The organism is Furfurilactobacillus milii (assembly GCF_009863985.1).
GTDB classification, from domain to species: domain Bacteria; phylum Bacillota; class Bacilli; order Lactobacillales; family Lactobacillaceae; genus Furfurilactobacillus; species Furfurilactobacillus milii_A.
Genome location: NZ_WEZT01000021.1, coordinates 92,640 through 137,953 on the forward strand (window position 1 = coordinate 92,640; position 45,314 = coordinate 137,953).

Genomic DNA, 45,314 nt, shown 5'->3' on the forward strand with positions numbered 1-45,314 from the left:
GTTCAAGTGACGGAAACGTTGCCGTCCAATCAGTCGTACGCACACTGGATGACCAATGAATTGAACCAAGTCAAAACTGCGTTAGAGGAGGACAATCAGCATGGCAAGTAATGAGACGCATCAAAAGATTGATCCCAATGATCAACCTGACAGCCAACTAACCGAAGATACCATTATGACCGTGGATAAACTGGGGATGAAGTTTGGTCAAAAAACGGTGTTTCAAGGACTCACGTTCACGTTAAAGCGTGGCGAATTCCTTAGCGTACTTGGCGAAAATGGGATTGGTAAAACAACCCTTATACGAATTTTACTCCAACAACTGCGGCCCACGGCTGGCGAAGTTTCGTTTTTGCCGAGTCGCTCCCAGGTAACGATCGGTTACGTTCCGCAATTTAGAAACGTTGATACCGAGTATCCGTTAACCGTGAAAGATTTTGTGGGTTTGGCACTACATGATCACTTAACGCCATGGTGGTCTAAACACGAAAAGCAACGCTTGAATCAAGTGTTGCACGAAACAGATTTGACGCGAATCGCGCACACACCGCTTGGCCGTGTTTCTGGTGGTGAGTTACAGAAAGCTTATTTGGCTCAAGCTTTGATTCGACTGCCACAGTTGTTGATTTTGGATGAATCGACTGCCAGTTTGGATAACAACATGAAGTTTGAATTGCTGGACTTGCTTAAACAATATCAGCAGCAAACACAGGCAGCAGTCATCTTCGTAACGCACGATTTGCCATTAACAAAGAAGTATTCTACCAACTTTTTGTTAATGCAGCCGGGCCCGTATCAACTGGGCACGATTGACGAATTGAACGAAACGGTACTGGAGGCGGCTCATGCTTAATTATCCATTTATGCAAAATGCCTTTGCGGCGGGCACATTAATCGCAATTGTCAGCGGTATCGTTGGGGTCTTTGTGGTCGCTCGAAACATGTCTTTTTTAACACATACATTATCTGAAATTGGTTTCGCTGGGGCAGCTTTCGGATTGTTTGTGGGCTGGACACCATTGGCGGGGATGCTATTATTTACCAGCGTCAGTTCTGTCGCCGTTGGTCAATTAAGTAGTAAGGCATCCCGTCGTGAGGCGGCGATTACCTCGATTTCAGCGTTGGCGATTGGGCTGGGAATTTTGTTCTTGTCGCTATCAAACCAAAATGCCAGTTCAGCTACAAATATTTTGTTTGGCTCGGTCATTGGGATCAGCCGGACATCTGTACTGCAAGTTGCTATTTTAGCCTTGGCAGTGATTGTGGTAATTATGGCGGTGTACCGAAGTTTGAAGTTTGATTCGTTTGACGCTGTCGGAGCGCGGGTTGCCGGTATTCATGGCACCACACTGGCCATCATCTTTCTGGTTGCATTAGCATTTTCAGTCAGTGTGGCCGCTCAAATCGTGGGCTCCCTGTTAATCTTTATCTTGCTTACATTACCTGCTTCTGCGGCAAAATATTTTGCACACGGTGTTGGCAGCATGATTGGCCTAGCCATTCTATTTGCTTTGATTGGTGTGTGGCTCGGTTTGGCGCTGAGCTACTGGACAAACTGGCCGGTCTCTTTCTTCATTGCCGTCATTGAAGTTCTGTTTTACTTTATTGGTCTGATTTTTAATCGCTTCACAGCACGAAATTAAAGTGGTATGAGAACGGCGTCGGAAACGACGCTTTTTTTGTGAGAAGCGCCCAGTAATTACGAACGTTGTGCTATTATTAACCAAGGAAAGAACGCTTTTTGTCGTTCATTGTGAAATTAAAAATGAGTTGAGGTAGCTAAACGTGAAAGTTAGACGATCAGATCGATTGATTGACATGACGCGCTTCTTATTGGAACGACCACGGACACTGGTTTCGTTGTCCTTTTTTGCTGAGCGTTACGAGTCAGCCAAGTCATCGATTAGTGAAGATTTAACCATTTTAAAACGAACCTTTCAGGAACGTGGAACCGGTTTGTTAGAAACTCTGCCCGGTGCTGCGGGTGGTGCTCGGTTCATTCCGTATATCCTGAAGGAAGATGCTTCTGAATACATCGATTATTTATGTAAAGAAGTTTCGGACTCCCATCGGGTAATGCCTGGTGGCTATGTTTACTTATCTGATTTATTAGGCAAACCAGAAGTCCTTCGCCAGATCGGTCGTTTGATTGCGACTCAATATATGAACCAAACCATCGATATGGTATTGACGGTTTCTGTGAAGGGGATTCCGATAGCTCAGGCCGTCGCAGAACAATTGAACGTGCCGTTTGTCATTGCTCGTCAAGATGGGGCCATCACGGATGGCGCCACGGTCAGTGTGAACTATGTGTCTGGCTCATCAACGGCCATCGAAAAAATGCAGATTTCCAAACGTGCTCTGCCAGCTGGTTCACGAGTATTGATTGTGGATGACTTTGTTAAAGGCGGCGGTACCATTTCTGGTCTTGCTAGCTTAGTTCGTGAACTGGATTGTGAGGTTGCTGGGATCACCGTGTTTGGTGAAGGCCGCTTTAATGGCGAACGTCAATCTGAAAACTTTACATCATTACTGCATGTTGAAACATTACAAAGTGAATCGGAACCAATTCGGGCCACACCGGGGAACTATATGCACCGTGTGTTTGGCAATGAAAGGTAGGTAAGTTTTTCAATGAGTTCGAGAAATACCATTATTCTTGCGGCTGGTAAAGGAACCCGCATGAAATCGAAGCTATACAAGGTTTTACACCGGGTTTGTGGTAAAACAATGGTCGATCACGTGTTGACTCAGGTTGAATCGACTAACATGGATCGGATCGTGACGATTGTTGGCTATGGAGCAGATGACGTTCGCAAACAATTGGGTGACCGCACGCAATACGCAATGCAAAAAGAACAATTGGGTACAGGTCATGCCGTATTACAAACGGCACCATTACTAGGCGACGTTGATGGTGTCACACTGATTGTCAGTGGTGATACACCGTTGTTTCGGGCTGAAACACTTCAAAAACTGTTTGATTACCACGAAGCAAAGGGCGATGTCGGCACAATTCTGACATCGATTGCGCCCAACCCGACCGGTTACGGCCGGATTATCCGAAATGATATTGGGCTCGTAGAAAAGATTGTGGAACAAAAGGACGCTACATCAGAAGAACAGGCTGTTAAGGAAATTAATACTGGTGTGTATGTTTTTGACAACAAGGCCTTATTTAATGCACTTCACCAAGTTAAAAACGACAATGCACAAGGTGAGTATTACCTAACTGATGTCATCGAGATTTTAAAGGCAGCTGGTCAACGGGTCGGCGCTTACCGCATGAGTGATTTCAGTGAATCAATGGGTGTTAATGACCGCAAAGCTTTGGCAACCGCGACAAAAGTTATGCAACGCCGCATCAATGACGAACATATGGCAAATGGTGTGACCTTTATCGATCCAGATCACACGTATGTCGATGTGGACGTTAAGATTGGTGCTGACACTATTATTGAACCGAATGTTCAGTTAAAGGGGCACACGGTCATTGGCGAGGATTGTATGATTGGCGCCAATTCCGAAATTCGTAATAGTGTGATTCACGATGGTGTCACGGTTACCTCCTCATTCATTGAAGATAGTGACATGGCTGATGGCTCTGATATTGGCCCAATGAGTCACTTGCGTCCAGATGCTCATATTGGTGAAAACGTTCACCTGGGCAACTTTGTTGAGATTAAGAAAGCGACTATTGGTGCACGGACTAAAGTGGGTCACTTGACCTATGTCGGGAATGCTCAATTAGGAACGGATATTAATGTCGGCTGTGGCGTTGTGTTTGTTAACTACGATGGTGTTGGCAAACATGAATCTATTGTGGGTGACCACAGCTTCATTGGCAGTAATTCCAATTTGGTTGCACCGTTAAACGTCGCAGATCATTCATTCATTGCCGCTGGTTCAACGATTACAAAGGATGTTGCCCGGCATGACATGGCAATCGCCCGTGAACGTCAAACTAACAAGCCGGGTTACTGGTCAAAATTACCGCATAAACCGGAAGACAAATAGTGCGGATAGTTGCGTCAAAGTCAGTTAATGAGTACCATTAAGCTATAACAAATGAGTATGAAAAAATTTAATTATCCTTTGTGGAGGGAACATGTCAACTCAATATTTTGACCCCAAACTGAAGATTTTTGCCCTGAATTCAAACCGACCATTGGCAGAAAAAATTGCTAATGAAGTTGGTGTTGAATTAGGTAAAACTTCTGTGGATCGTTTCAGTGATGGTGAAATTCGCATTAATATCGAAGAAAGTGTGCGTGGGGACAACGTTTATTTGATTCAGTCCACATCAGCGCCCGTTAACGATAATTTGATGGAATTGTTGATTATGATTGATGCGCTACGTCGTGCCAGTGCTAATACAATCAATTTGGTTGTTCCTTACTATGGTTACGCTCGTCAGGATCGCAAGGCCCGTTCACGTGAACCTATCACCGCTAAGTTGGTCGCAGATATGCTTGAAAAAGCTGGTGCGACTCGGTTACTGGCATTGGATCTGCACGCTGCTCAAATTCAGGGATTCTTTGATATTCCAGTTGACCACATGATGGCAGCACCATTGTTAGCTGACTATTTCATTACGAATCACATTGCTGAACATGCAGTGGTGGTTTCGCCAGATCATGGTGGGGTGACGCGTGCGCGTGCCTTGGCAGAGTTCCTTAAAGCACCGATTGCAATCATTGACAAACGTCGCCCTCGTGCCAACGTGGCTGAAATCATGAACATTATCGGTGATGTTAAGGGTAAAAAATGTATCATGATTGATGACATGATTGATACGGCCGGCACGATTACTTTGGGCGCCAAGGCATTGATGGATGCGGGTGCAGAAGAAGTTTACGCTTGTTGTTCACACGCTGTGTTGTCTGGCCCAGCGGTTGACCGTTTGAAAGCATCACCATTCAAACAAGTGGTTGTGACCGACTCAATTAACTTGCCAGAAGAGAAACATTTCGACAAGTTAGTGCAAGTGTCCATTGCACCACTGGTTGGGGATGCAATTCGCCGGATTAATGAAAACAAGGCTGTTAGCCCGTTGTTCCGGACTCGTTTTCACCGGGATGGGCGTAACAACTGATTTTCGATTAGACAAATTAATTTAGTTAGCTTCGAATAAATGAGAGCAAGATGTAACAGAACTGGCTTGCTCAGCTAAAAAACGACGTTCATGGTCTTTTTCCATGAACGTCGTTTTGTGTCGGACGGGTGAAAGACTGCGTTCTGGATCGCAGTTGCGGCACTTTTACTAAACGTTAAATTGGCTTTTTATGTTCCAATCCCATCATTTCACCGTCTATATCATAAAATGTTGAAGTTATTAAGCTTTTCTTTCGATATGTAACAATAATGACATAATCACGTAATTTTTGTTACAAGTGATATAATTTAAGTATCAAAAGGCACAGGAGATTTGAAACGTGTCAGAGCGGGGGTACATAAAATGAGCATTCAAACATTTAAGAAAATGATGACAGGTAGTGTAATTTTGGTCAGTACGGTTCTGTTGACTGCTTGTGCAAGTACTTCTGCGACGACAGTCAGCGAGGGGCATCATTCAGATAGTGTTCGTAGCAGTCGTAAGAGCGACGTAAAGGTTCCTACACGGACGTCGAATGTTACAACGGTCGCACCTGCTACAACCAGTTTTTCTAGTGATCAGTCTTCATTAGCCGTAACGGGGACAAGTTCATCCGCTTCCGAGACTAGTGCTGTTTCTGATTCGGACACGACATCATCTAATGTAAGCACCGCATCGACGAGTTCGGCGCAGACTAGTAGCGTTCAAAGTAGTGTAGTACCAAGTAGTTCTGTTCAAGAAAATTCAATTCAGGGTAGCTCAGTTCAAAGCGGTTCCGTTCAGAGCAGCTCTGTTAAGGGTAACGCAACTCAAACCAGTTTGAGCAAAGTTGCTTCAGGCACTGTTGCTACGAGCGGTCAACAAGACAGCAGTCGTGTAGCTAATAGCCAACAAGTTAGTCAAGTTACCGGCAATGCAAACGGGCAGAGTAGCGTTTCTCCGGTATCGAAGACAAGCGGTGAAACAACGCAACAGCCCGTATCGAACAGTAACAGTACGACGAAGGGTAGCGTCACAACTGCGACCTCCGCGAATGGGGTTCTGTCGAACTTTAGAAGCCAGATGGGTTACAACGAGACAAATGGCAGTCGTCAATACACCGTTATTAACAACGGGAATGGCACTTACCAAATCGACGTTCGGACCCAAGCTCCTGATGCAAACATCAGCAATCTGGCCGGTGTTTACACTTACACACCAGCAAACAAAGAAGTAACAACCGTCTTTTCTGGGGCTGATGCTGGCAATGGTGGGGCTAACACGGTTAACACACCAACAACTGACAACAGTACTTCAACGACGCAGTCAAACCATTAGTGATTGGCTAAAATATAATTTGGACTTTAATACCGCAGATATTTGCGGTATTTTTAGTTACAACGGAATTTATCACAAAGATTAGTTTGGAGAAAAAAGGATGCGACAAAAACAACGACCTGCCGCCTGGTCAGCGATTGGCTTAATCGTCTGTGTCATTATTGGTGGTATTGCATGGACCAATGGCGTTTCATTAGTTAAACTGTCTGATATATTTTTTATGATTGGGTTGGCGCTGATTGTTATTGGTGTGGTGATGCAATTGAGCCATGCGCATCTGTTTGCTGGATTTCGCAGACGCCGTAAGCAAACATATAAGGAAAAGGCAGATAAGAAACCTGAGCCTAAGATGAACACGCGTGATATTGCCGTTAAAAAGAACGAACCACTGCGTTTTTCAGATTGGAATCGGTGGCTCTGGATCGACGGTGCCATTCTCATTATCATCGCCGTTGTAGTCACGCTCTGAGCGCTCCACTGTAGCAATCTTTTCCAGTTGTCAACAGTGACACGCTCACCGTGGGACCGGTTCAAGCCCCCAAAGTTCGGAGTCTTTCACCTCGCCGCAAAGCCTCGTGAGGAGCCGAGTCTTTACGGACCGTCCGTAACCTAAATTCGAGAAGGCCACTCGAATTAACGTTACCTTCACGGCTCGGTATCACTGTTGACGCCTTCCAGATGATATTGTGGCAACTTTTTTTGACAGGACAGTGGCTTGACTGCGAGCCAAAGACTAATTGAGATAAGAACTAATTGTGAGAAGAGTGGAGCGGATCAGAAACAGAGTTTCGTGTCGGCAACATTTAGCGGCAGGAATTTGGCCGCTTAGTGTTGCGGGATGACTTATGAGACTTGTTTTTCGGCTCATAATCAAGGTTAAAGACTCTGGGTTTAGGATGCTGAGACTGATCCCACGGAACGGCGTTTCTGGTCCGCGTAACGGTACAAACATAACAAAACGCACTGCAATTTCTTAAAACAGGAATGCAGTGCGTTTTAGATTAAATTGGTCTGATTAATTTAGTGCGTATTTGTTGATCGCGGCGGCGACACCGTCTTCTTTGTTGGTCAGTGTGACAGCCTGGGCAGCTTCCTTAACTTCGTCGATGGCATTGCCCATTGCAACACCCCAACCAGCGGCCTTGATCATGGAAAGGTCGTTGCCTTGGTCGCCCAAAGCCATAACTTCATCCATTGAAAAACCCAAATCACTTGCTAATCCAGTGATGGCATTGCCTTTAGAAGCTGCTTTGTTCATGGCTTCAAGAAAGTAGGGTTCACTACGGACAAAGTAAAAGTCTTGTTTGACATAGTCAGGCAGTTTTTCGACCGCGCTGCTGATAATCTTTGGGTCGTCGATGAACATTGCCTTAGATAATGTGATGTCAGTTGGCATTTCTTCAACGGCACGGTAGCGGATCGGCATTTTTACTAAGAAGGCTTCGCCGATAGTGTAAGGACTGATGTTTTTGTTAGCCGTATAAATGTGTGATTCGGTTTCTACGTGAAAGTGTGTTTCAAGCGTTTCACTTAGAGTTTGTAACTGACGGTACTGGTCGTAATTCAATGTGTGGCGAACGAGAATTTTGCCACTGATTGTTTGTGCTAATGCACCGTTAAAAGTAATGACGTACTGGTCATCACCACTGAGCCCAAGTTGGTCCAAGTAATCTTGAACACCCGTCAGTGGGCGACCAGTACATAGGACAACTTTGATACCGGCATCACGAGCTGCCTGAACGGCTGTAATTGTAGCTGGGTTCAGTGAACTCTTTTCATTTAGTAGCGTGCCATCAATGTCGATGGCAATCATTTTAATTGTCATGGGATTCTCCTTGAGGGTGAATAAGTTGATCATTATGAATGTAATTTTGAAATTCAATATAAATTGGGCTAAATAAATCATTTTCTGCGTCTTTGGTCAACATTTCCCGAGGGAAGAAGAAACGCTGATCACCCAATTCACGACCAGTAATGGCGGCAACTAACGGGCTCAGTGATGATAACTCAATGGTGGAGCCGTCACTTTTCATCAATTGAATTTCGGCAGCAGGTTTGCGAGTCTGGCGACTGTTTGCATTGTATGGCAGATCGTAACTGTCGTTTGTGGCAGTGTAATACTTGACGTTATAGCCGGCCGTTTCAATTTTGGCGCGTAGAATCGTCAGCAAATCTTCCGTTTCACTCGTATATTCCACAGATTTAAAGGGCCGGCGATTTAGGAAACGATTGGCTAAGTCCGACAACACGGCGTCGTCACTGTCAGCCCAGTGTAGGAAGTAAGTGTTAAGTACGCCATCATCTAATTTTAAGTAGTCAGCCAGCGTCCAATCGTGGTTAAAGAATGGTTCGAGCAGTAAGGGACGAAATCCGTCTTCACGAACGGGTTGGTTGTCATAACGGTCCTTAGCACGCAACAACAGGTGATCCAAAATGACTTCCATGGCACGGGAGACAGGGTGAAAGTATACTTGTTGATACATTTGAAAACGGCTGAGAATGTAATCTTCGACAGCGTGCATTCCGTCAATATCAAACGCAATCCCGTCTTTGTAGGGCCGCATCACGCGTAGTACACGAGTGAGGTCGAAACGACCGTAGTCAGCACCGGTATAGTAGGCGTCGCGTAACAGATAATCCATTCGATCTGCGTCCAATTGACTGGAAATGATTTGAACAACTTGCGGGTTAGGATACGTATGTTGAATGACGCTGGCAACTTGTTGTGGAAATTCTGGCGACACCCGTTTGAGCACTGCGTTGACCTCGGTAGTGGGGGAAGTTAGAATTTGTGCAGTAATTGCTTCGTGGTCCGTGTGAAAAATGTGTTCAAACGTATGTGAGTAAGCCCCGTGTCCAATATCGTGCAAGAGTGCCGCACATAGCGTAACGAGTCGCTCGTGGTCGTCCCACAGACCGTCTCCAGGTGTTTGCGACGGATAGTCGTGTTCAAAGTTATCACAGATTCGTCGCGCAATTTCGTATACGCCTAAGGAATGTCCAAAGCGACTGTGTTCTGCCCCGTGAAAAACCTCTTCGGTCACACCCAGTTGTTTGACACGTCGCAAACGCTGAAATTCTTTAGTGTCAATCAAATCCAAAATGACTTGGTAAGAAACGGCGATATAATTGTGAACGGGATCGCGGAATACTTTTTCACGTGGTAATAACTGATGACGATAATCCATTAAATCCTCCTTGAAATATGTGACGGATACGACTCACTTTTCCTATGACCGTGGTAGCAACCTTAAAAGCTAGGTTGATGCTGACTCAACCGTTTGGCTTCAAAATCTAGGTGAGCACCAAATTCTGGTTCTTGCATAAGCGTGGTCAAGTGCTGTTTAGCAAGATGTGTGCCACTTTGCTGTGCCGCGTCAATAAAGCGTTGACGGGCTGCTTCAATAGTTAACGATTGTGGCAACAAGTCGCCAACGTTCATCATGGTGCCAGGATCGACATCAGGGAAATCCCATTTATTTTCTTCGTGGCCCAACCCCACGGTGTAGAAATCGTGAATTAATTGAGCACGGGCATTTTGGTTACCATTCACGCTCAGATATAACATAATGACGGTGCCACCATTTCGGCGTCGTTGAGACATGCCGGCAATCTTATGCCCATTTACACTCAGGTCGTAGGTGCCTGGACAGTAGGAACGAGCGACTTCGCCAGCATCAATGGGGAGTTCAGGAAATGCCCGATCAACAAGTAACTTCATTTGTTCATACGCATCATCGACGCCTAGTTTGACCAAACTGGGTGGGAAAAAAAGGCTGATGTTGAGAACACCGGCGTCAGCTACCACAGCTAACCCACCGGAATTACGGATGAATCCGCTGTAACCATGATCTGTGAGCACTTTGTGAGCAGCAGACAAATGCGGCACATCAGCGTCGCGAAGCCCCATGATCACCGTGTTGTCGAGTAACCAGAAGTGGAGTAAGGGCTGATTTTCATGTTCAATAAGACTAAGTAGCACATTCATGTTTGAAAATGTCGCTAAGCCGTCAGCTTGTTTGAAATGCTGCGACAGTAACATTGTTGTCGGCGCAAGAGCAAGTGCGTCAATCATGTAATCACCTGATTTCTTAACGTTTTGTGGATTGCAAACGAAATGAATGGGCTCATATTAGTGAGTCCGTTTGCTAATTTATTATCTATATCGATCTCATTTATAAGAATAGCTAAACGCAACTGCTTTCATTATACCGAATCGCGCTGGGGTCTGCATTATTGAAAGCCATTGAGCCCAATTTTCAAAATGAAAAGGACCAAGGTTTCATTAATGGTAATTTATCTAAAAAGCGTTATAATTTCTTACTGACATTCAATGCGTTTTATGGAAAATTTCAAATAACACTGGGAGGTAGATTTGTGGCACAACAATTTGAACAGGCTGTCACCGTTCATTTATTGACCAACATTACACAAGATGATGACACCGAGCAATTTGACTTTGATTTGCCAGGCCGCTTGGTGATTGTGAATGACAACATTTATTTACGTTATGTTGAAGATGACAATGGTCAGTCGACGCCAGTGACGTTTAAGCTGAATGGTGAAAACGATGTAGTCTTGACGCGTTCTGGTGAAAATGGTCTAAAATTTCATTTCCTAACCGGAAAGGCAGTCACGACTCAATATCGGACGCCTTATGGGGTTATGGCCGTCGAAGTTGCAACAACTGATCTTAGTGTCAGGTTGAGTGATGATTTATCGGCAGGCCGAATTGCCATCGATTACCAGTTGTTGGCCGGCGAACAATTAATCGGTGATTATCAAATTAGATTGCATTTTACAGCTTAAGACCTTATGATAAGATGTACACTCTCGAAAGGACGGGCCTGATTTTGGAACTTAAAATTTTCGAAGGTCAAAATAAGAAAGAATTGTCGATGATTGAGGTTGCGCACGCAATTCTCTCACAACACGGAGAAGCCATGGGCTTTGCCGACTTAACTAACCAGGTACAACAGTACTTGGGCAAAAGTGACGAAGAAATTCGTGATCGTTTTGCACAATTCTATACGGACCTAAATGTCGACGGTAGTTTCATTTCACTTGGTGACAACACATGGGGACTCCGTACTTGGTACGCGTTTGACTCCATCGATGAAGCCACTATTAATGGTGAAGAAGACGAGGATCAGCCAAAGCGTAAGAAACGCCGTAAGGTTAATGCCTTTCTGGCTGACGCTGCCGACGACGATGATGTTATCGACTACGATGATGATGATCCTGAAGACGATGACTTTGGTCAAGATTCTGATGACGATGTTGATGGTGCTGACACTCAAGATAACGATGAGGACAGCGATGATGACGATGCTGAAAATCAGGCTACCGAAGAAGACTTGCCAGATGGTATCGAAGGTCAATTAGCAGAGTTAAGTGATGAAGATGATGACGACGATGAGGATGAAGAAAACGATGATGACGACGAATAACTAACGCGTCGTTTGTTCGTTCGAGCCAGTAATAAAATTACCGGATAAAATCCTTGACGTTATGACTTGAAGTCGGTATTATATTTTTTGGGCACCGTTCAGAAGAACGGGCACGTTAATGAAGACTTTAGTTGCTCCCAATTCAGATGAATTGGGGGCTTTTTCTTTGTTTAAGGCTTCCCCGAAAAAACAAAAGGAGCGTTTATTTAGATGACCAAATACATTTTTGTCACCGGTGGTGTGGTTTCGTCAATTGGGAAAGGGATCGTTGCTGCGTCCTTAGGCCGTTTGTTAAAGAACCGTGGGCTCAAGGTTACGATTCAAAAGTTTGATCCTTACATCAATGTTGACCCAGGAACGATGAGCCCATACCAACACGGTGAAGTGTTTGTGACAAATGATGGGACCGAAACGGACCTTGATTTAGGCCACTACGAACGATTTATCGACATTAACCTGAATAAATACTCAAACGTCACGACGGGGAAAATTTATCAAGAAGTTCTACAAAAAGAACGTCATGGAGACTACCTTGGCGCGACGGTTCAAGTTATTCCGCATATCACTAACGCAATTAAGGAAAAGATCATGCGTGCTGGTCAAACGACTGACGCGGACGTAGTGATCACAGAAATTGGTGGTACGGTGGGTGACATTGAATCCTTACCATTTATTGAGGCCCTACGTCAGATGAAGACTGATGTTGGTAGTGACAATGTTTTCTACATTCACACAACTTTGATTCCTTATCTGCGGGCTGCTGGTGAAATGAAGACCAAGCCAACACAACACAGTGTTAAGGAACTGCGTGGTTTAGGCATTCAGCCAAACATGTTGGTTGTCCGGACGGAAAAGCACATCACCCAAACGATGCGGAATAAGATTGCGTCATTCTGTGATGTTGATCCTGAAGCTGTTGTTGAATCGATGGATGTGCCGACAGTTTACACGGTGCCATTGGCTTTACAAGACCAACATATGGACGACATTGTCTTAAACCACTTTAAGTTGTCCGCTCCGGAAGCAGACATGAGTGAATGGCGTAAGCTTGAACAACATGTTCAAAACTTGCACAAGACGATCACCATTGATTTGGTTGGGAAATACACTGACCTACAAGATGCTTATATCTCTGTCAACGAAGCCCTAAAGTCAGCCGGCTATGTTGTTGATGCTGATGTTAAAATTAATCATTTTAACTCAGAAGAAATTAACGCAGATAACGTCGATTCCGTTTTGGCTGAAGCAGATGGCATTCTAGTTCCTGGCGGTTTCGGTAATCGTGGTATTGAAGGTAAGATTTTGGCCATCAAGTATGCACGTGAACATGACATTCCGTACTTGGGCATTTGTCTGGGGATGCAGATGGCTTGTGTTGAGTTTGCCCGTGACGTGGTTGGCCTGAAAGATGCTAACTCAACGGAAATTAATGCAGACACACCATACCCAGTTATTGATTTAATGCCTGATCAAGAAAACATCGATGATCTTGGTGGTACACAACGGTTAGGCGCTTACCCGTGCAAGTTGAAGCCAGGTACTTTGGCTGCCTCAGCTTATAACAACGAAGAAGTGATTTCCGAACGTCATCGTCACCGTTATGAGTTCAATAACAAGTTCCGCGACCAGTTAGCCGCCAAGGGTCTGGTATTCTCTGGGACGTCACCTGATAATCGTTTGGTAGAAGTGGTTGAATTACCAAGCAACAAGTTCTTTGTTGCCGCACAATACCACCCAGAATTCTTGTCACGGCCAAACCGTCCTGAAGGATTGTTCAAGGCGTTTGTGAAGGCTGCTGATGATGAACACATTGCCCGTCAGTAAGTAGTAGGCAACTAAAAGTGCAGGCAATCTGACAATGTAGATTACGAAAAACCGATAGTGCCAGATAGGCACAGCACTTCGAGAAAGTTTGTTGAGGGACAGATACGTCCTTAACAAACTTTTTATTTTGCACAATTTTTCTAGATGTTTCCATTTAAGTCAACAGTGGAACCAGAATGCCGTTAAACAGGCAATTATTAAACGATTTGACTGGTAAATGATTAAGCAGTAATGAAAAAGTTTCTAAAAATATACTGAGAAGCCAGAAACAGTGTTGTCTTTTTGCCATTCGTTCATTAGTATGGAAGATAATTGTGCTCCCTTTATGGTTGAGCCATGGTAAATCTCAATACGAATTAGTTGCATGAATGAAAGAGGAATAACGCATGAAATCGATGATCATCCAAGGAGGCAACCCACTGTCAGGCGAAATTACTATTGGCGGCGCCAAAAACAGTACGGTTGCACTAATTCCCGCTGCTATCCTGGCTGATACCCCGGTTCAATTTGATTCTGTTCCGGACATTTTGGATGTACATAACTTGATGGCCATCCTCGAATCAATGAACGTTTCATCACACTTTGAAAATGGTGTGCTGGATATTGATCCAACGCATATCGAAGAAAATGTTTTACCAGGTAAGGCAATTAAGAGTTTGCGTGCGTCTTATTACTTTATGGGAGCCTTACTGGGTCGTTTTAGACGGGCCACTGTATCGTTTCCCGGTGGTGACAATATCGGCCCTCGACCAATCGATCAACACATCAAGGGCTTTAAGGCCTTAGGTGCAGAAGTTACCGAGATTGACGATTCTGTTCATATTGATGCCAGCAAGGGTCTTCACGGCGCACGTGTATTCTTAGACATCGTGTCTGTCGGCGCTACGATGAACATCATTTTGGCTGCCGTAAAAGCTGATGGTTTAACGGTGATCGAAAATGCCGCTAAGGAACCAGAAATCATCGATTTGGCAACGTTCTTAAACAACATGGGCGCTAAGGTGCGCGGTGCCGGGACAGATGTTATTCGAATCGAGGGTGTGTCACAATTAAAGGCGACTAACACCCATACGATTATTCCTGACCGTATCGAAGCAGGTACGTACTTATCGATGGCGGCTGCAGTTGGCGCAGGTGTTAACATTCAAAACGTCATTCCTGAACACTTGGAGGCTTTCACCGCTAAGTTAATCGAAATGGGCGTCAAGATGGACATCAGTGAAGACAGTATTTATGTGCATAAATCCGAAAAGCTTAAGCCAATTCAGGTTAAAACCATGCCTTATCCTGGTTTTGCAACTGATTTGCAGCAACCGATCACACCGCTGATGGGTCGGGCAGATGGTGCCAGCATCATTATCGACACTATCTATCCTGAGCGAACAAAGCACATTCCTGAACTTAACCGAATGGGCGAAAACATTCGGTTGGAAAACAACATGATTGTTGTCAACCACTGTGATGATTTAACTGGGACCATTGTCGCTGCCGGCGAAATTCGCGCAGGGGCTTCATTGGTAATCGCTGCCTTAATGGCTGAAGGACGTACAACCATTACTAATGCAGAAAATATTTTGCGTGGTTATGATCGCATTTCCGATAAGCTTAAGGCACTTGGCGGTCATATACAGATCATTGAAGATACAGATGCAGGTGTTTTCGAATACTAGGCCGATATTGGCTTCGTTAAAGACGTCCGGTCGTTGTTTTTACAAGTTTGTTAATGACAATCTTGAACAACGATTGCATCGTTCAAACGCGGATTTGTTTGCTACAATTATAAATTATTGAGTCAAACCAACTCACAATTATTATTGTCGTCGACTTGCGCATACGCTTAATCCATGCTATATTACTAAAGTTGATTATATGTAACTATGACTCAGCAAATGACTCATGGCAAAGGAGATATTACAATGAAACAAGGCATTCATCCAGATTACCACCAGGTTGTGTTCATGGACTCAACCACTGGCTACAAATTTATTTCTGGTTCCACTGCTACTTCTCAAGAAACAACTGATTGGGAAGACGGCAACACTTACCCATTGATCCGTGTTGAAATCACTTCTGATTCACACCCATTCTACACTGGTAAGCAGAAGTTCACTCAAGCCGATGGTGCTGTTGACAAGTTCAACAAGAAGTATGGTTTGAAGTAAGCAAAATTGAATCAATCTTAAGCTCTTGTCTGCGACTTTACGCTGATAAGGGCTTTTTTTATTTTTCCATGTGCAAATTAAAAATTGTAGGGATAAGATAAAAAGGCACTAATATTTAACTCAGAAAGAGGTATTTATGGATTCAACGACAACTAAAGTACCACGCTTCGTGTTGTTCTCAATTGTAGGAACAGCGTTACTTTCATTTTGTGGGATTTTAACAGAAACCTCGATGAACGTAACTTTCCCAACGCTGATGCGGCAGTTTCATATTTCTATCGGTGCCGTTCAATGGCTAACAACTGGCTATTTACTTATTGCTTCGTTAGTGATGATTATGGCGTCATATATCCACAAACGGTTTACATTCAAAGCAACATTCGTTACAGCACTTGTATTGTTTGTCGTTGGTTTGGTGGTTTGTGCAGTAGCTACGTCTTTTCCAGTTTTGTTGATTGGACGGCTGATTGGCGGGATTGCGACTGGGTTGTGTACGCCCGTGATGTTCGGCATCATTACGCAGTTTGTTCCCGGCGCTAAGATGGGCCGTTACATGTCGATTGGCGGCATGATTTTGGGCTTTGCGCCAACTGTGGGACCTACATATGGTGGTTTGGTGCTGTACTACATGGGGTGGCGAATGATCTTCTGGATTGTGTTACCGATTGTGGCGGTTTCGTTCCTGTTTGGATATTTCAATATTCGCCAACGTGTCGGCACTCAACCGGCGCACTTCGATACGTTAGGATTTACGTTGATTGCGGTGGCATTTATTACCATTTCTTTAGGCTTCAACGATGCATCTAAACATGGCTGGAGTAGCCTCGGATTCTGGGGTCTAGTCCTTGTTGGGATAATTGCTCTGGCTAGTTACGGCTGGTGGGCAACAAGGACAGCTCAACCGCTGATCAATATTGCGATTTTCAAACGGCGAACCTTCGTGCTCAGCTTTTTAACCTACTTGAGTCTGCAATTGAGCAATATTGGCTTGGGCTTCCTTTTGCCAAACTATGCACAGCTGGTCATTGGGGCAAACGCGATGACGGCCGGGTTACTCTTACTGCCAGGTAGTGTCTTACGGACAATATTGATGCCACTCGGTGGTTCTTTACTCGATCGTCGTGGACCACGCGTGCCGATTTTAACGGGACTGGTATGTTTGATGATTGCGATGGCTGGTTTTGTGTTGAGCGCCGGTCACCTGTCCGTGGGGTGGATCATCGGCATTTACATTATTTACAGTGTCGGATTCTCGATGACCTTTAGTAATACGTTGGCAAACGGCATGCAACAGTTGTCGCCTAAACTTATTGGGGATGGCAACGCGGCATTTAATACCATTCAGCAGTACGCTGGTTCTATTGGGACCGCTGTGATGGCAACGGTTGTGGCAATCAGTCAAAATCAGGCGGGCAAACTGTCTTCGGTTGAGGCCACAGCACGTGGCGGCCTGCACGATTTCATCATTTTGTTAGTGCTCACGATTATCATGATTGTACTAGCTAGTTTTAATTTCAAATTTCAGCAGCAGGATAAAAAAGCTTAATCTGTTTGACAAGTTAGTTATTTGTTCAGTTTAATCAAAAATCCCGGCAACCGTGAAAACATGGCTGTCGGGATTTTTAGGACATTTATGTTAACGGCTTAATCCCTTAATGAGCGAGTATTAAACCTGAACAAAACTAGATTTAACGCAACAATCACGCCGGTTGACAGGAACACGGCCCCGTAACCAAACGCGCCAGACACAGTTGACCCAATCATGGGGCCAACAATGCTCCCCATGGCCATGAATGATTGATTCCATGAGAATACCCGGCCAGTGGTAGAAACAGGGGAGTTTTTTGCTAATAACGTTTGAACGGCTGGCATCATCGTGGCGTCGGAAATCCCAATCAGAAAACGGAGCCCACCTAGTTCCCAAACATTTCGGACAAACGCCATCGGAATGAATACACAGATGGCAAAAATGAAGCCGATGGTCAAAATACGTTCCGTGCCGATGCGGTCACCTAACACACCTAAACGTGGTGCGGCGATGATGGTTGCAATGCCTGGTATAGCGGCCACAAGTCCGGCTACTAAGGAAACAGAGCCTTGACCGTGGAGCAGTTGCCGGACGTACAAACTAAGGATTGGACTGATAGACTGATTGGCAACTTGAATAATCATGGTGGTGATCAGCATGCCTAAAATGATCTGGGGATGTTTGAAGGAATGAATAACGTCTTTTGTTGAATTGGCGGCGCCTTTTTCAACAGGCGTGAAGTGTTCGTGCACAAACAACCAGCTTAAGAAAAAGACGATCAGTAACAAACCGCCTGTAATGAAGAAAGTTAAGCGATAACCGAAGCTGGCTGCTAATGTCCCACCGAGCAATGGCCCCAGCAGGTTGCCGGCAGTGAAACCGGTAACGAGTGTTCCCAATGCTTGACCAGAGTGCTCTTTTGGCGATTCTGTGGCTACTAGAGCATTGGCGTTTGAAATGTAACCAGAAAAGACACCTTGAATAAAGCGAAGGCCAATCAATTGCCAAACATTGGTCACAAGGCCCATAGCGCCAAGCACAATGGCCATTCCCAGTGATGCCCGCAGAATCATCAGTTTGCGACCCTTACGATCAGCGAGTCGGCCCCATAATGGGGAAACAATGGCGGTAACTAAATATGTAGCGGAAAAAGTGATCCCGGAATAGAAATTAAGCTGAGCTGTTGAAAAATGGCCGAGCGTATCAATATACAGAGACATAAATGGCATGATTTCGCTAAAAGCCATGCCGGCAATAAACGTGCCAAACCAGAGGACAAAGATATTTTGTTCCCATGGTAGGCGTTTACGGAAAAGCTGCTGTTTAAGATGTTTGATCAATCGATTTCCTCCTTGAGTGGCACTTTACTTTAACTTGGATGGGTAATGTGGTATTTTTTCGTTAGCAAATAAATAACAAGATAATATTCTACACCTATTTTGTTAGGCATGATGACAAACGTTTAGGTGGTAAATACAGATGTTACGTTGAAGGGAAAATTTAATGGCTCAAAAAAAGCATCAAAAAGGATCATCTGTTTGGCGGTGGTTTCGTGGCATACTTTTTGTTCTGCTAGTCGCAGTGTCGCTGGTTCTCATTTTTAATGGGCCTATCACCAACTGGTTGGTCAAAACATACCGGCCAACGATCACACGCACAGATGTTAAAAAGAATGAAAAAACTAAGGGTAATTATGATTTTCGCAGTGTGAACTCATTAGATTTGAAGACAGCTGCCCAAGCCCGTGCTAACCATAAAATTAAGGCGATTGGGTTAGTGGCCATTCCGTCGATCAAACTAAATCTGCAAATTGTTAATGGTGTTTCAGACGCTGATTTAGCATTAGCTACCGGGACCCTAAAGCCAGACCAAGTAATGGGACAGGGTAACTATGCCATTGCTGGTCATCGCATGGATCAAAAGGATGCCATGTTTAGTCCGTTATTCTGGAAGAGTCGGGTCGGTCAAAAAATTTATTTGACGGACTTGACCCATGTTTATGAATACAAAACTACGGAGCGAAAGTTCATTAAAGCGACTCGCGTTGATGTTGTGAATGATGTCCCCGGTCAAAAGTTGGTCACGCTGATTACCTGTGATGCGACGGGAGCCAATCGTTTGATGGTCCGCGGTTCCTTAGTTCACAGCTATGACTGGAAAGACGCTCCGGAGGCCGCACTAAAAGGGTTCAGTTACAAACAAAAGGTCGAAACGATTGCATCATAATTCCTGTTTAGACATTGTGATGCTGCCGCTGTGTCAGTGAGAAACGCCATTCCGTGGGACCGGTCTCAGCCCGCGTTGCGGTCTTCGACCTCGCCTTTGAACCCAAGCCCAGGTTTCAAAGCGCGTCCTACAACACTAAATGGCATAACCCGTGCCATTAAGTGTTGTCGACACGGAATTCTGTTTCTCACTGACTCCGCTTTTGTTGACGTTTAGTTAAGCTATGAGTGAAGCGATCATATTGAAGGCTTGTCACTTTGGTTAATCAAATAAATTAAGATCTTCTGTAGAGTTAATAATGTTGAGTGATTTCAATATGAGCTGAAGGGCGGTCAGCATTGAAATCAAGGTATGAAAGTGCTGTTGATTCGGTGGGTTTTGCCGAATTTACAGCACGGACGGTCGCGAAGACTCAGGGGTGTTGAGGCTTCGCGGCGAGGTGAGAGACCGTGATTTTCGGGCTCGAACCGGTCCCATGCCAGAATTTCAATACTGGCCAACCGTAGGCGACAGTCACCGATCGTCAAGTCAACTCCAAATACAGATAAAAATGACGCTGATTCTCAACTTGGAGAGTCAGCGTCATTTCTGTCAGTAATAAAACGATGTTGGGTTAGTGATTGGCAGCGACAACCTTGTCCAGCCAGTAAGGAAGGACCTCGCTGAGCTGTCTGTAGGTCAATGCAAAATTATGGGAGTACCAGGGATCCGGAATCTCCTGGCCAGCCTTACCGGGAACGATTTCGTAGGCCATGTGGACCTTTGATAGATCTTCAGTAGGCGTTAGTTGTTTTAAGTTGGCTAAGTTTGAACGATCCATCGTAATAATCCAGTCAGCCCAAGCAAAATCTTTGGCAGTGATTGGCCGTGAATGAAGGCCCTCTGCGCTTAAGCCATGTTCGGCTAACATATGAACGGCTCCGGGATGCGGGGGATTACCTTCTTCCCGGCTGCTTGTTGCCACAGAATCAACATTAATCTTCTCAGATTGTCCGGCTCCCGCCACTAAATGGCGAAAAATTACTTCTGCCATCGGAGAGCGGCAGATATTGCCTAAACAGACAAATAATACATTTTGCATAGGTTCCTCCAAATGAATAACGTGCTTAAATGGCTTGTTTATAGTAGTTCCTGCGTTTATTTTGCCGTGATTAATCGACTAATGCAAGCTTAGTGAATTTTTGATTATGTCGCTCACATGGTATAATCTGTTTCGACTGCAATAGTAGTTTGCAACAAGTTGATGATTAACGCAATTTAATAAATTAAGTAATTATGGATTCCATAACATCAACGCTAGTATCCAGAGATGCGCCTAGAGTGCGCAACGAGAGGTAAAAGATGAAAATGCAATTAGCTGAAATCGCAGCAGCGGTGGATGCACAAAATGAATTGGGCGATTGGTCATCAGTAACGGTGACTTCTGTCCACTTTGATAGTCGTCAACTAACGGCGGGGGCTTTGTTTGTGCCACTTCCCGGTGAACATGATGGTCACGAATTCATTGCTGGAGCGCGTGCACATGGCGCCGTTGCCAGTTTATGGGCAGTTAGTCGGGCTGCTGAAGCACCTGCTGACTTCCCGGTATTGCTGGTGGACGATCCGTTGACTGCAATGCAGGCGTTAGCCAAGCATTGGCTATCAAAAATCAATCCACAAGTGGTTGCGATTACAGGTAGTAACGGTAAGACAACGACAAAGGACATGACTGCCAGCGTTTTGGGAACGGAATTTAATGTCGTTAAAACATACGCTAACTACAATAATGAAGTCGGTGTGCCATTCACTGTGTTATCGATGGATGCCAACACTGAAGTGTTAGTTGTTGAAATGGGCATGGATCGGTTTGGTCAGCTCGATTTCTTGAGCAAGCTGGTTCAACCAGATGTTGCTGTGATCACAATGATCGGTGAAGCACACATTGAATTCTTTGGCACCCGAGACAAGATTGCCGATGCCAAGCTAGAAATTACGCATGGCCTTAAGGATGATGGTCGATTCGTCTTTAATGGTGACGAACCATTGTTGACGAAACGGGCAGAGAATGTGTCTAACGAACACGTGACGTTTGGCCAACAGAGTTCCAATCACTTATATCCGACAAGCATTGAACAGGACAACGAGTTCCACCAAACGACGTTCAAGGTCAATGCCTGGCCAGAAGAAACGTTTAAGATTCCGTTGTTGGGTGATTATAACGTCAATAACGCATTGGCTGCCTTAACGGTAGGTCGGCTGTTCCATATTCGGACGGCTAACTTAGTCAAAGGACTTGCCAAGGTCAACTTAACGTCTAACAGAACAGAATGGTTGACGGGATTAGCTGGGGAAGCTATCGTGAGCGATATTTACAACGCCAACCCGACGGCGATGAAGGATGTTCTAACGATGTTTGGTGACACGCCTGCAGCTGGCCGTCATGTTGCTGTGCTAGGCGATATGTTGGAGCTTGGCGATAATGCTGATGAATTACACGCCTCAGTTGCCGAGGCGTTAGATCCGGCGAAGATTCAAACATTGTATCTGATTGGACCACACATGAAGGCGCTGGCGGACAAGGTAACGGATCGCTATGCAGCTGATCAACTGCATTATTATGAGAATGATCAGAAAGCGCAGCTAACGACCGATTTAATGGCCGATTTAACTGAAAGCGATGAAGTGATGCTTAAAGCAAGCCACGGTGAACATTTGGAGACCGTTCTAAATGCGCTGCAAAACGGCGTGGCACAGGCATAGTTAGGCAAACTTGCTGGGAGGGTTAATTAAGTTTAACGACTGAGTTAATACTCTTAGTTGCCAAACGACCGCTCGCGCGTTAAACTATTACAGTTGCGTTTTTTAGCGTATATGAATGAAAATTGAATAACACACACAAGAATAACAAATCAAAACGGGCATCCCCACGCGTTAGCAGACGGATTTTTGCTAGTGTCGATGAAACCTTTTGATTTGAGGAGGAACTAATTTGAAGTTTGCAGAACTAGGCCTTAACAAGGCGCTATTAAAAGCCATTGATGACAGTGGCTATGAAGAAGCTACCCCAATCCAGGCAGAAACCATTCCGTTGGTTATGCAGGGATTGGATGTCATTGGTCAGGCCCAAACAGGGACTGGTAAAACGGCTGCGTTTGGGTTACCAATCTTGGATAAGATTGATACTGAAAATCCAAACGTCCAGGCATTAATTGTGTCACCAACACGTGAGTTGGCGATTCAAACTCAAGAGGAACTTTACCGCTTGGGTAAGCATGAACATGCCCGTGTTCAAGTTGTTTATGGTGGTGCAGATATTCGCCGTCAAATCAACAGCTTGAAGAACCACCCACAGATTGTTGTGGGGACTCCAGGTCGGTTACTGGATCATATTAACCGGAAAACAGTTCGTTTGGATCACGTTCAGACATTAGTGTTGGATGAAGCCGACGAAATGCTTGATATGGGTTTTGTGGATGATATTGAAAGTATCATCAAGCAAGTTCCAGAAAAACGGCAAACATTGCTGTTCTCAGCTACCATGCCTGATAAGATCAAACGGATTGGGGTTCAGTTCATGAAGGAACCTCATGAAGTACGGATTAAGGCGAAGGAACTGACCACTGACCTAGTTGATCAGTTCTACGTGAAATCAAAGGAATATGAAAAGTTCGATTTAATGACACATCTGTTCGATGTGCAGGATCCGGACTTGACCATTGTCTTTGGTCGCACGAAGCGCCGAGTTGACGAATTGTCTAAAGGATTAGAAGCCCGTGGCTACAATGCTGCTGGGATTCATGGTGATTTGACGCAACAACGTCGTTCACAGATTCTTAAACAATTCCGTGACGGTAAGCTAGACATTCTGGTTGCGACTGATGTTGCGGCCCGTGGTCTGGATATCTCCGGTGTCACTCACGTTTATAACTATGATATTCCACAAGATCCAGAAAGCTATGTTCACCGGATTGGTCGTACTGGCCGTGCCGGTCATCATGGGACAAGTTTGACGTTTGTTACGCCAAACGAAATGGATTACTTACGTGAGATTGAAAAGCTCACCAAGGTGCGGATGCTGCCCCTCAAGCCACCGTCAGCTGCCGAAGCTTTTGCTGGTCAATTATCAGCTGCTGAAAACAAGGTTGCGGACTTGGTTAAGGAAACAGATACATCCAAGTTTGATAAAGAGGCTACTGAATTACTGGATCGTTATGATGCAGAAGAATTGGTTGCTGCTTTATTGAGTAACTTGACACCTGGTGATGAACACGACACACCTGTTCACATTACGCCAGAACGCCCATTGCCTAGTCGTCATGGTGGCGGTCGGGGCAATGGCCGTGGTGGTCGTGGTCACGGTGGCTATCGTGGTAATAACCGCAATGGTCGTAACAACCGGAACTCACATGAACGCGAAAACGGTAACCGTGGTCGTTTTGATCATAAGTCAGGTTCCCGTAACAACAGTTCACGCAATAATAGTTTCCGGAACGGTGGAAGCAGTAATCATGGTGGCAACAAGCATGGTTATTCAATCAACCATAAATAAGATAATAACTGCATGAATCAGTCTGAATGGCTAATTCTCTGCAGGGTGAGGATTCAGCGACACGTCACGTGGAGCTGAATCCTTTTTTCATCGGTCGTTTTTTCGCTGTGTCAGTATGCTATAATTTCGGTTAGACGTTCATGAACAGTGAATTTACTTAACCACGCGTTGTGGTGTGATTAAGCTTTGCGGAGGTTCGGATGATTTACGGAACGGGCATTGATTTAACAGAAATTAATCGGATTCAAACACTAAGGCAACGTTTTGCGGCATTTGTGCCTAAAGTTCTAACGCCTGCTGAGCAAGACGTTATGAATAAGTTGAAAGGTCAGCGTCAAAATGAATTTTTGGCTGGCCGCTTTTCTGCTAAGGAAGCCTATAGCAAGGCCTATGGGACTGGTTTAGGCAGCGCCGTTGGCTTTCAAGATGTTGAAATTTTGGATGATGATGAGGGCAAACCGCATCTTACCAAACAGCCGTTTGACGGGCCAGCTCATATCTCCATTTCGCACACTGAAACGCTGGTCATGACAGAAGTTATTTTAGAAACCGTGGATTCGACACGGTAACATGAAAGAAGCGATTAATACGGTACCTGCACAGATTATTGGTTTACACCGACCAACAGTGGCCCACGTCAATTTAGCGGCCATTCGTCATAATGTAGAAGCAGAATTAAAACGGACTAAGCCAGGTACGGAAATGTTTGCGGTTGTAAAAGCGAACGGGTACGGACATGGCCTTATTGAAGCCGGCCAGGCATGTTTGGAAGCCGGCGCAACAGGTTTGTGTGTCGCTATTTTGGATGAGGCACTGACATTACGGGCGGCCGGAATTACTGTGCCAATCTTAGTGCTCGGTATCACTCAGCCCCAGTGGGCCGGTCTCGCAGCTGAACAGGAAATTTCGTTAACGGTAGGTGATTTAGATTGGTTGACGACAGCCTTGCCGCTGTTGGCAGAGGCCCAGGCTGCGCCACTGAAGATTCATCTCGGTTTGGATACGGGGATGGGTCGCATTGGTTTCCAAGAACCGGCCGCTTTAAAAACAGCTGTCGATTTCCTGAAGGACCATGAGGATGCATTTATCTTTGATGGCATTTTTACCCACTTTGCAACGGCTGACGAACAGGATACGACGTACTTCAATACGCAGTGTCAACGCTGGCAAGCATTTATGGCAGTTCTACCAGAAAAGCCCCGTTATGTTCATGTTTCGAACACAGCTACGTCATTATGGCACGATGCTTGTAACGGCAACATGATTCGCTTTGGCGTGGGCATCTATGGATTGAACCCGTCTGGCGGCTCAATCACTGCGCCTTATTCGTTGGAGCCAGCATTGTCGTTGACGACTCAGTTTGCGTTTGTCAAACATCTGGCGGCGGGCAAATCAGTCAGCTATGGTGCTACTTATACGGCTAAGGAAGATGAGTGGGTCGGTACTTTGCCAATTGGCTATGCTGATGGGTATCCACGGCGAATGCAAGGATTTCATGTTCTTGTTGATGGTCAAGCCTGTGAAATCATTGGTCGTGTTTGTATGGATCAGTTAATGGTTCGTTTGCCACACGAATATCCAGTTGATACGCGTGTGACGTTAATTGGTCAGGATGGTGAACAAACGATTACAATGCAGGACGTTGCTGATTACGCTGGGACGATTCATTATGAAATCGCCACCACCTTGGGCATGCGGGTTCCGCGGGTGTATGAAAACCGGTAAGGATTGGTAAAACGGAATATTACATTTCTGAATTGCAAACGACATTCTGTGGGCTTCATGATAGAATGGGTTTACCAAGTTGATTGGTAGTTGTAAAGATGCGGGGGAGTTAGCCATGGCAAGTGATGCACATCAGGTCCCAGTGAGTTTTAACGATACAACACTGACGGACCTTAAAGCATATTGTGAATTTTTTAGTGTTGATCAGGACCAGCTAATTAACACTGTCTTGTGCCATTTTTTAGAAAACCATGAGTCTGCTGATTTAAACAAGTTAGCTCAGGGCTACTTAGCTATGGGTCAACTGAATGAAGAAATCGCAGATGAGTTTTCTGCGTCTGAGGCAGAGGCCTCCAGACTTGACCAATAACCGTAACGGGTTAACATTGGTTTAGGAGCTGAATGCTCCGCCTACATATTTTGAAGAGGGTGTCCCAATTGGCAGCAGTTGAAGTTAAACGGGGCGACATATTTTACGCAGATTTATCCCCAGTCGTGGGATCTGAACAGGGTGGCATGCGCCCTGTTTTAATTGTGCAAAACAACATTGGGAATCATTACAGTCCAACGGTGATTGTCGCCGCTATTACAGCAAGAATCAGTAAACCAAAAATGCCGACACATATCGGTATTCCGGCGGATCAAAACGGAGTGGGCAAGGATTCAGTTATCTTGCTTGAACAAATTCGCACGATTGACAAGCAACGTTTACGCGATCGCGTGACGCATCTCGATAATGGCGCCATGAAGCGTGTTGATCATGCGCTTGGTATCAGTGTTGGTTTAGTCGAACGAAATTAAATTTAAAAACGAGCATTCATGAGTTTCAAATTCTCATGGGTGCTCGTTTTGTGTTTGGACAGTTTCAGTGGCACTGGTCTAACCTAGGTTTTGCTTTCGCCTCCGGTTGGCCGCTTTTGAAATCGATTGTGGGACCGGTTCAAGCCGGAAGTGCACCGTCTTTCACCTCGCCGAAAAGCCTCGTGAAAGGCCGAGTCTATTCGATCGTCCGTGATGTAAATCCGAAAAATGCATTCGGATTAACATCACCTTCACAATCGGTTTCAACGCGGCCGCCCTACGGCTGATGTAACAGCAGGTTGCCACTAAAGCGACAAATGCTTCACGCAAATACGAATTACAAGCTGTGCATCGATGTGCATCGACGACCAGGCCGTTGCTACATTCCCAACGCTGAGTGAGAATAGCCGACGATCAAATACCGTGCTAATAATGGCGTTCTTCATTAACGGTGCTTTTGAAATTGTTGCTGGTTCTTGATGATTGCAAAAGGTGTGATGGTGAAGTTACTTAAATTTAGTAGCTGGAAGGCGTCAGTGTTGAAACCGACTGTGAAGGCGGCGTTAATTCGGTGAACTGTCCGAATTTAGGCCGCGGACGAGCTTTGAGACTTCGGGTTATGAAGGCTTAAAGTCGAGGTGGAAGACTGCGGAGCAGGCTGAGACCGGTCCCCACAGGAGGTTTCAAAAACTGACAACTGGAAGCGGACGGGTAAAACACTGCAATTAAATTCTTAGGAGTAGCATCCAACAAAAAATCAGGTAACAGACCGACGTTTTCGTCAATTTGTTACCTGATGTTATTGAATAGTCATCTAACAGGCGGCTATTCTGTTTTTAAGTTTTCAACTTCCGACACACGGAACTGTTTGCGATTCAACGCTTTGATGATTTTCTCGCAACGTTCTTCGTCCACATCAGCAGGAAGGGTAAACAACGTCCGGTGAACGAGTTCGCCAGCCTGCACATCCAGGGTCATACATGAAGCGATGGACGTGTATTTAGTAATGATCTTCGACATGTTTGTCAAATCGCCGCGTTCACCTTGTGACACAACGGTTAAAACATAACTTCCAACGTTGAAGTTCCAACTCTGTGACAGCATGTCTAGCAGTCGAGTATGGGTCAAAATACCGTAAAAGTAATTATTTTCATCCAAAACAGCGATGTAAGGCAAATCTTTAATTGAGAAGAACACCTTGAAGAAAGCATCGTTGATGGAAATAAACTTAGTCGCATTTTTTAATAGTGTCGTTACAGGTAGGCTCATGTCACCACCACGAGACTTATGACGGTAAATGTGCATCTTGTAAATGTTACCGCGGAAAATTTTGCCAGTTTCATCTAGAATGGGCACACAACGAAAGCCCGAATCTTCGAGAACCTTCAGAGCTTCTTCCAATGACACATCTTCGCGGACGGTCGTGATGCTCTCGTAGGGTTTAACGAGTGTTTTTAATAACATAGGTGTTCCTCCAAAAATTAAAAAATGATAAGAATAGTTGCAATCATCATACCACATTCAAGACCCAAAAAGGGGACTCGTAAATTTATAATTCGTTTGCAATGACCTGACCGTTAACGGCAAAACCCTTTCGGACAAAAAACGCCGATGCCCGGATCTCCAAGCATCGACGCCTCAAATATTTCAAAGACTATTGATTACAAACCAGTTTCCTTAAAGCCGTTTTCACGAACTTCTTTTAAGGTTGCTGCGGATTTGCGCATCTTGTCCATTTCACTGTCAGACAATGGTACTTCCACAACGTGGTCTAAACCTTCACCGTTAATAACGGCTGGCGTACCAATGAAGGTATCAGTCAAACCGTATTGGCCGTCTAATGCTGCACCAACAGGTAAAATAGCATTTTCGTCACGTAAGATGGCACGTGAAATCCGCATCAAAGCAGTGGCAACACCGTAGAAAGTTGCGCCCTTGCGGTTGATGATTTCGTAAGCCTTGTTACGAGTTTCGTCTTCGATCTTTTCAAGTTCTTCACGAGAAACACCTTGGTCTTTAGCAATCATTGATAATGGCTTACCAGCAATTGTTGCTTCGTCCAAGTTAGCGAATTCTGAGTCACCGTGTTCACCCATGATAAAGGCGCTAACGTCACGTGCGTCAACGTTAAATTTCTTACCCAAAGCAACACGTAAACGTGATGTATCCAAAGAAGTACCAGAACCGATGACGCGGCTCTTGTCGAACCCGGAGAACTTCCATGTGGCATAAGTCAAAATATCGACTGGGTTTGCAGCAACTAAGAAGATGCCTTTGAAACCTGAGTCAACAATCGGCTTAACAATAGTTGATAAAATCTTGAGGTTCTTGTTAACCAGGTCCAAACGTGTTTCGCCTGGCTTTTGTGGTGCGCCAGCTGTGATAACAACTAGGTCAGCATCCTTAGCATCGCTGTATTCACCAGAGTAGATCTTCTTTGGTGAAACCCAGGCAAGCGCATCTTCAAGATCGAGTGCGTCCCCTTCAGTGTGGTCTTTAAGGATATCAACAATGACGAATTCTTCTGCGAGTCCTTGTTGTGCCATGGCGAATGCGTAACTGGAACCAACAGCGCCATCGCCGACTAGTACAACTTTTTGATGATTTGCAGCCAAAATAATCATCCCTTCACAATATAAAATTTTATTTTGAAACCACTGTCATTATATCATAGGGGACTTTGTTAAATACAGGAATAAGTCGTTTGTCATGAGGTTCTAATGAGTGTGGTGCACCAGCGTTTGTGCTATAATTGACGCCTAGATACGAGTAGGGTGTTTGCCGCACAACGCAGGCGCCAATGACACTAACCAATGCGCAAAAGTGGCTGGTAGATCACGTGATTGTGATTTACCAGCACTTTTGCATGTTTTCAAACGTTGGTTAAGTTTACAAATAAATTGAGGTTATTGAATAATGAAAATGATTGTTGGTTTAGGAAATATTGGACCACAGTATGATCGTACGCGACATAATGTCGGTTTTATGGTAATTGACCATGTTGCGGAAGAATATGGTGTGACGTTCAAACGTGCTAAACAAGAAGCACTGATCGGTAGCACACTGATTAGTGGTGAAAAGGTCTTACTGGTTAAACCGACGACATACATGAATGATTCGGGGCGTGCAGTGCGTCCGTTAATGGATTATTACGACATTCCGTTGGAAGATGTCATGATTGTCCATGATGATATGGACTTGCCAATTGGTAAAATTCGTTTGCGCCAAAAAGGATCCGCGGGTGGGCACAATGGTATTAAAAGCATCATTGCTTACGTTGGCACGCAAGCCTTTAAACGGGTGCGTGTCGGTATTGACCACCCAACGCGAATGAGCGTCGTTGATTACGTGCTTGGTCGCTTCACTGCTACTCAGACGATTGGCATTCGTAGTGGTATGGATGAAGCTCAGGCCGCGATTGAGAAGTGGGTCGAAGGCACAAAGTTCGACGAAGTAATGAACGAATTTAATTAAATTATCACGGACTATTAGAAAGGTTATTTATGGAAATTCAGGATTTTATGCGCCGTGCACCTGAATATCAGCAAATTGTTGCCGCAACTAATATGGGCCGACAATTAGTAACTGGTATTAACGGCTCAGCGCGGACACTGTTGATGGCGACCATGTTTATGGACCAGCAACAAACACAGCTAATGATAACCGATACGGCATTTCATGCTGGTCAATTGGTAAACGACTTACAAAATTTATTGCCTGAAAACCAAGTTTTCAATTTTCCTGCAGAAGAAATGTTGGCTACTGAAATTGCCACCAGTTCACCAGAATCGCGGGCAGAGCGTGTGCAGGCTTTGCACGCGCTACAATCTGATCAGCCGGTCATGGTAGTGACAGATTTGGCCGGATTACGGCGTTTCTTGCCGCAACCTGCTGATTTTAAGCAGGCCAGTTTGGTAATTGAAACAGGCGAAAACTATGATATGGCTAACTTGCAAACGCAGTTACACCAAATGGGTTACGGCCACGAACAGTTAGTGGCCCGGCCTGGTGACTACGCGATTCGTGGTTCAATTATGGATATTTATCCGCTGGATGCGGATTATCCGGTACGGATTGATTTCTTTGACGCTGAAGTGGATTCTTTGCGGACGTTTGATCCGGAGAACCAACGCAGTATTGATACGATTGATAACGTGACGGTTTTGCCGGCAACTGAATTCTTGGTCAGTGACGCGCAACTAGCTGCTGGTAAGAAAGCGCTGCAAAAGCAAGTTAACAAACAGGCCGAATCGTTGACTGGCGAAGATAAGAAAGCTTTGTTAGCTCATTTTAGTGTATTGCTAGCTGATGATGCGACACCGAGTGCTACCCCTGAACTAGGCCTGTATGCGAACCTGTTTTATGACCAAACGGCTGGACTGATGGATTACTTGCCCAAAGATGCGGTGGTATTAGTTGATGACTATGGTCGTTTACTAGATACTGATCGACGCATTGATGAGGACGAGGCCAACTGGATCACCGACCGTTTGCGAACTCACGAAATGTTACCTGACCAGGACCTGAGCTTAGATTTCCGAACAGTCATGCGGGAAGTTAAGCGCCCACAGATCTTCTTCTCACTGTTTCAGAAGGGGATGGGTAACGTCCGGTTTAACAAGCTGACAAATTTTGTCAGTCGTGAAATGCAAAAGTTTTTCGGTCAGTTGCCTGTATTAAAGGGTGAGGTTGAACGCTGGCAAAAACAGAAGCAGACGGTTGTCATCATGGTCAACAATGAGGACCGGATCAGTAAGGTCAATGATACGCTTCACGACTTTGGCATTTCTGCTTCGCTGGATAAGGCAACTAATTTGACGCCGGAAAGTGTTCAGGTCGTGCCTGCTACATTACAAAGTGGGTTCGAATTGCCGAGTGCTAACTTGGTGGTCATTACGGAAACCGAAATGTTTGCCAAGGTGACCCAAAAACGTGCGCGTCGGCAGACTTTGGCTAACGCTGAGCGGTTGCGTAGCTATACGGAATTGAAGCCGGGGGACTACGTGGTTCACGTCAACCACGGAATTGGTCGTTTTGAAGGGATGCAGACCATGGAAGTGGATGGTGTGCACCAGGATTACATCACAATTGATTATCAAAACAATGCGAAGATTTTTATTCCGGTCACCCAGTTAAATCTCATTCAGAAATATGTTTCATCTGAAGACAAAACTCCGCGCATCAATAAACTTGGCGGGACCGAGTGGGCCAAGACTAAAAGCAGTGTGGCTCGTAAGATTGAGGACATTGCGGATGAACTGGTGGATCTTTATGCTGCTCGTGAAGCGCAAAAGGGCCATGCTTTCCCGAAGGACGATGCCTATCAAGAGGAGTTTGAAGCGGCCTTCCCTTATGTGGAAACACCAGACCAGCTTAGAAGCACGGATGAAATTAAGCATGATATGGAACGTAACAAGCCAATGGACCGTTTGTTAGTTGGGGATGTTGGCTTTGGTAAAACGGAAGTTGCACTCCGGGCTGCGTTTAAAGCCATTGAAGATGGACGTCAGGTGGCCTTTTTGGTACCAACCACCATTTTGGCTCAGCAGCATTACGATACCATGGTGTCACGATTTGAAGGTTTTCCGATTAAAATCGGTATTCTGTCCCGGTTTGATACGCCAAGCCAGATGCGGGCAACGTTGGCTGAGCTAAAAGCCGGTGATATTGATATCGTTGTTGGGACGCACCGTTTGCTATCAAAAGACGTGGAATTTAAGGACCTCGGTTTATTGTTAGTTGATGAAGAACAGCGTTTTGGGGTCAAACACAAGGAACGGATCAAGCAAATGCGTTCTTCAGTTGATGTCTTGACGCTGACGGCCACTCCAATCCCACGAACTCTGAATATGTCAATGATTGGCGTGCGTGATTTGTCAGTTATCGAAACACCGCCAGCCAATCGTTATCCGATTCAAACCTATGTGATGGAAGCTAGTCCAGCTGCATTACAAGATGGCATTGCCCGTGAAATGGCTCGCGGTGGCCAAGTATTTTACCTGCATAATCGTGTTGACGACATCGAGCGGGTCGTTGAACAAATTCGTCAACTAGTGCCAGAAGCGCGGGTTGCTTATATTCACGGTAAGATGAGTGAAAACCAGTTGGAAAGTGTACTCTACGACTTCATTCGTGGTGAATACGATGTGCTTGTAACGACGACGATTATCGAAACTGGTGTGGATATTCCCAACGTTAATACGCTGTTTGTGGAAAACGCTGACAGAATGGGTTTGTCTCAACTTTATCAGTTACGTGGTCGAATTGGTCGTAGTAACCGCGTGGCATATGCGTACTTCACTTATCAACCGAATAAGGTACTGACAGAAGAAAGTGAAAAGCGACTTGAGGCGATTCGTGATTTCACTGAATTAGGCTCTGGATTCAAGATTGCCATGCGTGATCTCTCAATTCGTGGTGCCGGTAATTTACTTGGTCAACAGCAGCACGGGTTTATTGACTCCGTTGGCTATGACCTGTATACGCAAATGTTGTCGCAGGCGGTCGCTAAGAAACGTGGTAAAGAAGTGAAGGTTCGTTCTGACACCGAGATTGAACTAGGTGTCGAGGCTTACTTGCCAACGACCTACATTGAGGATCAACGTCAGAAAATTGAAATTTACAAACGAATTCGTGAATTGGAAAATGAAGACCAGTATGTGGAAGTCGACGAAGATCTGATTGATCGGTTTGGCGATTACCCAACTGAGGTTGCCAATCTCTTAGCTATCGGTCACCTTAAGATGGTGGCTGATCAAGCCCTGATTAGTAAGATTCGGCGTGTGGACGACAATATTAACGTGACTTTGTCCAAACAAGGGTCTGTGTTGTTCAATGGTGAAGATATCTTTAAAGCGTTGGCTAGCACTAAATTACGGGCGACAGTCAGTGACGAAGATGGTAAGATGATGGTCAAACTTGTGATTCAACCGAAGATGACTGAGGCCCAGTGGTTAGCATCTCTGTCTGCGTTTGTCAGTGCCTTGGCGGATAGGACAGAAGAATTGGCCACTACGGCATCAACGGCTGAACGAAAGGAGTAGCCATGCGCAAACAAGCAGCCACATCGTCGCACCCTAAACGGCGTCGACAGTCACGTGGTCTGGTGAACGGCGCTTTACTGTTATCCTTTGCTACGCTGATTGCAAAGGTGTTGAGTGCGTTTTACCGGATTCCGTTGCAAAACTTGGTCGGCAATACTGGTTTTTATGTCTACCAGCAAGTGTACCCACTTTACGGAATCGCGATGACGTTTGCGTTGAGTGGGTTACCGGTATTTATCTCAAAGCTTATTGCCGAAATCGATGAGGCGGCGGTTCGTCGTCAAGTTGCCAAACGGGTTTTGATTATTTTAGCCGTCTTTAGTGGTTGTTTGTTTGGACTCCTGTTTTTCGGTGCTCCAGTAATTGCTGTTGCGATGGGTGATCGCGGGTTGATTCCGTTGATTCAAGTCGTGTCGGGGATGGCTTTATTCATGCCGGGATTGGCAGTTGGTCGTGGTTACGCGCAGGGGCTCTTTGACATGAGGCCGACAGCAATCTCTCAGGTTGTTGAACAGGTGCTGCGGGTTGCCATTATCATTCTGGTTGCCTGGTTGGCCGCTTCCCAGCACTGGATTGTGTATCGCATGGGTGCTTGGGCAATGAGTGGCGCGCTGTTTGGTGCAGTAGCGGCACTGATCATATTTGTGCCATTTTATCAACAGTTATTTGGCCAACAAGACCAAGTTGTGCTGTCAAAAGACTATGATTGGTTAGTGTTGGCGCGCAGATTATTGCGCGAGGGTGGCACGATCTGCCTGTTTGCAGCGGTTGTCCTGTTACTTCAATTGGTTGATTCATTCACGGTCAAACGTGGTTTGGTTGGCGCGGGGATGACTCAAGCTGGTGCCAAGTCACTTAAAGGTGTCTATGACCGAGCTCAGCCGTTGATTCAATTGGGACTGGTCGTGGCAACCAGCTTTTCTGCAACATTGTTGCCAACGTTAAGTGCGGCCCTTAATGGTCGACGAGAAAAAGCAGTACAAACAACGTTGACGACGCTGATCCATGTCAGTGTAGCGTTATCAGTAACGGCGACTGCGGGACTGATAGTGTTAATGCCAATGATCAACTTGGTGTTGTTTGGCAGTATGACGGGCAGTATGGCGCTTGCCATTTATTGTTTAAGTATCGTTTTCGCCAGTTTAATCAGCACGTATAATAGTATTTTGCAAAGCATGAACCAGTACCGCTTGTCATTAATGGCCTTATTGGCCGGAGTGTTGGCAAAGGCACTATTCAACTATCAGGCGGTCGTTTCGTTTGGTATCAACGGGGCCAGCTGGATGACAGTAATAAGTCTGTTTGTCATGCTGGTGGTGATCTGGCTTGGCAGTCCAGCGGAAATGCGTGAAGCATTAACAGGGGGCCGATTTGTCCGCAAGCTAGGATTAGCAACCCTGGTGATGGCCATCATCACCGGTTTTATTGCCAATCAACTGCAACTGTCGTTAGGACCAGGCCGAATATCGGCTATTTGGGTTACTTTAGTTGGTGTGATCGTTGGTGTCATAACCTTTGTTGGCATGGCTTTGTGGACTCGGCTCTTCTCGACGCGTGAGTGGTTGACACTCCCTGGCGGCAAACGGTTATTGAAAATAATCGTGCAGTTTGAAAATAATTAATTCTTATGAGAGATAAAAATAAATCGAAATAAAGAAAAGTGAGGAACTAACGATGCGGTTAGATAAATTTTTGAAAATTTCCCGAATCATCAAACGACGTCCAGTGGCAAAAGAAATTGCTGATAAAGGACGAATTACAGTTAACGGTAACCAGGCCAAATCATCCAGTAACGTAAATGTTAACGATGAACTGGTTATTGCATTTGGCAATAAAACATTAACGGTAAAAGTGGAACAATTGTTGGAGACGACCAAAAAAGAGGACGCAGAAAAAATGTACAAGATTGTGTCTGAAACCTATGCTAAGGATTACCGTACTCAGGAGTAGGGCGGCCGCTTGCATAACGAAAGTACGTTCGTATTAAGATGGAGTTAAACCCTTGATGTGTAACGGAATTGTCATTTACATTCAATTTTTCCGTTGCTATACTTTAAACAGTTGCTTAGAAAAAAGTGAATCTGTGACAAGGTGGCCAAAAAACGATGGAAAACGGACAATCTGTTCATCAATTGAATAACGATTATGTTAAACGGTTACGTGAAAGCGAACGTCAACATAATCAGCAGCAACATGATTTGTCCCACCGTCGTCGGCGGCGTGCTTTAAGAATCATAGCGGTGTTTGCTGTGATTGCTGTGCTTAGTTTTTGGGCATACGAAAAAAATGTCGCTAATCTTAACCAGATTAATGCGGAAAATGCCAAGACAAGCCGGCAACTAAAAACCGCAAATGAAAAAAATGGTCAACTTAACCAGCAGGTAAAACAATTGCATAACGATACTTATCTTACGCAATTGATTCGTGATAAGTATCTTTATTCGAAGAATGGTGAGATTGTTTACAATCTACCGAAGAATTCTAAATAGTTATTTGTTGAATAACAGCCGCAGTGACTTTGTCCGCGACTGTTTTATGTTACAATCATGGTAATTTTATGATATGCATCATACTAATGCAGGAGGATATATTTTTTTATGGCAGTGGAAGTCGGTAACAAGGTTTCTGGCAAGGTAACAGGCATCACGAACTTTGGTGCGTTTGTTGATTTAGGTGAACACCAGAGTGGATTAGTTCATATCAGCCAGATTTCGAATGAGTACATTAAAGATATTCATGATGTTCTGAATGTCGGCGATGAAGTAACGGTAAAGGTGTTATCGATGGAAAAGGGAAAAATTGCCCTTTCCATGAAAGCTGCTGAAGACCGTCCTGCAACGACTCAATCTCATGGTGAACATAGTCGTGGTGGGAATCATGAACATCACGAAAATCATGAAGGGCACGAGTTTCATAATGGTGGTCACGACAATCACAGCAACAATCATGGCCGCAATGAGCACGGTAATAGTCGCGGTGGTAACCGAGGCCATCAGCCTGATAACAGTTTTGATGGCATGATGGCTAGCTTCTTAAAAGATAGTGAGCAGCGGCTTGCAACACTTAAACATAATACTGAAGGAAAGCGTGGCGGTCGTGGTGGCCGTCGTAGCTAGTAATTTAAAGCGAGATACTGGCGGCAAAAGCCATTTTGCTGATTGACGTTAAATGTCAAAATCACAGGGACTTGTTTTAATGTAAATGATCCCACTCCCAAATTCGGGAACGAGATCGTTTTTATTATTTAGTGAAAAAACTTGACCGGTATGTTGATTAAGTGGGAATGTTGGTTAAGCAACTGTTTACCGAATGAAAATTTTGCTGACCGGCTTAAAAGGAGTCAATCGATGGATCGAGTTTTACAGCAGTTTTTGACTGCGAATCAAACACATCATTTGTGGCAGTCAGATGATACAGTGGTTGTTGCTGTATCAACAGGCGTAGATTCAATGACGTTACTACACCTTTTTTTGAATTTGCCAAATCAGCAACGACCTTCCTTGGTGGTTGCCCATGTAAATCATCAACTGCGAAAGCAAAGTGATGTGGAAGAAGCCTTTTTAAGAGATTATTGCAAACAGCTTAACGTCCCGCTGGTGGTTGCCCACTGGCTGTCAAAGGATCATCCCGACACTGGTATTGAAGCAGCGGCTCGCCGTTTTCGCTACGATTTTTTTGAACAAGTGATGACAGAATATCATGCGACATTGCTGGCAACGGCACATCAGGAAGATGAAACGGCAGAAACTGGACTCATGCGGCTCATTGAAGGCCGAAGCATGACAGAACCGTTGGGGATTGCTTGGAAACGTTCGTTTGGTAAAGGCGACCTGATTCGCCCCTTACTCGGCATTAGTAAGACGTCCATCCGCGATTATGCACGTCGACAAAATCTGCAGACGTTTGAAGATGAAACTAATACGCAACTGACAACCAAAAGAAATCGGCTTCGTCACCAGATTTTGCCACTGTTAACGAAGGAAAATCCGTCGTTCAAGCACGATTTTGCCAATAATCTGAATGATCAAGTTGCTGTTAATACATATTTACAGCAGCAAGCCTCATTAGCACTTGTCGATATTGGTCATTCTGTTGATGCCTTATTGCGGCATCCGATGCCAACCCTGTTGCTTTTACGCCAAGCGTTTTCGGAACGAGTAACGGATGGGATGACAGCATCAATCGAATTGACTGCTTGGCATAACGCGGTTGACGCGCTCATGTCTGCCAAGTCCGAGTTTAACGTTGACTTGGGGGCAGGTTGGCAACTGTGTCGACGGTACGATGAATTCACTTTTAAACGATATGCCAATAATCCGCAAAAAAACGCGTCCCAGCAACAACCAGTAAGGGAAACTATGGTAACATTAAACAAATGGACGGCTGTGACAGAGACGTGTCAAGTGGGACTGTTTGATGCAAGCCAGGTAGTCACCATGAGGCCAGATTTTCTGAGCGTACATTTGCATGTTGACGCAAGTGAATTACCGTTGTTGATTCGGCAGGCTAAAGCTACGGATCAGTTGGCATTAAAAAATGGTCAACATCAATCAGTTAGACGAGTGCTAATCAACCAAAAAGTGCCATTGGAGGACCGTCCACATCAATTAATTGTGACGACGGTTAACAATGAGCCATTATGGTTAGTTGGTCGTCGCGTAGCTGTCACAAAGTCGGATCATCAGTTAGTCGAAATTTGCGTGAGATTGAGGCAAGGAGTGGAACATGAATAACGACATTGAAAAAACGCTCTACAGTGCGGAAGAAATTAAGGCAGCCGCACACCGATTAGGGATGCAATTGACAGAAGATTACCGGGACAAACGGCCCATTTTGATTTCAGTTCTTAAGGGCGCTATTCTCTGGACGGTAGACGTCATGAAGGAAATGGACATTATGGCAGAAGTCGATTTCATTGATGTGTCCAGTTATCACGGCGGTCTGGCCTCAACTGGTGAGATTCAGCTCATTCATGATTTAAGTGCGGATGTCGCAGGTCGTAACGTTATCATCATGGAAGATATTATTGATACTGGGAGAACACTTAAGTTCTTGATCGATTTGCTAAATGAACGTCACGCTAAGGACATCAAGGTATGTACCCTGTTGGATAAACCAGAGGGGCGCGTCGTTGAAGCAAAAGCTGACTATGTCGGTTTCCAGCTGCCAAAAGAATTTGTGGTCGGTTATGGGCTGGACTACAAAGAATTTTATCGTAATTTACCATACGTCGGTGTTCTTAAACCGGAAGTTTATGAGAACGATAATTAGTAATTATACGAAATAGTGCATTAATCAAAATGACCTTGTAAATGAGGGTCAGCGAGAGTGTTCTCAAGAAACTTTAGGAAAAGCGAAAATAAGCGTTATTTTTGTTTGGTCAAGATAGGTCAATTGTGCTATGATATGATTCATCAACGGGGGTAAACCCGTTCAGTTCAGTTTTCTGGACAAAAAATACTGAATTATGCTGTCAGGAGGCACTGTATGAACTCACGCCGAAACGGACCAGTCCGCAACAGCCTGTTCTGGATCGTGATCTTCTTGTCATTTATGGGAATCTTGTATTTCTTCTTTGGCAATAGTTCCGGATCACAGACTCAGAATATTCGCTCTAGTGAATTTGTTCGTAATTTAAAGGATAACAAAATTAAGAACTTTCAGGTGCAACCTGCCGGTGGCGTTTACAAGATTACCGGTGAGTATCGGAAAGCTCAAAAAGTTTCCAATAACAGTAATTCAGCACTTGGACTAGGTAACAATCAATCCAGTAAGGCAAAGAGCTTTACCAGTTCTATTCTTGAAAATAACGCAAGTGTAAAACAGGTAACAGACGCCGCTGCTAAACATAACGTAAAGATGGACACTAAGGCAGAAGAATCCAGTGGTTTCTGGATTAATCTGATTAGTTTAATCTTACCGATTGTCTTGATTGGTTTCTTCTTCTATATGATGATGGGTCAGGCTGGTCAAGGCGGTGCCGGTGGTCGTGGCGGTGTCACGAGCTTCGGGAAATCCCGTGCTAAACCTGCTGATCCTAAGAGCAACACCGTTCGTTTTAGTGATGTTGCTGGTGAAGAAGAAGAGAAACAAGAATTGGTCGAAGTTGTTGAATTCTTGAAGGATCCTCATAAGTTCACCACGCTGGGTGCACATATTCCAGCGGGTGTCTTACTCGAGGGCCCGCCTGGTACTGGTAAAACATTGTTAGCGAAGGCTGTTGCCGGTGAAGCTGGCGTGCCATTCTTCTCCATGTCTGGTTCAGACTTCGTTGAAATGTTTGTCGGTGTTGGTGCTAGTCGTGTTCGTGACCTGTTTGATCAGGCCAAAAAGAGCGCACCATCGATTATCTTTATCGATGAAATTGATGCCGTTGGGCGTCAACGTGGTACCGGCATGGGCGGTGGTCATGATGAACGTGAACAAACATTGAACCAATTGTTGGTTGAAATGGATGGGTTCACTGGTAACGAAGGTGTTATTGTCATGGCAGCCACTAACCGTTCTGACGTTTTGGACCCAGCTTTGTTACGTCCTGGTCGTTTCGACCGGAAGATCCTAGTTGGTCGTCCAGACGTTAAGGGCCGTGAAGCAATTCTGAAGGTTCACTCAAAAGGCAAGCCATTGGCAGCCAATGTGGATCTAAAAGAAATTGCGAAACAGACGCCAGGGTTTGTTGGTGCAGACTTAGCTAACTTGCTAAATGAAGCTGCTTTGTTAGCAGCTCGTCGTGGTAAAACTCAAATCGATGCGGCTGACTTAGATGAGGCCGAAGATCGCGTTATTGCTGGGCCGGCCAAACATGACCGGGTTATCTCTGACCAAGAGCGTCGAACCGTTGCTTTCCATGAAGCCGGTCATACAATCGTTGGGTTGGTACTTAACGATGCGCGTGTGGTTCATAAAGTAACGATCGTTCCTCGTGGACGCGCTGGTGGTTATGCCATCATGTTGCCACGTGAAGATCAAATGCTGATGAGTAAAAAGGATGCTAACGAACAGATTGCCGGTTTAATGGGTGGTCGGGCCGCTGAACAAATCATCTTTAACTCCGAATCATCTGGTGCTTCGAACGACTTTGAACAAGCAACACAGATTGCTCGTTCAATGGTTACTCAGTACGGGATGAGTGACAAATTGGGGATGGTCGCACTTGAAGGCGAAAACCAAGCTGCGATGGCTCAATATGGTCAACAGCCTAATTATTCACAAGAAACGGCTTCACTGATTGATGAAGAAGTTCGCCGTTTAACTACAGAAGGTTACACGGAAGCTGTTAACATCATTCAGAGTCACCGTGAACAGCATAAGCTGATTGCGGAAGCCTTGTTGAAGTATGAAACGTTGGATGAAAAGCAAATCCTTAGTTTATTCAAGACAGGCAAAATGCCTGAAACGCAACCTGCAGATGAAAATCCGCAAGCGGCAACATTTGAACAAGCCAAGAGTGCTTTGCAACAACGTGAACAGGAACGTGCGGCAGAACATGAAGTATCAACTTCAGAATCTGCTCAACCTGATCAATCTGCCAGTGAGAGTGCAAACAGCCAAGCTAATAGTGCTGCAAGTGCGGATCACAGCGATGATTCTTCAGACTCCAACCAGTTATAATAATGAGCACATTATCGGAAATTAGGCTGTTTTCGATAATGTGCTTTTTGTTTTTACCAAATGGAAGACTGGCGTTTGACTAACGTTTTTAATGTAATTGCGGTATACTAACTTTCAGAATTTTTTCAAGGAGTAAACTATGGCTAACTATTTAGTTAAAAGTATTATTGACGATGGTAATTTTCGTGCCTACGCCGTCAACTCAACCAATGTTGTTGCGGAAGCACAGCAGCGACATGACACATGGAGTGCGTTTTCGGCAGCCCTGGGGCGTACACTAACCGCTACACTATTACTTTCCACTTCGTTGATGAAGGGGCAGGAAAGTATGACTGTCAAGGTTCAGGGAGATGGGCCAGCAAAGGGGATTGTGGTTGATGCAGATGCCAATGGCCACGTTAAGGGCTACATTGTAAATCCCCATGTCCACTTACCATTAAACGATAAGGGACATATTGATGTTGGTGCCGCTGTTGGCAAGAATGGTGCATTGTCGGTTACCAAAAACTTAGGTTTGGATAAACCGTACACTGGTCAAGTTGCCTTGGTCAGTGGTGAAATAGGTGATGACTTCACATATTACCTAGCACAATCTGAACAGATTCCATCAGCGGTAGGCGTGTCTGTCTTTGTTGAAAAGGACAACAGCATCGGCGTTGCCGGCGGATTCATGATTCAGGTGTTGCCAGGTGCGTCTGACAAAGCGATTTCAGAGCTTGAAGCCAGTCTGAAGGACTTACCTCAAGTGTCACAGTTACTCCGTGATGGTAAAACACCGGAAGATATCTTAAATGATCTGTTTGGCAAGGAGCGGGTCAAAGTTTTGGAACGTGTACCCGTTAGTTTTCAATGTGATTGTTCAAAGGATAAATTTGCCAAAGACCTGGCCAGTTTACCGGACAAGGACCTTAAAGATATGATCACTGAGGATCATGGTGCTGAAGCAGTTTGCCGTTTTTGTGGTAACAAATATCAGTTTAGTGAACAGGAACTACAAACGATTTTGAGCGAAAAGAACGCGTAGCGGAGGAAAACGATGAAGTGGAAAATTGGTGATATTGAGATTCCGAATCAGATTGTGGTGGCACCGATGGCAGGTGTGACTAATTCGGCGTTTCGACTTATCTGTAAAGAATTCGGTGCTGGACTCGTCGTTTGTGAGATGATTTCTGACCGTGGCATTATGTATAAGAATAAAAAGACCCTCTCCATGATGAAGGTTGAAGAGGCCGAACACCCGATGAGTATTCAAATCTTTGGTGGCACTAAGGAAACGTTGGTTCAAGCGGCAGAATATGTCGATCAACATACTGAAGCAGACATCATTGACATCAACATGGGATGTCCCGTTAACAAGGTGGTTAAAACGGATGCTGGTGCTCGTTGGCTACTTGACCCTAACAAGGTGTATGAAATGGTTTCGTATGTGACTGATGCGGTCAAAAAGCCGGTTACCGTTAAAATGCGGACAGGCTGGGATCCTGATCATATTTATGCGGTGGAGAATGCATTAGCGGCCGAACGTGGTGGTGCTTCGGCTTTGGCTATGCATGGCCGAACACGGTATCAGTTCTATGAAGGACACTCAGATTGGAATGTCCTTCATGAAGTAGCCAAGGAGATTCATATTCCATTTATGGGGAATGGCGACATCCAAACACCGCAGGACGCCAAGAAGATGATTGAAGAGGTTGGCGCGGATGCAGCAATGGTTGGCCGCGCTGCGGAAGGTAATCCATGGGTATTGGGACAAATGGCCCACTATCTTGAAACAGGCGAAATTTTGCCAGAACCAACGCCGGCTGAAAAAGTGGCGACTGCTAAAGAACATTTGCAACGACTGGTTGATCTAAAGGGCGAACATGTTGGTCCCCGTGAGTTCCGAGGACAGGCTACGTATTATCTGAAAGGTATTTCTCACTCGGCACGAACTAAGGTAGCGCTGAATAATGCCGACACACAGGAAGAAATGAACGACATTTTCGATCGTTTCTTGGATAAGCTAGCAGCACGGGATGCTCGTGAAAGTTCACAAATTGCCGGTAGCTAAAGGTTATTTAGTGTAGAATGGTGTTTGTGAGAAATTGACAGAAGTGAGGGATTAATTTGGCAAAGCAAGAAGCAAGCATGAATGACCAGATGAAGGTTCGTCGTGAAAAGCTACAAGAATTGCGCGACGAAGGCATTGAACCGTTTGGGCATCGTTTTGATCGGACACATTTAGCACAACAATTGCATGATCAGTTTGGTGAAGAAGACAAGGAAACGCTGGAGTCTCAAGCTAACGTAGTGACTATTGCTGGACGAATGGTTTCTAAGCGAGGTAAAGGTAAGGTTGGTTTTGCAGATTTAAAGGATCGCACTGGCAAAATCCAAATTTACGTTCGTAAAGATGTGATTGGCGAAGCCATGTATCATGTTTTCAAACGTTCAGATATTGGTGACTTTATTGGTGTTAAAGGTGATGTCATCAAAACGGATATGGGCGAATTGACGGTTCGTGCACAGGAAGTCACCTTCTTGAGCAAGTCGTTACGGCCATTGCCGGATAAATTTCATGGTTTAACGAACCAGGAGCAGATTTATCGTCAACGTTATTTGGATTTGATTGCCAACGATGACAGTTTTGCTCGCTTCCAAAAGCGGACAAAGATTATTACTGCTATTCGTCACTATCTAGATGGCTTAGACTTCCAAGAAGTTGAAACACCAGTGTTACACAACATTGCTGGTGGTGCGGCTGCCCGTCCGTTTGTCACACACCACAATGCGTTAAATATTGAATTGTACTTACGGATTGCTTTGGAACTACATTTAAAGCGACTTATTGTCGGTGGTATGGAACGCGTTTATGAAATTGGCCGTGTTTTCCGTAATGAAGGTATCGACACGCGCCATAATCCTGAGTTCACAATGCTGGAGTCTTACGTGGCGTACTGGGACTTCCATGATGTCATGGACGAAACAGAAGGCATTTTTAAGGCAGCTGCGCATGCAGTAACACCTGATGCTGTTGTGACTTACCAGGACCAAACGCTTGATTTGAATAAGCCATTTAAACGTGTCCACATGGTAGATGCCATTAAAGAAGTGACGGGTATTGATTTCTGGAAGCCAATGTCATTGGACGAAGCAAAGGCGTTGGCCGATAAAAATGGCATTCACTATGAAAAGTTCTGGACTGTTGGTCATATTATTAACCAGTTCTTTGAAGACAAAGTCCAAGACACGTTAGTTCAACCAACGTTTATTTATGGACATCCAGTAGAAATTTCACCATTGGCAAAGAAGAATCCAGATGACCCACGATTCACGGATCGTTTTGAACTGTATATTATGGGAAATGAATTTGCGAATGCGTTCTCTGAATTAAATGATCCAATTGATCAGCGCGAACGTTTCGAGCAACAAGCTAAGGAACGGGATGCTGGGGATGACGAGGCTCAATTGATTGACGAAGACTTCGTCGAGGCTTTAGAGTACGGCATGCCACCAACCGGCGGTCTAGGTATTGGGGTTGATCGTTTAGTCATGTTATTAACAGATGCACCGTCGATTCGCGATGTTCTGTTATTCCCAACGATGCGCGCTGAGGATAATAGTGAGAATGAATAGTCTTAGTCATATACATGATCTTATGTATTTGTGACTAGCTAAGTCTACAGACGAATGACGAGCTAAAAAAGGATGATCACATTTATTGTGATCATCCTTTTTTTGTAGCTTGAATTTACACTTTAAGTGCAACACTAATTAAATAAAGAATGGCCCATGGCCAAATTTCTGTAAAATGATGTTTGCGAAAACAATCATGAAAGGAATTTAGCCATGGATCACTACAAGCATATTACCATAGATGAACGGGAAACTATCTTTTTAATGAGGAATCATGGAAACTCACTTCGTGAGATTGCCAGCCATATCAAGAAAAGTTACTCAACCATTTCTCGAGAATTAAGCCGTAATTCTACTGGTAAATCCTATTCACCTTCGAAGGCTCAGGA

At 44.9% G+C, this 45,314-nt stretch carries 41 protein-coding genes (1 of these 41 only partly in view); 34 read left to right on the plus strand and 7 right to left on the minus strand.

The genetic code is table 11. From position 1 onward, the window contains the following. The 8 genes from GB992_RS09940 to GB992_RS09975 form a co-directional block, all read left to right on the plus strand. A protein-coding gene (locus GB992_RS09940) for a metal ABC transporter solute-binding protein, Zn/Mn family (protein ID WP_238331106.1) crosses the window boundary here: on the plus strand, positions 1-111 show its 3' end. It extends 822 nt beyond the left edge of the window; 111 of the gene's 933 nt are visible here — the last part of the coding sequence; the start codon falls outside the window, past its left edge; the stop codon is at positions 109-111. Then, complete coding sequence (locus GB992_RS09945) at positions 101-853, plus strand: metal ABC transporter ATP-binding protein (protein ID WP_161002304.1); 753 nt, start codon at positions 101-103, stop codon at positions 851-853. Before GB992_RS09940 ends, GB992_RS09945 begins: the two co-directional genes overlap by 11 nt. Next, on the plus strand, positions 846-1,643 hold the full coding sequence (locus GB992_RS09950; RefSeq protein ID WP_161002305.1) for a metal ABC transporter permease: 798 nt from the start codon (positions 846-848) through the stop codon (positions 1,641-1,643). Before GB992_RS09945 ends, GB992_RS09950 begins: the two co-directional genes overlap by 8 nt. Before the next feature lie 142 nt (positions 1,644-1,785). Continuing rightward, positions 1,786-2,622 carry a pur operon repressor gene (gene purR / locus GB992_RS09955; RefSeq protein WP_017260517.1) on the plus strand — a complete coding sequence of 279 codons (837 nt, stop codon included), beginning with the start codon at positions 1,786-1,788 and terminating at the stop codon, positions 2,620-2,622. A 12-nt stretch (positions 2,623-2,634) separates the two neighbouring features. Beyond that, a complete protein-coding gene (glmU, locus tag GB992_RS09960; RefSeq protein WP_161002306.1) occupies positions 2,635-4,017 on the plus strand; it encodes a bifunctional UDP-N-acetylglucosamine diphosphorylase/glucosamine-1-phosphate N-acetyltransferase GlmU in 1,383 nt (460 codons plus the stop codon). 91 nt (positions 4,018-4,108) lie between these two features. Further along, on the plus strand, positions 4,109-5,095 hold the full coding sequence (locus tag GB992_RS09965; RefSeq protein ID WP_017260515.1) for a ribose-phosphate diphosphokinase: 987 nt from the start codon (positions 4,109-4,111) through the stop codon (positions 5,093-5,095). Between the two features lie 363 nt (positions 5,096-5,458). Further along, complete coding sequence (locus tag GB992_RS09970) at positions 5,459-6,412, plus strand: hypothetical protein (protein ID WP_161002307.1); 954 nt, start codon at positions 5,459-5,461, stop codon at positions 6,410-6,412. Between the two features lie 100 nt (positions 6,413-6,512). After that, a complete protein-coding gene (locus tag GB992_RS09975; protein ID WP_161002308.1) occupies positions 6,513-6,881 on the plus strand; it encodes a DUF3899 domain-containing protein in 369 nt (122 codons plus the stop codon). 546 nt (positions 6,882-7,427) lie between these two features. Here GB992_RS09975 and yidA read toward each other — a convergent pair. From yidA to GB992_RS09990, 3 genes are all read right to left on the minus strand, one after another. Further along, positions 7,428-8,237 carry a sugar-phosphatase gene (gene yidA, locus GB992_RS09980; RefSeq protein WP_161002309.1) on the minus strand — a complete coding sequence of 270 codons (810 nt, stop codon included), beginning with the start codon at positions 8,235-8,237 and terminating at the stop codon, positions 7,428-7,430. Beyond that, positions 8,227-9,600: an HD domain-containing protein gene (locus GB992_RS09985; protein ID WP_017260511.1), complete on the minus strand. Its 1,374-nt coding sequence runs from the start codon at positions 9,598-9,600 to the stop codon at positions 8,227-8,229. Before GB992_RS09985 ends, yidA begins: the two co-directional genes overlap by 11 nt. 62 nt (positions 9,601-9,662) lie before the next feature. Further along, complete coding sequence (locus tag GB992_RS09990) at positions 9,663-10,487, minus strand: lipoate--protein ligase family protein (RefSeq protein WP_161002310.1); 825 nt, start codon at positions 10,485-10,487, stop codon at positions 9,663-9,665. A 302-nt stretch (positions 10,488-10,789) separates the two neighbouring features. On the opposite strand from GB992_RS09990, the gene GB992_RS09995 reads away from it, so the two are divergent. The 6 genes from GB992_RS09995 to GB992_RS10020 all read left to right on the plus strand — a co-directional run bounded on the left by GB992_RS09995 (position 10,790) and on the right by GB992_RS10020 (position 17,394). Continuing rightward, entirely contained in the window at positions 10,790-11,221 is a 432-nt protein-coding gene (locus tag GB992_RS09995; RefSeq protein ID WP_161002311.1) for a DUF1934 family protein, read from the plus strand. A 44-nt stretch (positions 11,222-11,265) separates the two neighbouring features. Further along, on the plus strand, positions 11,266-11,862 hold the full coding sequence (gene rpoE / locus GB992_RS10000) for a DNA-directed RNA polymerase subunit delta (RefSeq protein ID WP_161002312.1): 597 nt from the start codon (positions 11,266-11,268) through the stop codon (positions 11,860-11,862). A 210-nt stretch (positions 11,863-12,072) separates the two neighbouring features. Continuing rightward, positions 12,073-13,686, plus strand: a complete 1,614-nt coding sequence (gene pyrG / locus GB992_RS10005; protein WP_161002313.1) for a CTP synthase — start codon at positions 12,073-12,075, stop codon at positions 13,684-13,686. Positions 13,687-14,072: 386 nt separating this feature from the next. Next, entirely contained in the window at positions 14,073-15,356 is a 1,284-nt protein-coding gene (gene murA, locus GB992_RS10010) for a UDP-N-acetylglucosamine 1-carboxyvinyltransferase (RefSeq protein WP_161002314.1), read from the plus strand. A 246-nt stretch (positions 15,357-15,602) separates the two neighbouring features. Then, positions 15,603-15,848, plus strand: coding sequence for a type B 50S ribosomal protein L31 (locus tag GB992_RS10015; RefSeq protein ID WP_017260504.1), 246 nt, complete (start codon positions 15,603-15,605; stop codon positions 15,846-15,848). Between the two features lie 136 nt (positions 15,849-15,984). Beyond that, positions 15,985-17,394 carry a DHA2 family efflux MFS transporter permease subunit gene (locus GB992_RS10020; protein ID WP_161002315.1) on the plus strand — a complete coding sequence of 470 codons (1,410 nt, stop codon included), beginning with the start codon at positions 15,985-15,987 and terminating at the stop codon, positions 17,392-17,394. Between the two features lie 98 nt (positions 17,395-17,492). On the opposite strand, the gene GB992_RS10025 is transcribed toward GB992_RS10020, so the two are convergent. Then, positions 17,493-18,716, minus strand: coding sequence for a multidrug efflux MFS transporter (locus GB992_RS10025; RefSeq protein WP_161002316.1), 1,224 nt, complete (start codon positions 18,714-18,716; stop codon positions 17,493-17,495). A gap of 163 nt (positions 18,717-18,879) precedes the next feature. Between GB992_RS10025 and GB992_RS10030 the strand changes: the two genes are divergently transcribed. Further along, positions 18,880-19,602, plus strand: coding sequence for a class A sortase (locus GB992_RS10030; protein ID WP_161002317.1), 723 nt, complete (start codon positions 18,880-18,882; stop codon positions 19,600-19,602). A gap of 613 nt (positions 19,603-20,215) precedes the next feature. Here GB992_RS10030 and GB992_RS10035 read toward each other — a convergent pair. Next, a complete protein-coding gene (locus GB992_RS10035) occupies positions 20,216-20,683 on the minus strand; it encodes a low molecular weight protein-tyrosine-phosphatase (RefSeq protein WP_161002318.1) in 468 nt (155 codons plus the stop codon). Between the two features lie 260 nt (positions 20,684-20,943). On the opposite strand from GB992_RS10035, the gene GB992_RS10040 reads away from it, so the two are divergent. The 6 genes from GB992_RS10040 to GB992_RS10065 all read left to right on the plus strand — a co-directional run bounded on the left by GB992_RS10040 (position 20,944) and on the right by GB992_RS10065 (position 26,656). Next, positions 20,944-22,341: a UDP-N-acetylmuramoyl-tripeptide--D-alanyl-D-alanine ligase gene (locus GB992_RS10040; RefSeq protein WP_161002319.1), complete on the plus strand. Its 1,398-nt coding sequence runs from the start codon at positions 20,944-20,946 to the stop codon at positions 22,339-22,341. A 229-nt stretch (positions 22,342-22,570) separates the two neighbouring features. Continuing rightward, positions 22,571-24,130, plus strand: a complete 1,560-nt coding sequence (gene cshA / locus GB992_RS10045) for a degradosome RNA helicase CshA (RefSeq protein ID WP_161002320.1) — start codon at positions 22,571-22,573, stop codon at positions 24,128-24,130. Between the two features lie 200 nt (positions 24,131-24,330). After that, positions 24,331-24,699 (plus strand): holo-ACP synthase, encoded by a 369-nt coding sequence (acpS, locus tag GB992_RS10050; protein ID WP_017260497.1) that lies wholly within the window; start codon positions 24,331-24,333, stop codon positions 24,697-24,699. Position 24,700: 1 nt separating this feature from the next. Next, entirely contained in the window at positions 24,701-25,855 is a 1,155-nt protein-coding gene (gene alr, locus GB992_RS10055) for an alanine racemase (RefSeq protein WP_161002321.1), read from the plus strand. Between the two features lie 115 nt (positions 25,856-25,970). Beyond that, positions 25,971-26,225 carry a hypothetical protein gene (locus tag GB992_RS10060; protein WP_017260495.1) on the plus strand — a complete coding sequence of 85 codons (255 nt, stop codon included), beginning with the start codon at positions 25,971-25,973 and terminating at the stop codon, positions 26,223-26,225. A gap of 68 nt (positions 26,226-26,293) precedes the next feature. Then, positions 26,294-26,656 (plus strand): type II toxin-antitoxin system PemK/MazF family toxin, encoded by a 363-nt coding sequence (locus GB992_RS10065; protein WP_017260494.1) that lies wholly within the window; start codon positions 26,294-26,296, stop codon positions 26,654-26,656. 825 nt (positions 26,657-27,481) lie between these two features. Here the strand turns inward: GB992_RS10065 and cbpA are convergent. Further along, positions 27,482-28,120: a cyclic di-AMP binding protein CbpA gene (gene cbpA / locus GB992_RS10070; protein ID WP_017260492.1), complete on the minus strand. Its 639-nt coding sequence runs from the start codon at positions 28,118-28,120 to the stop codon at positions 27,482-27,484. Positions 28,121-28,317: 197 nt separating this feature from the next. Next, a complete protein-coding gene (locus GB992_RS10075; protein ID WP_017260491.1) occupies positions 28,318-29,280 on the minus strand; it encodes an L-lactate dehydrogenase in 963 nt (320 codons plus the stop codon). A 292-nt stretch (positions 29,281-29,572) separates the two neighbouring features. Between GB992_RS10075 and pth the strand changes: the two genes are divergently transcribed. The 13 genes from pth to GB992_RS10140 form a co-directional block, all read left to right on the plus strand. Further along, a complete protein-coding gene (gene pth / locus GB992_RS10080; RefSeq protein WP_161002322.1) occupies positions 29,573-30,130 on the plus strand; it encodes an aminoacyl-tRNA hydrolase in 558 nt (185 codons plus the stop codon). Positions 30,131-30,159: 29 nt separating this feature from the next. Further along, a complete protein-coding gene (mfd, locus tag GB992_RS10085; RefSeq protein WP_161002323.1) occupies positions 30,160-33,699 on the plus strand; it encodes a transcription-repair coupling factor in 3,540 nt (1,179 codons plus the stop codon). Between the two features lie 2 nt (positions 33,700-33,701). Next, positions 33,702-35,321, plus strand: a complete 1,620-nt coding sequence (locus GB992_RS10090) for a putative polysaccharide biosynthesis protein (protein WP_161002324.1) — start codon at positions 33,702-33,704, stop codon at positions 35,319-35,321. Positions 35,322-35,373: 52 nt separating this feature from the next. Beyond that, positions 35,374-35,649, plus strand: a complete 276-nt coding sequence (locus GB992_RS10095) for an RNA-binding S4 domain-containing protein (protein WP_161002325.1) — start codon at positions 35,374-35,376, stop codon at positions 35,647-35,649. Between the two features lie 155 nt (positions 35,650-35,804). Next, positions 35,805-36,188 carry an FtsB family cell division protein gene (locus GB992_RS10100; RefSeq protein WP_161002326.1) on the plus strand — a complete coding sequence of 128 codons (384 nt, stop codon included), beginning with the start codon at positions 35,805-35,807 and terminating at the stop codon, positions 36,186-36,188. Between the two features lie 108 nt (positions 36,189-36,296). Continuing rightward, positions 36,297-36,815 carry a S1 domain-containing RNA-binding protein gene (locus tag GB992_RS10105; protein WP_161002327.1) on the plus strand — a complete coding sequence of 173 codons (519 nt, stop codon included), beginning with the start codon at positions 36,297-36,299 and terminating at the stop codon, positions 36,813-36,815. A 231-nt stretch (positions 36,816-37,046) separates the two neighbouring features. Further along, positions 37,047-38,432 carry a tRNA lysidine(34) synthetase TilS gene (gene tilS / locus GB992_RS10110; protein WP_161002328.1) on the plus strand — a complete coding sequence of 462 codons (1,386 nt, stop codon included), beginning with the start codon at positions 37,047-37,049 and terminating at the stop codon, positions 38,430-38,432. Next, the gene (gene hpt, locus GB992_RS10115) at positions 38,425-38,970 is read left to right on the plus strand and encodes a hypoxanthine phosphoribosyltransferase (protein ID WP_161002329.1); all 546 of its coding nucleotides are present in this window, start codon (positions 38,425-38,427) and stop codon (positions 38,968-38,970) included. The genes tilS and hpt overlap by 8 nt, the downstream gene beginning before the upstream one ends. Positions 38,971-39,186: 216 nt before the next feature. Then, positions 39,187-41,310, plus strand: coding sequence for an ATP-dependent zinc metalloprotease FtsH (gene ftsH / locus GB992_RS10120; protein WP_161002330.1), 2,124 nt, complete (start codon positions 39,187-39,189; stop codon positions 41,308-41,310). Positions 41,311-41,449: 139 nt separating this feature from the next. Next, a complete protein-coding gene (hslO, locus tag GB992_RS10125) occupies positions 41,450-42,334 on the plus strand; it encodes an Hsp33 family molecular chaperone HslO (protein ID WP_161002331.1) in 885 nt (294 codons plus the stop codon). Between the two features lie 12 nt (positions 42,335-42,346). After that, entirely contained in the window at positions 42,347-43,360 is a 1,014-nt protein-coding gene (gene dusB, locus GB992_RS10130; RefSeq protein ID WP_161002332.1) for a tRNA dihydrouridine synthase DusB, read from the plus strand. A 77-nt stretch (positions 43,361-43,437) separates the two neighbouring features. After that, positions 43,438-44,925 carry a lysine--tRNA ligase gene (lysS, locus tag GB992_RS10135; RefSeq protein WP_421017458.1) on the plus strand — a complete coding sequence of 496 codons (1,488 nt, stop codon included), beginning with the start codon at positions 43,438-43,440 and terminating at the stop codon, positions 44,923-44,925. Positions 44,926-45,138: 213 nt separating this feature from the next. Beyond that, a partial coding sequence (locus GB992_RS10140; protein ID WP_161002334.1) for a helix-turn-helix domain-containing protein occupies positions 45,139-45,314 on the plus strand: 176 nt, incomplete at its 3' end.

Coding starts and splice junctions, on each gene's coding strand:
- GB992_RS10105 (WP_161002327.1), top strand. CDS start 36,297: ATGGCAGTGGAAGTCGGTAACAAGGTTTCTGGCAAGGTAACAGGCATC.
- GB992_RS09985 (WP_017260511.1), bottom strand. CDS start 9,600: ATGGATTATCGTCATCAGTTATTACCACGTGAAAAAGTATTCCGCGAT.
- acpS (WP_017260497.1), top strand. CDS start 24,331: ATGATTTACGGAACGGGCATTGATTTAACAGAAATTAATCGGATTCAA.
- GB992_RS09965 (WP_017260515.1), top strand. CDS start 4,109: ATGTCAACTCAATATTTTGACCCCAAACTGAAGATTTTTGCCCTGAAT.
- GB992_RS10040 (WP_161002319.1), top strand. CDS start 20,944: ATGAAAATGCAATTAGCTGAAATCGCAGCAGCGGTGGATGCACAAAAT.
- alr (WP_161002321.1), top strand. CDS start 24,701: ATGAAAGAAGCGATTAATACGGTACCTGCACAGATTATTGGTTTACAC.
- hslO (WP_161002331.1), top strand. CDS start 41,450: ATGGCTAACTATTTAGTTAAAAGTATTATTGACGATGGTAATTTTCGT.
- GB992_RS10030 (WP_161002317.1), top strand. CDS start 18,880: ATGGCTCAAAAAAAGCATCAAAAAGGATCATCTGTTTGGCGGTGGTTT.
- GB992_RS10095 (WP_161002325.1), top strand. CDS start 35,374: ATGCGGTTAGATAAATTTTTGAAAATTTCCCGAATCATCAAACGACGT.
- GB992_RS09950 (WP_161002305.1), top strand. CDS start 846: ATGCTTAATTATCCATTTATGCAAAATGCCTTTGCGGCGGGCACATTA.
- dusB (WP_161002332.1), top strand. CDS start 42,347: ATGAAGTGGAAAATTGGTGATATTGAGATTCCGAATCAGATTGTGGTG.
- tilS (WP_161002328.1), top strand. CDS start 37,047: ATGGATCGAGTTTTACAGCAGTTTTTGACTGCGAATCAAACACATCAT.
- GB992_RS09990 (WP_161002310.1), bottom strand. CDS start 10,487: ATGATTGACGCACTTGCTCTTGCGCCGACAACAATGTTACTGTCGCAG.
- GB992_RS10035 (WP_161002318.1), bottom strand. CDS start 20,683: ATGCAAAATGTATTATTTGTCTGTTTAGGCAATATCTGCCGCTCTCCG.
- yidA (WP_161002309.1), bottom strand. CDS start 8,237: ATGACAATTAAAATGATTGCCATCGACATTGATGGCACGCTACTAAAT.
- cbpA (WP_017260492.1), bottom strand. CDS start 28,120: ATGTTATTAAAAACACTCGTTAAACCCTACGAGAGCATCACGACCGTC.
- GB992_RS10060 (WP_017260495.1), top strand. CDS start 25,971: ATGGCAAGTGATGCACATCAGGTCCCAGTGAGTTTTAACGATACAACA.
- glmU (WP_161002306.1), top strand. CDS start 2,635: ATGAGTTCGAGAAATACCATTATTCTTGCGGCTGGTAAAGGAACCCGC.
- GB992_RS09945 (WP_161002304.1), top strand. CDS start 101: ATGGCAAGTAATGAGACGCATCAAAAGATTGATCCCAATGATCAACCT.
- hpt (WP_161002329.1), top strand. CDS start 38,425: ATGAATAACGACATTGAAAAAACGCTCTACAGTGCGGAAGAAATTAAG.
- GB992_RS10075 (WP_017260491.1), bottom strand. CDS start 29,280: ATGATTATTTTGGCTGCAAATCATCAAAAAGTTGTACTAGTCGGCGAT.
- ftsH (WP_161002330.1), top strand. CDS start 39,187: ATGAACTCACGCCGAAACGGACCAGTCCGCAACAGCCTGTTCTGGATC.
- pth (WP_161002322.1), top strand. CDS start 29,573: ATGAAAATGATTGTTGGTTTAGGAAATATTGGACCACAGTATGATCGT.
- murA (WP_161002314.1), top strand. CDS start 14,073: ATGAAATCGATGATCATCCAAGGAGGCAACCCACTGTCAGGCGAAATT.
- GB992_RS10015 (WP_017260504.1), top strand. CDS start 15,603: ATGAAACAAGGCATTCATCCAGATTACCACCAGGTTGTGTTCATGGAC.
- GB992_RS10100 (WP_161002326.1), top strand. CDS start 35,805: ATGGAAAACGGACAATCTGTTCATCAATTGAATAACGATTATGTTAAA.
- GB992_RS10090 (WP_161002324.1), top strand. CDS start 33,702: ATGCGCAAACAAGCAGCCACATCGTCGCACCCTAAACGGCGTCGACAG.
- GB992_RS10020 (WP_161002315.1), top strand. CDS start 15,985: ATGGATTCAACGACAACTAAAGTACCACGCTTCGTGTTGTTCTCAATT.
- GB992_RS09975 (WP_161002308.1), top strand. CDS start 6,513: ATGCGACAAAAACAACGACCTGCCGCCTGGTCAGCGATTGGCTTAATC.
- GB992_RS09970 (WP_161002307.1), top strand. CDS start 5,459: ATGAGCATTCAAACATTTAAGAAAATGATGACAGGTAGTGTAATTTTG.
- pyrG (WP_161002313.1), top strand. CDS start 12,073: ATGACCAAATACATTTTTGTCACCGGTGGTGTGGTTTCGTCAATTGGG.
- lysS (WP_421017458.1), top strand. CDS start 43,438: ATGAATGACCAGATGAAGGTTCGTCGTGAAAAGCTACAAGAATTGCGC.
- mfd (WP_161002323.1), top strand. CDS start 30,160: ATGGAAATTCAGGATTTTATGCGCCGTGCACCTGAATATCAGCAAATT.